This is a genomic window from Epibacterium sp. MM17-32, assembly GCF_022348205.1.
In the GTDB taxonomy this organism is placed as follows: Bacteria; Pseudomonadota; Alphaproteobacteria; order Rhodobacterales; family Rhodobacteraceae; genus Epibacterium.
Map to the genome: position 1 here is coordinate 110,495 of NZ_JAKRFC010000008.1, position 56,542 is coordinate 167,036.

Here is a 56,542-nt window from a genome sequence, read left to right on the forward strand (position 1 = left end):
CATTGCCCACCAGATACTTTCCAATGCCGGTCCAGCACAGGCCGATAGAGTGTCACCGCACCCGTCCAGGGCTGAACCTCGTACGCGGCCACCGCGCGCAGGAAGGCCAGTTCGATCTTGCGGTTGTTGAAACCGGTGCTCTCGCCGGTTTCCGCAGGGCGGTCCTGACGCTTGCGAATTTCCCAGGCAATGCGGTTGCGGAGCCATTCACCGAGGTAGCCGGGCCCTTTGCTGCGGATCTCAGCGAGCTTGATCAGCGCCTTGTCAATGGGTTTGAGGTCAGGGCGCACCGGCAGCGGCGTATCCAGCAGCACCAGCGCATCCACCGCCTCGCCCGAGGCCTTGAGCTGCTGAGCGATCTCATACGCGGTGATGCCGCCGCCAGAGAACCCACCGATGAGATAAGGCCCTTCGGGCTGCACCTGACGCATCTCGGCGATATAGTCGCGGGCGGCGTCCTCGATCCGCTCGTGCGGTTCATCCGTGCCGATCAGGCCACGCGCCTGGAGCCCATAGACCGGACGATCCTCGCCAAGGATCTGTGCCAGATGCCGCAGGTTCAACACGTTGCCAAACATGCCCGCCACGATGAACATCGGTGCGGCTTGGCTGTCCTTGCCGGGGGCAAGGCGCACGAGGTGGCTGAAGCTCTGCGGTGCGGCCTCTTGGTCGTCTGCGGCGTTGCCCTGGGCCTCCAGCGGCCCGGTCTCAGCCTCAATCCGTGTCGCCAGCGCGGCGACGGTCGGGGCATCAAACAGCACGGACATTGGCAACTCGACACCGAAGCTGCGTTTGATCTGCGCAAAGAGCCGCACGGCGATGAGGGAATGACCGCCCAGATCAAAGAAACTGTCCTCGACACCTATTTGCGACAATCCCAGCAGTGTGGCGAAATGACCGGCGAGGGCCTCTTCGGTTGCAGTACGGGGCGCAACATAGTCGGTATCCAGATCGGGGCGGTCAAAGCTCTGCCCTTCACCTTCGGGGGCGGTCTGCCCGCTGGTGTCCGCCTGCTGGCGCAGGGCGTCGAGGTCCAGCGAGGAGACAATCACCTGCGGCAGACCCGCAGCGAGCGCGCGCTCCAGTGCGATGCCGCCCTCGCTGGTGTGGATGCCATTCTCCAGATTGGCAAGCAGGCGCCGCTCGTCCGGCGACAGGGGCTGCGTCTCCGCATCCGAGGTCAGGCCAAGCGCGGCGGCTGTGGTGTCGGTGCGGGTGGGCAGAAGGTTGAAGCCGCCGCTCAGCTGCTGCATGCGGAAATGCGATATTTCCACCAGTACCTTGCCTGCCGGATCGCACAGGGTGATGTCAAACAACACGGCGCCTTGCTCGGCCTGCCCCTCCGCAAGCCGCACATGGCTGTAGATGTCCTTGGTCAACGGGGCGAGCACCCTGATCGTGCCGTAGGAGACCGGCACCCAAAGCGTGCTGGGCTCGTAGCCCGGCGCAAGTTCGATGGCCCAGCCGGTGGCAAGATCCATTAGCCCCGGATGCAACAGCGCGCCATCACTTGCTGCAATATCAGGCAAGGACAGCTGGGCGAGCCCTTCGGCTCGACCAAGAGCCACTGATTGCAGCACATGCCAGCGCGGACCAAACCGCAGGTTGGCTTCTTGCGGGGACCTGATGCGTCCGCCCGCGACATCTGCCTCTTGCGGCGTGCAGCGCGCGGAGATTGCATTCAGATCCAGGGGGGCGGCGGCACTGTGGTCCAGCGTGACCACCTCAGCCTGCGCCGTGCGTGCATATCCCTCTGTCGTTTCCGCGTGGATTTGCACCTCATAGCCTGCGGCACCGGGCGTCAGATGCATCACCGCCTCGCGCGGCCTATGATCCTCGACCACAAAGGGTTGCAGGAAATAGAGGTCCCGGATTTCGTAAGGCGCGGTGCTGCCGAGCGCATCCAACCCTTCGGCAATCAGCTCGATATTGCCGGTGCCGGGGATCAGGGCGGTGCCATCATGGGTGCGGTGATCATCCAGCAGCCAGTCGCTGCGCGCGTCAAAACGGCTGCGGAACACCGGCGCGCCGGAGCGATCAAAGCCTTGTGTCTGCCAAAGCGCGGCCTCTGACGGCAGTGGGTCCGAGGGGGCAGCGCTGCCGCGCCGGGCGGCCATAGCGTCCGCTGCCATGCCGGCATCCGCCCAGATCCCCCAGTCGATGGCCATCACGCGGGTTTGCCCGCCCTGACGGGATTTCGCCCAGGCGTTGAGGTAGTCGTTGGCGGCCACGTAATCCACCTGCCCGGCAGGGCGCGTCACGGTGGAGGAGGAGGAGAACAGCACCATCAGGTCAAGCCTGCCATCCGGGAAGACCTGATCCAGCACACGCAGGCCGTTCACTTTGGGCGCGAGCACCTCTGCGATCTGGCGATCTGTCTTGGCCAGAAGGGGGGCGTCGGCAATATGGCCTGCACCGTGGAACAGGCCGGTGATGGGGCCAAATGCGGCGCGTGCGGCCTCTGCCGCGTTGCGCATGTCCTGGAGGTTGCAGACATCGGCGCTGAGCGTGAGCACTTCGCCGCGTCCGGTCGCCTCCAGTTTTTGAACGGCGCGAATGCGGGTTGCGATCCGGTCAGCCGGGCTGTGGCGGCGCAGGTAGCGGTCCCACTCGGCGCGCGGTGGCAGGGCGTCACGGGACAGAAGCGTGATGCGCGCTTCATACGTCTGCATCAGGTGCTCCGCGATCGTCAGCCCGATGCCGCCGTAGCCGCCGGTGATGAGGTAGTGCCCCCCCGGTTGCAGCGGCAGGTCGCCTGCCATCGGTGCCGTGAGGGGCACGGGGCGATAGTCAAGCTCCAGACGTTTTTCGCCGCGCCAGGCGGCGGCGTGGTTGCCGGGTGCGGCCAGCAGCTCTTCGAGCAGGCGCGAGGTGATTGGGGCAGGTTCGGCGCCGGATAGGAGGGCGGAAAGGCCCGCAGGGACTTGCGGCAGCTCAATGTCACAGGTCGCGACGGTGACACCGGGGATCTCGCGCGGGATCACACCCGCAGGGCCGGAGATCATTGCTTTTTCCGGATAGGGCAGGGGCTCCTCGCGTACCTGCGCAGCACCGGTGGTCAGCACGCTGAGGTGCACCGGATGCGGCAGCTCTGCCTGCGCCAGCGCCTGTCCTAAGGCGGTGAGCGACATCAGCCCCATCTCGATGTTACGATCAAAGAAGGAGGAGCCGGGGCGGAAATCCTCGGTGTCGGTGACCAGCCAGAAATGCGCGATCCGCTGCGGCAGAAGATCCGCCTCGGCCAGATCCGCCAGCAGGGCCTCGGTACCGAACCGGCCTTCTTCCGGGGCCAGTTGATAGAGATCGGGCGCAAGCTGCGCATAGGTGTCCCCAGCCCGCACGCGGGCCACGCGGTGACCGGCGGCAAGAAGAGCCTCGGCGCAGGCGGCAGCCTGTCCGGTGGTGTCTTCAAAAATCAGCCAGGTTTGCGGCTCCAGCGTGAGTTCGTTTTCCACATCCAGCGTGCAATCGGCCAGACGAGGCCGCCAGACCGGGCGGTAGCCCCAATCGGCAATGTCCGCGTGTCGTGCAGGCAAAGCAACCTCGGGCGCTTGCACCGATTTTCCGGGTTCGATGAAGTAGCGGCTGCGCTGGAACGCGTAGGTGGGCAGGCTCAGACGGTTGCGGCGGGCATCGCCCCAGATCTGAGGCCAGTCGGCCTCGACACCGCAGGCCCAGAGACGGCCGATGATACCAAAGAAATAGGCATCATCCGCGATATCCTGCTCCGGGTGGCGCAGAGAGCTGAGCACCTGACCGGACGCAACCTGTGGCGACATTTGTGCCAAGGCGCTGAGGGCCTTGCCGGGGCCGACCTCCAGATAGACGCGGCCCTTGGTGGTTGCGAGCGTTTCGATGCAATCGGCAAAACGCACGGTATTGCGCAGTTGCTCGACCCAGTAGTCGGCGCTGGTGGCCTGTTCCGGCGTCAGCGGCTGGCCGGTGCGGTTGGACATCACCGGCAGGTTCGGCGGTTGCAGATCGAGACGGCGCAGGAAATCGCCATAGGCCGCGAGGATCGGCTCCAGCATGCGGCTGTGGGCGGCGATGTCGATGGGAATACGCTGGAACTCCACATCGCGGGCGCGCAGCGTCTCGGCCAGCGCATCCAGGCGATCATTCGGGCCGGATACAGCGGTGAGTTCCGGCGCGTTTACGCTGGCGATGTCGAGATCCGCGCCCACAAGTGTCTCGACCTCAGAAAGCGGCAGCGAGATCGACAACATGCCGCCCGGCTCAACCGTATCAAACAGCCGACCCCGCAGTTGCACCAGGTCGATGCAATCCTCAAAGCTCATGACACCGGCCAGACAGGCGGCAGTGTTTTCCCCCATGGAATGGCCCACCATGGCGGCAGGCCGGACGCCCCAGCTGATCCAGAGCTGCGCCAGCGCATATTCCACGATCATGATGAGCGGCAATTGTACCGAGGGTTTCAGCAGCGCCGCATCAGCACTTGTCTCCGCGCCGGGGTCCGGCAACCACAGGGCACGGATGTCGAAATCGAGGCTCTTTTCCAGATGGTCCAGCCCCTGATCCATCCAGTCGGCAAACACCGGCTCCGTCTCATAGAGGTCGCGCGCCATGCCCGCAAATTGTGCCCCCCCGCCGGGGAACATAAACACGACCTCGGGATGCGCGCCGAGATGGTCGTGGGTGAAGACCTCGCGCGGGTTGGCGGCTTCCAGCATGTCGGCTGCGTCCGTCGCGGTTTCGGCCACCACCACGCGGCGTTTGGCAAAGCCGCGGCGACCTTCCTTGAGCGTATAGGCCACATCCGCCAGCTCCACATCGGGGTTGGCGCGCAGGTAGGTTGCGAGGTTCTGCGTGTTTGCCTCCAGCGCGGCCTTGGTCTGGCCGGATATACAGAGCACCTGAAACGGGAAATCGCTTTCCTCGGAGGGCGCGCGCACCGGGGCCTCTTCGAGGATCGCATGGGCATTGGTGCCGCCGACGCCAAGGGCATTCACAGCGGCGCGCCGGGGTCCTTTGTGCGAAATCCACGGGCAGAGCGTATCGTTCACGCGGAAGGGCGAGGTTTCAAAATCAATGGTCGGATTGGGTTTTTCATACCCCAGCGACGGCGGCAGCGATTTGCTGTCCAGCGCGAGGGCGGTTTTCACAAACCCCGCCACGCCGGCTGCCGTGTCCAGATGGCCGATGTTGGTTTTGACCGATCCGATCCGGCAATAGCCCTTTGCATCGGTGCCATCGCGGTAGGCATCGGTGAGGGCGGCAACCTCAATGGGGTCGCCGATATAGGTGCCGGTGCCGTGGCATTCGACGTAATCGATGGTTTCAGGGTTCACCCGTGCAGCCGTCAGCGCCTTGCGCACCGCCGCGGATTGTCCATCCACCGAAGGGGCCAGATATCCCGCCTTGGCCGCGCCGTCGTTGTTGATCGCAGAGCCTTTGATGACGGCCCAGATGTGGTCGCCATCGGCCACCGCATCGCCGAGACGCCGGAGCGCCACCGCCCCCGCGCCAGAGCCGAACACCGTGCCCTGCGCGCGGTGGTCAAAGGCGTGGCAATGGCCGTCGGGCGACAGGATCTCGTTTTCCTTGTAGAGGTAGCCGCGCCCCTGCGGCAGCTCGATCGTTACGCCACCGGCCAGCGCCATATCGCATTCGCCCTTGCGCAATGCCTCGGCGGCGTAGTGGATCGCCACCAGCGAGGTGGAGCAGGCGGTCTGCACGTTGACCGATGGTCCCTTGAGATCAAAGACATGGCTGACGCGCGTGGTCAGGAAATCCTTGTCGTTGCCGGTATGGCGCAAGAGGAACATGCCCACGTCATCGACCAGATCCGGGTTCGAGCAGATGTTGAAATAGAAATAGCTGCCCATGCCGCAGCCCGCATAGACACCGACCTGGCCTTTCAGGCTTTCGGGTGTGTGACCGGCATCCTCCATCGCGCCCCATGCGACCTCGAGGAACTTGCGGTGTTGCGGGTCAAGGATCGCGGCCTCTTTGGGCGAAAACCCAAAGAACTCCGCGTCAAACTCGTCAAAGCCCTGCAGCCGGGCCGAGGCGGGCACGTAGTTGGGATCGCGCAAGGTCTCGGCGCGTTCGCCGGCTGCAAGCAGGCTGTCTTCGTCGACGACTTCGATCGACTCGATGCCATCGCGCAGATTGGCCCAGAATGCGCGGATGGAGGATGCGCCGGGCAGGGTGACCGACATGCCGACCACGGCAATATCATCGGCGGAGAAGCCTCCTCCGCTGACTGCATTCGCGCTGTTGTGTTCTCGCCCCAAACTATGGCCCCCAAAATCAAGGCGGCGCCCCCACCGCTACTCTTCTGTTCATACCGTCGCCGCATGGGCGGCATACAGCGTTGTCACCGTCGGGCCCCGTCCTGCCCCTTATGGCCGGTCATGGTCCTGTGCTGCACCAGTCGACACAAGCGAATTTTGCGAAACATCTTGGGCAGGCAAGAGGAGCCATTGTGGCCAAATTGCGATCTCTCGGATGCCCGCGCATGCTTTGCAACTAGTGTATGACGGGTCTCAAACGCTTTCCGTCTGCTGGTGTGTCAATTTCCTGCCGCCCCTGAAACAACGGGCGACGGGGATCAAAAATGCCCGGATGAAGGAGACGTTCCGCATAGCCGAGCAGCGCGCCGGCGCACATCCAGGTGATCGGTACCAGTGTATCATTCAGCAGCATATCCACCATGGTCGCTCCAAGGATCAGTGAAATGCAGGCCACATGCGGTGAGATCTCCCTGTTGCGTCGGCCTCTCAAGGCCCAGTACAACAGCCCCAGCGTTCCGGTCAGAAGCCCCATTTCCGCCAGATAGCCAACCCAGCCGAAGCTGCCGAAGGCAATGATCCAGTGGCCATCGGGGATTGTCAGGATCCGCCCGGTCTCCTCGTCGCGCATCAGATTGCGCCCCCAGCCGCCCCAGCCGAACAGCGGTTTCTCGGCGGCACGCGCCAGCAACGCCTCCTCGTTTTCAAAGCGATACCCGAGCGATTGCGCCCGGTCCTCGCTGATTGCCTCGACCTGCGCCAGAATAGTGTCCAGCGGGATCACATGGGCGTTTCGCAGCATCGGATAAATGCAACCGATCAGCGCAATGCCCAGAGCCAGCTTAACCTGAAGGCGGTAGGACGCGAGCGCAACGATGGGCGTAAAGGCAAGCCCATAAGAGAGCGACGCCATACTTTTGCACAGGACAAGCAGGCCAAACAGATAGATCGCCGCCCAGACAAAGCGCACCCGGTCGCGTCCCTGGGCGACGCGGGCCAGCGAGGTGGCCGCCAGCAGGGCGCTGAACACAAAAAGCGCCAACCACAGGGCGTGCGGCAGGAAGACGATCGGGCGATAACCGCCCTGGCGGATCATCTGCGCAAAGTCATGCTGGAAGAACCCGTAGATCCAGACGTTCATCTGCGGGCTGAGGCGGATTTCGATCAGCGCCGGGATGGAGTAGGCCAGTCCCGCAATGCAGAAGGCGATCAGCAGCTCCCGATGCGCTTCGGGCGTGGACAGATGCCGGCGGGCGATGAAAAAGGGGATCAGCACGATGATCTGCCCCATCATCACCGACCCCAGGTCGCGCAGCCGCAAGCCCGGAAGTTCGGAGTTGTAGAAGATGATCGGAGCGGAGTTGGGCACCGATTCAAAGATGATCCGGTCCGAATTGGTCAGCACCGTCGGAATGGCGCAGAGCACGAATATCGCCACCAGCAGGCGCATGAACAGCGCTTTGGGCAAGAGGGGAACCGGTTCCTTGGCGACAAACAGACACCCCACCAGCGCCATGATCGAACTGATCGAGAATTTGTCGAGATCGGGAACAAGGGGCAGGTCGAAGGCCGCGGTCGGGGGCAATATGAGATAGCCGCCCACCAGGCACAGCAGGATCGCCCGGTGCAGCGGCAACCGCTGGAAAAACACCAGCGTCGCAACCGGCCAGGCCAGCAACATCGCAAAGGCAATTGCGTTAGGCACCTATTTTTCGCCCCACTTCGACCTGAATTCAGTTCTATTGATAACCGAAAGATCTGCCACAGACTTCACGAAATTTCGTAAAGAACAGGATCATCAGCCCAAAAGGTGAACCGAATCGCCATGCACTTTGTGTTCAACAATCAGACAGTTGCGGTCAATGTGGCGGACAGGACTGCGCTCACAAAAACTCTGAAACGCCGGTTCGGGCGTTCGGAGGGCTTTGCGCTGGCAACGGTGAACCTGGACCATCTGGTGAAGCTTTCCGAAAATACCGCCTTCCTGACCGCCTACCGGGCGCAGGATTTCATCGTCGCCGATGGTCGGCCCATCGTGTGGCTGTCGCGACTGGCAGGGCGCCCGGTGGAGCTGATGCCGGGGTCGGATCTGGTGGTCCCCCTGTGCGCGCTGGCGGCAGAGGCTGGTGTCAAAGTCGCGTTTGTCGGCTCGACCGCGTCTGTCCTGTCGCAGGCGCGGGCGGAATTGATGCAGCGTGTGCGCGGGCTGGAGGTGGCCTACACACATGCGCCCAGCCGAAACTTCGACCCCGAGGGGGAAGAGGCGCGGCAGATCCTGGCGGAGCTGGCCGAGCATGACATCGGCTTGTGCTTTATTGCCCTCGGCGCGCCCAAGCAGGAACAATTCGCGCAACTCGGGCGGCAGCTGGCTCCGGCGGTGGGCTTTGCGTCCATCGGGGCGGGGCTGGATTTTGTTGCGGGGGCGCAGACGCGGGCCCCGCGTTGGGTGCGGGGACTGGCGATGGAATGGCTCTGGCGCATGCTGAGCAACCCGATGCGCCTGCTGCCGCGCTATGCGAAATGCTTTGCGATTCTGCCGCGTCAGATCCTGCAGGCCCTGCGGTTGCGGCTGCGGGCGGGGCCCGCCGCGGACTAGCCTATTTGTATTCGATCAGCCCGCGATGCCGCCCGCGTATCCGGTTGAGGTGAAACTCGCACACGCCCAGGGCCTCGGCAAACTTGCCGAGGATCGAAAACCAGGCCCGTTTTGGCCCGTCCCGCAGTGACAGCCGCAGGAATTGCGCCGGATAGGCCAGTGCGACAAGCCCTGCCGCAGGCGGCGCAACCGCAAGCAGGGTGAGCGTCAGCACCGGCAGCAGTGCCCCCCAGACGAGGGCGCGGCGGGTTTCCGCAACCCAGTGCCGTTCGGGAGGCGCGCCATGCAGATACGCGCCTTCGGCAAAGGCATGGCCGGCGCGGCGGCTTCGGTTCCACCATTGCCCGAACCGCGTCATGCGGGCGTCATGCCGGGTCATTTCCGCGTCGATGCGCCAAATCTTCCATCCCGCCCGGCGCAGGCGCAGGCACATTTCCGGCTCCTCACCTGCGATGAGGCTGTCCCGGTAGCCGCCAACCTGACCCACGGCGCTGCGGCGCATCAGGGCGTCGCCGCCACAGGCCGTCGCTTCGCCCACGGGCGTATCCCATTCCAGATCACACAGGTGGTTGTAGATGCTGACATCGGGCGCCTCTTCGCGTCGCCGCCCGCAGACCACCGCCACATCCGGGCGGTCAGCAAAGAACGCAACCGCCGCAGGCAGCCAGTCGGACACCAGGCTGCAATCGCCATCCAGAAACTGGACCAGGGCCCCGGCGTGCCCCGCGTTCAGGCGCTCCAACCCGGCATTGCGGGCGCGCGCGGCGGTAAAGGGCAGGGACATGTCCAGCGACACGATCTCCGCCCCAAGCGCCTCTGCCGCCTCAAGCGATCCATCGGTGGAGCCGCTGTCCACATAGATGATGCGATTGACCTGCCCGGACAGGCTCTGGAGGCACGCGACCAGTCGCGCGCCCTCGTTGCGGCCGATCACCACGGCATCGACATCTGCAAAACGGGCGGCGGTGGCGGAACAGGAAACGTCAGTCATGGGGCTCGCGCATTACGGCTCCTGGCGAGCCCTGGTTCGACCCTACGTGACCTGCCCGGCAATGCAACTGGTTCAAAGGGTCAGTAGTCCCGTTTGAAATAGAGGCCGAGGCCGGTTTCACCGACACTGTCGGCCTTGCCGGTCACGGTCAGGGATTTGGTCAGGTCGAGGTTGATGGTGAGTTCGCTGTCCCCTTCGGCGGTGACGTTCAGATCGGTATAGACATTGTCTGCAAGGTACCCGCCCAGACCGAGCTGCCCGACACCGAGATTGTTGGCGCTGATGTCGACATTGTCCGCGCCGGTGGTGTCCCGCAGTGCCTTTTGCGCCCCGCCGCCACGCCCGCTGAGCGTGATCGCGGACCCGGCCAGCCGTGCCAGCGCCAGCGGCGAGATGTCCTGGATATTGTCGCCGAACAACAGCAGCGCCAGGGCTTCTTCGCTGGGGCGCGGTGGCTCGGAGGTCACCTTGATTTCAGGGCCGTCGATACGGCCGGAGATCGACAGGGTGGCGGTGCCCTGTTCCGTATTGGCGGTCGAGATGAACTCCAGATAGGGTTTCAGGTCTCCGAGCAGCGTGATGCGACCCTCATCCAGATTGAGCCGGCGCCCCAGAATATCGAAGGTGCCGCGAATGAGCCCGATCTGGCCGGAGGGCGCGATATTCGACGTGGTGCCCCGGACGTTGATCGTGCCGCCCAGCTCCGCATTGAGGCCGCGCCCCCGGGCAAAGATGCGGTTTGGGGCATTGACCTGCACATCGAGCGCAATATCCGAGTTTCTGGCCGCGCCCCCGCCGCCGCCGGTATCCACCAGCCCGGCGCGGATGCGTGTGGCGGTCTGGGCGCGCGACTGGCCGCGATGGCGGATGGGCGGAATGGGCGCGGCAGAGACCGCGCCGCCTGCGGTATTGAGGTTGATGTTGGTCTCGCCCACATCGACGCGCCCGCTCAGGCGGCTGTTGCCCGCCAGGGGGCCGGAGAGGCGGAGGTTTGCGCCCAGGGAGCTGCGATAGGACAGGTTGTCCGTCAGGACCACCTCCGACAACCGGATCTGCAGGTTTCCCGAATAGGGGGCGGTCAGGGACACCGGGCCGCTGACGCTGATGTCGCCGCCATCGCGCGGGCGGGCGTCGAGCGACAGGGAGGCGGAGCCGTTGTTCAGGCTGACGCGTGTGCGGATGCCGTCAATGGCCTGCGCTGCTTGTGGCAGAACCAACTGCGCGTCCGCGGTGGTCACGGTTCCGCTGAGCGAACTCAGCTGCGCCGGTCCCCGCAGGGTCAGATCGAATTGCGCCAGACCCTTCAGGAGGTTGGGCTTGATAAAGGCATTGGCGCCTTCCAGTCGCAAGGAGCCGTTGGCAGAGATATCCGCCCGGGCTTGGGCCTCATCCCAGGAACCGGAAATTCTGGAATCGATCCCCAGCGGGCCGCGGGCCGTTGAGTCAATCTGCCAGATGCCATCGCTGCGGGCGGCCTCACCCTGCGCCGTCAACACGCCGTCGAGACCCGGTATGATCTGCTGCAATCGTTCGACGGCCGCATCGAAACTGAGCTGCGCGGCGCCGTCACTTTCGTTGAAGTCGCCGGAGAGGTCGATGCGGGCGCCAGCCGGTCCGGCGAGGCGGCCGCGTCCCGCCCAGGTGCCGGAGCGCCGGGTGCCGCTGATCTCGGCGGAGGCAGTACCGCTGAGCGTCGGAGCAAAGACGCTGACACGGCCGACGTCGGCGGTCAGGCTCAGGTCCACATCTCCGGTGGCCTCTGCAAATGTTGCGTCAAACTCTGCAGTGCTGTCGCCGGGGCCGGTGACAGCGCCGGTGCCGTCCCATCTGCCGTCCCGGCGGGTGGCATTCAGGTTGGTGGTTGCCTGGCCCTGGATCGACGGCACGAACTGCGCGATGCGGGCGACAAGCGCGGACAGCTCCAGATCCATGTCGCCGCGGGCCTCGTCGAACCGGGCGGTCACACGGGCCTGGGTGCCGCCGGTGGCGCTGACGTCGGCTTGGCCGGTCCAGGTGCCATCGCGCCGGTTTGCGTCGCCTGTCAGAGTGAGAGGCGCGCCCGCAAGCTGCGGAGCGAAGGCCTGGGGCTGGTCGATATGGGCGTCAAATCCGAACTGGGCGCTGCCATCCAGGGTAAAGGTGCCGTTCAGATCCAGTCGGGTGTCCTGCGGTCCGCGCAATTTCGCGGTCCCGTCCAGCCGATCACCGGCGCTGTCAAAATTTGCCGTCAGGGTCACCGGACCCGGCAGGTCGGGAACAAATCGCTCCAGCCGGGCCAGCCGTGCATCCAGCTTGATCGCGCCGGCACCGCTGTCGAGCGTGCCTTGACCGGTGGCAGAGACTTCTGCGGTCTGAAGGTCGAAGCTGTCGATCCGCAGGCCTGACGTATCGCGAGCGGCGACCAGCGCGAGCGTGCTTGTGCCGACAAGCAGCGGATCGACATCCGCGATCCCGGTTTGCAGATCACGTCCATTGAGCGTGAGATCAACACCAAATGCGCCGCTCAGGGGCTGAACATGCGCGGTCACATCCGCGTTCGCAGAGCCGGCAAGCTCCAGTTGCGCGAGACTGGAAAAGCGGCCCAGATTTTCGCTTGTGAGCGCCAGGCTGGTGGCGATCCTCAGATCGTTTTCAACACCGTTGAAACGGATTTCGCCGCGTGCGCCGTAGTCCTCACCTTGCAGATCCAGGTCCCGGATCAGGAAATCGGCGCCATCCTCCGTGGTGAGCCTGCTGCTCAGGGTCAATTCACTGCCGGTGGCGGCTGCCAGGGCGGGGTCGGACAGGACAAAACCGCTGAGCCGCGCGTCGAGGGCGCCGTCCAGTGCAAAACCGCTGCTCTGATCGAGCGATCCGGCGGCGCTGATCACCGCGCGGGAGAGCGCCACATCCGGGGTGCGCAGGCTGTCGATCTCGCCATTGATCTGCCAGTTTTCGCCTGCCGGCTTCTGCAAGGCCAGATCCACCCGCGCCACCGTGGTATCCGCGCCAGAGACCGGCAGAATGACCGCGGTCCGCCCGTCCGGCGGGGTGATGCCGGCTTTGAGGTTTGCGGTCTCCAGTGTGCCACCGACGAGCGAGAGCGCTCCGGTCAGGCGCAGGGCCTGGGTGCGCAGCGCCAGGCTTTCCAGATCCAGGCCGCCTTCGGGCAGCGTCTGCCCCTTGACCGTGGCGCGCAGGCCGGGGCCAAAGAAGGGGCGGTAGTCGGGCTTCAGCAACGGGTCGATATTGCCGCCGAGGTCGGCGGAAAAGGCCAACCCGGCGTCGGCGCCCGCTGCAACATCGGCCAGTCCGGTGAGGCTCACGGATCCGTTGATCCGGTCATGGCCGTTTGTGGCCAGCCCGATGTCGGCGGTGAAATCCGACAGCGGCCCCTCGCCCTGGACCGCAAGGCTCAGGTCGGGTCGGCCGGGCAGGTCGAGGGCCGTCGAGACCAGGCCTCCGGCGGCTTCGTCGAGGAGCAAGTCGAGCGCCAGCTGTTCGCTGGAATTGGCAAAGGAGGCGGTCAGGGAGAGCGTGTCTCCGGGCCGATCCAGACGCGCTACCTGCAGCCGGGTATCCAGCGCGCCATCGGCAAGGGTAAGTCCGCCGTCGAGCGACAGGGACGCCTGCTGGCCCACAAGGGCGGCACCCAGCTGGATCTCACCAGCGGCGATTTCACTGATTTCGAGCGACACCGGCAGATCTGGCAGCGAGAACGGCGTTGCCTCCGGTGTTGGCAGCTCCGGATCCGCCGGGAGCGGCTTGGGGCTGCGCTCCACGATGATGCGGTCGGCCTTCAGCCGGTTCACCGAAAACCGGCCCCGCACCAGCGCCAGCCGGTTCCAGTCCAGTTCGGCCCCTTCGACGGTCAGCCAGATGCCGTCCTCATCCGAAACCGTGAGGCGTTCGATGCGGGCCTGGGAGGAGAACGCGCCGTCGAGCCCTTGCACCCGGATGGCGCGCGAGTCGTTGGAAAGCGTATCCTCCAGGAAGGACACCAGCAGCCCCCCGGATTCGGAAGCATCTTGCTGGGCCATGACCGGCGCTGGCGTCAGGGAGACGCCCGCTGCCAGGGTCACGATCATGATGGAACTGCGAGGGGACTGTTTCAAAACGCCTGTCCTATCCCGATGTAAAACTGGAGCCCGTCGTCGGTGTCGCCCGAGACAGGCATCGCGAGGTCGAGTCGGATCGGGCCGATCCCCGTCACGTTATAGCGCAACCCGATCCCGGCACCTGCGTGGTATTCGCTGTCACCACTGACAAAGCTGCTCTCATCCACGAAACCGATGTCGTAGAACCCGACCAGCGAAATCGTATCGGTGAGCCGGCCCCGGATCTCGCCCGACATCGCCAGATAGCCGCGACCGCCCGCGGTGTCCCCGCCCACATCAATGCCGAGAGACTGGAATTCCTGCCCGCGCACCGATCCGGCCCCGCCAGAGAAATACAGCAGTGTCGGGGACACATCCCCCGGCGAGGGGCCGATCAGCGACCCCAGTTGCAGCCGGCCGGCCAGCACGATGCGCCCGGAGGCACCAATGGACCTGTAGCCACGGGCATCGATATTGATCTGCACGCCGGGATCGCCGCCATCGATGCCGACAAAGGGCACGATCTCACCATCGAGATAGTATCCCGCGGTCGCATCGGTCTTGATGTTGCGCTTGTCCTTTTCACCGCGCAGTCGGGCGGCGAGATACGTGAACTCCCGGTCATCCCCATAGGCATCATCGGCATGCACGTAGCGCAGCCCAACCGCGCCTTCGACGTAGGTGGTATCCGATACAGTGCGCCGCACCCCGATCGCACCGGTGGCGCTGGAGGCGGAATAATGTTCTTCTTCCAGCTGTTCCAGCGATGCGACGTAGAACAGGGTTTCATCGGTTCCAAGCGCGGCCGGACGATCAAGGCGGGCGGAAATGCTGCCGTCGATGTCGTCACCGCCCAGACCGCTGACGGCGAGATCAATCTTCAGCCGCTCGGCTGCGCCAAAGAGATTGCGATGCATCCAGCTGGTGCTGAGTTCCACCGCCTCGGAGGACGAAACCTCAACCCCGAAGGTGAACCGTCGTTTGGGCAGGTCCTCGACCTTTGCAATGAAATCGAGCGTTCCGTCCGGGTTCGGGGTCTCTGCCTGTCGCAGGGTGACCGCGGAAAAGGCACCGGTGCGCCGCAGCCGGGTTGCGGATTTCGAAACAAGGTCTGGGTGATACGTGTGGCCGGTGGCAAATCCGGCGATCCGCTGGATCGCCTCGCGTCGCACATCCGACTCGCCCTCGATGCGCAACTGGCCGAGGCGCAACCGCGGTCCCGGCGCGATCCGGAGTTCGGCATCAAGCCGTTTTTGCACGGCATTTGCGGTGATGGATTGCGCGGCAAGCTCCGCCTTGGCATGCCCGGCCCGATCCCATGCGCTGAGCCCGGCGGTGGCGGCCTCCTGGATGACGCCGGTGCTGGCAGGGCGCCCCGGGGCAAAATCTTCGGGCAGATCCGTCGGTTCCGTATCGGGCAACGGTGTAACCTCGGCCTGTCCGAAAGTGAAGGTGGGGCCGGGGTCCACGGTAATCGCAACCTGATCGATTGCGCGCGGCGGGTTGAGCAGGTTGATATTGGCAGCTTCGCGCCCGTCGAGCCGGATGTTGACCACCGGGGCGAAATATCCGGCATCATAGAGCACCTGCACCAGCGTGCGGTAATCGGACAGCGCCGCGGCCAGGACTTCCTGCAGTTCCGCCCCGTCGCCCAGTGCCAATGACGCGCTGGCACCCTGTAGCCGTTCTGTCAGGTCTTCGGGCGCCTTGGGGGCGGAGAGCCGGGTATCCAGCGCATGCGCTGCCGTTCCAGCGCCGATCAGGCCCAGGCTCAGGGAGGACGTGAACAGAACGGGTCGCAAGGCTCGGAGCAGGCGGCGCGCATGCGGGCGCGTGGGGCGAATGCGAGTCATTGGGTCTCCGGCAGCGGGCAATCAACATAAGGTATGCGGGGGAACTAGCCCCCATGCGAGCATTGTCGACGCTACACGCATGACTGTGCTCTTAAAACCTCCGGCACAGCGGCAGCCTGTGCCGTGGGGTCTTTGGTGGGGCAGGGATGGCAAAAAACTGCCGATCAGGTCTCGCGCGCCATGGCGCTGGCAACATCCAGCATGCGGGCCGAAAAGCCCCATTCGTTGTCGTACCAGCCAAAGATCCGCAGCTGCTGGCCGGCAACCATGCGGGTTTCGGGCGCGGCAACGATCAGGGATTCGGGACGTGCGCGCAGGTCCGACGACACCAGCGGCTGGTCGGTCCAGCCGAGGATCGGCGAATGTTCTGCCACCGCTTGCAGCGCAGCGAGCAGGTCCTTTTCGTTCCAGGCGCTGTTGAGCTGGGCGACCAGATCCACCGCGGACACGCTGGCGGTGGGGACGCGCACCGCAGCTCCGGAAATGCGGCCTTTGAGGTGAGGCAGCACCACATCGATCAGATGCATGGCGGAGGTGGTGGTGGGCACCATCGACTGAGCACCACCGCGCGAACGGGCAAAATCGCCACGCGGCGCATCCACCATCGGCTGCGAATTGGTGTAGCAGTGGATCGTGGTCATATGGCCGGTTTCGATTCCAGCCACCTGATCCACCAGTTGCACCAGCCCAGCCACGGCGTTGGTGGTGCAGGACGCGTTGGATACGATCTTGGCGCCCCCAAGGTCGCCATCGTTGACACCATAGACCACCGTGACCTCTGCCGCCGGCGAGGGGCCGGAAATCAGGACCTTGCTGGCGCCGGCGCTCAGGCCGCGCTGGGCCAGGTCGGTGGTGCGGGCGATGCCGGTGCAATCCAGCAGAACATCGGTGTTCGACAGATCAAGCGTCGTGACATTTGCCTGCTGGTGCAACGGGATACGGCGATCCTCGATGCACAGCGCGCCGTCCTCCAGCGAGACGCTGCCCGGGTAGGGGCCAAAGGTGCTGTCGTATTGAAACAGGTAGGCGCACATCTCCGGATCTGCGATGTCGTTGATGCACTGAACCTCGATCCCGGAGCCGCGCGGGCTGGTCAGGATCTGGCGCAAGATTGTACGGCCGATGCGGCCGAATCCGTTGATCGCGATCTTCATGGCGAAAGCTATGGCAGCGGTTCCGGGTCCCGGCAATCCACCCGCACAATAAAGCCAACAGCTTGATACAATCGCGGTGTGGCTGGTTTGTGCGATATCGGCTCACACGATTTGCGACAGGTTAGGTCCTGATTCCGTCTTGCGCCACTCCCGGCGCGCTGATAGCGTCCGCCCAAGCACATGGGAGAACCGGATCCAGCGCGTTGGTGCGCAGGTTCGGTGCCGAAGGAGCAACCGCCCCGGAAACTCTCAGGCCACCAGGACCGTGTGCATGAACGACTCTGGAGAGAGCCCGGCCAGACCGGGACGCCGAAGGGATAACGATCTCAGGCGAAGGGACAGAGGGGGCATCAAAGCGTGCAGGCGGAGCCTGCGCAAAACCTTGGATGCCGGATGCCAAACGACGCGTTGACATGTTGTGATTTGACCGCACCGGCCGCAGACGCGGAAGGCAGGCCGAAATGTCGGATCTGAAGACCACCCCCCTTACTGAATTGCACGAAAGCCTCGGGGCCAAGATGGTACCCTTTGCAGGCTATTCCATGCCCGTGCAATATCCGCTGGGGATCATGAAGGAACACACTCATACGCGCGAAAAGGCCGGGCTTTTTGATGTCAGCCACATGGGGCAGGTGATCCTGCGCGGTGAGAGCTATGAGGCCGTCGCAAACGCCTTTGAAAAACTGGTGCCGATGGATGTGCTGGGGCTTTCCGAGGGCCGTCAGCGCTATGGTCTGTTCACCAACGACGCGGGCGGCATCGAGGATGACCTGATGTTTGCCAACCGTGGCGACCATCTGTTTGTCGTCGTGAACGCCGCCTGCAAAGACGCCGACATCGCCCGTATGAAAGCCGCGCTGGAACCTGCAATCAGCGTCGAGCCAGTCACCGACCGCGCGCTTGTGGCCCTGCAAGGCCCGGCTGCCGAAGCGGCACTGGAGGCGCTGGTGCCGGGTGTAGCGGCGATGAAATTCATGGATGTGGCGACATTTGACTACGCGGGGGCCGAGCTGTGGATTTCGCGGTCCGGCTACACCGGCGAAGACGGGTATGAAATCTCCGTCCCCGAGGCAGTGGCGGCGCAGTTTGCCAGCGCGCTGCTGGAACAGCCCGACGTTGAGGCCATCGGCCTTGGTGCGCGGGACTCGCTGCGCCTTGAGGGTGGTCTTTGCCTCTATGGTCACGACATCGACACCGAAACGCGCCCGTTTGAGGCCGCGCTGGGCTGGGCCATCCAGAAGGTGCGTCGCCCGGGTGGCGACCGCGCGGGCGGCTTTCCCGGTGCGGATGCGGTCTTTGCCGATCTTGGCGGGAAGGCCCCGCGCAAGCGTGTGGGACTGAAGCCCGAAGGTCGCGCGCCGATGCGCGAAGGCGTTGTGCTTTATGCCGCTGCCGAAGGGGGCGCGCCGATCGGCACCATCACCTCCGGTGGCTTTGGCCCAACCGTGGGCGGCCCTGTCGCCATGGGCTATGTCACGGCAGAGCACGCAGCCCTTGAGACCCAGATATTCGGTGAGCTGCGCGGCAAGCGCGTGCCGGTCACCGTCGCAAAACTGCCCTTTGTGGCAGCCAACTTTAAACGCTGAACACCCGTCCCCGAAAAGAACGGCCAACACAGGAAGAGAACCCATGAAATATACCGAAGAACACGAATGGCTGCAGGTCGAAGGCGAGATCGTGACCGTTGGCATCACCGCGCACGCGGCAGAGCAACTGGGCGATGTGGTCTTTGTGGAACTGCCCGAAGTCGGCAGCGAAGTCTCCAAGGACGATGAGATCGTGGTGATCGAATCCGTCAAGGCGGCCTCCGACATTCTTGCGCCTTTGGACGGCGAAGTTGTCGAAGTGAACGAGGCCATCGTGGACGAGCCCTCCAAGGTCAATGACGACCCGGAAGGTGAGGCGTGGTTCTTCAAGCTCAAGGTTTCCGACATGTCGCCGATGGACGACTACATGGATGAGGCCGGCTACAAAGACTTCATCGGCTGATGTTTCTGGGCCCGCCGCCACCCGGCGCGGGCCTGTCTTTTACCTGCGAGGGCATCACCGGGCGCGCCCGACCTGTTGTTGCATGCCTTTGATCCCGAGATCTGACAGACCCTGAAGGAGGCAAGCGATGCCTTTCGAACCGACAGATTACCTTCCCTATGATTTTGCCAACCGGCGCCATATCGGCCCCTCGCCCGAGGAAATGGCCGAGATGCTCAAGGTGGTTGGTGCCGACAGCCTTGATGCGCTGATCGACGAAACCGTACCGAAATCCATCCGCCAGAAAGCGGCGCTGGACTTTGGCCGCCCGATGTCCGAGCGCGAGTTGCTGTTTCACATGCGTGAGGTGGCCGGCAAGAACAAGGTGATGACCTCGCTCATCGGTCAGGGCTACCACGGCACCGTGACCCCGCCCGCGATCCAGCGCAACATTCTGGAAAATCCCGCGTGGTACACGGCCTATACGCCCTACCAGCCCGAGATCTCGCAGGGTCGCCTTGAAGCGCTGTTGAACTTCCAGACGATGATTTCGGATCTCACCGGTCTGGAGATCGCCAACGCATCGCTGCTGGACGAGGCTACCGCCTGCGCGGAAGCGATGACCATGGCGGAGCGTGTCTCCAAGTCGAAGGCAAAGGCCTTCTTTGTGGACCGCGACTGCCACCCGCAGAACATCGCGGTGGTGAAAACCCGAGCTGAACCGCTGGGGATCGAGGTCATCGTCGGCAACCCCGACAAGATGGACCCCGAGGCGGTCTTTGGTGCGCTGTTCCAGTATCCGGGCACCTATGGCCATGTGCGTGACTTCACCGATCACATCGCCAAGCTGCATGAGTACAAGGGCATCGCCGTTGTTTCGGCTGACCCGATGTCGCTGACCCTGTTGAAAGAGCCGGGCGCGATGGGGGCGGATATTGCAGTTGGCTCCACCCAGCGTTTTGGCGTGCCGGTGGGCGCAGGGGGGCCGCATGCGGCCTATATGGCGACCAAGGACGCCTACAAGCGCAACATGCCGGGCCGCATCGTCGGCGTGTCTGTCGACGCGCATGGCAACAAAGCCTATCGCCTGTCGCTTCAGACCCGCGAACAGCACATTCGCCGCGAAAAGGCGACCTCCAACGTCTGCACCGCGCAGGCGCTGCTGGCGGTGATGGCGTCGATGTATGCGGTCTTCCACGGCCCCAAAGGGCTGCAGGCGATCGCGCAGCGTATTCATCGCAAGGCCGTGCGTCTGGCCAAAGGTCTTGAGGAAGCAGGCTTCAAAGTCGACCCGCAGGCGTTCTTTGACACCATCACCGTGGATGTCGGCCCGCTGCAGGCGGCGGTGATGAAATCCGCCGTTGATGAGGGCATCAACCTGCGTCGTGTTGGGGAAACCCGTGTGGGGATCTCTGTCGATGAGACCACACGCCCCGAGACCATCGAGGCGGTCTGGCGTGCCTTTGGTATCGTGCGCGCGGATGATGATTTCAGCCCCCAGTACCGCGTGCCTGAGAACATGCACCGCAAGACGGAATATCTGACGCACCCGATCTTCCACATGAACCGGGCCGAGACCGAGATGATGCGCTACATGCGTCGCCTCGCGGACCGCGATCTGGCGCTGGATCGGGCGATGATCCCGCTTGGGTCCTGCACCATGAAGCTCAATGCCGCTGCGGAAATGATGCCGCTGAGCTGGCCGGAGTTTTCGACCATCCACCCCTTCGCGCCTGCCGATCAGCAGGAAGGCTATGGGGAGTTGGTCACGGATCTGTCCTCCAAGCTCTGCGATATCACCGGCTATGATGCGATCTCCATGCAGCCGAACTCCGGCGCGCAGGGGGAATATGCGGGTCTGCTGACCATCGCCGCCTACCACAAGGCGCGCGGTGAGGGGCATCGCAACATCTGTCTGATCCCGATGAGCGCCCATGGTACCAACCCGGCGTCGGCGCAGATGGTGGGCTGGAAAGTGGTTCCGGTAAAGTCCGATGAGAAGGGCGATATCGACCTTGAGGACTTCCGCGCCAAGGCAGAAAAGCATGCCGAGCACCTTGCGGGCTGCATGATCACCTATCCCTCGACCCATGGTGTGTTCGAGGAAACCGTGCATGAGGTCTGCAAGATCACCCATGACTCCGGCGGTCAGGTCTATATTGATGGTGCCAACATGAACGCCATGGTGGGCCTCAGCCGTCCGGGCGATCTGGGCGGTGACGTGAGCCACCTGAACCTGCACAAGACCTTTGCCATTCCGCACGGGGGCGGCGGCCCCGGCATGGGACCGATCGGGGTGAAATCGCACCTGATCGAGCATCTGCCGGGGCATCCGGAAACCGGCGGCGTTGAGGGGCCGGTGTCGGCGGCACCTCTGGGGTCGGCCTCGATCCTGACCATCTCCTGGGCCTATTGCCTGATGATGGGCGGCGCGGGTCTGACGCAGGCGACCAAGGTGGCGATCCTGTCGGCGAACTACCTCGCGAAGCGGCTCGAAGGGGCCTATGACGTCCTTTACAAGGGGCCGACCGGCCGGGTTGCGCATGAGTGCATTCTGGACACCCGTCCCTTTGCCGACAGTGCGGATGTGACCGTTGACGATGTGGCCAAACGCCTGATGGACAGCGGTTTTCATGCGCCGACCATGAGCTGGCCTGTCGCGGGCACGTTGATGGTGGAGCCGACGGAATCGGAAACCAAAGCCGAGCTGGACCGTTTCATCGAGGCGATGCTGTCGATCCGGGATGAGATCAAGGCCGTCGAAGCGGGCGAGATGCCGCGTGAGAACAACGCGCTGAAGAACGCACCGCACACGATGGAAGATCTGGTGAAAGACTGGGATCGCCCCTATTCGCGCGAACAGGGCTGCTTCCCTCCGGGGGCCTTCCGCGTCGACAAATACTGGCCGCCGGTCAACCGGGTCGACAACGTCTACGGCGACCGCCATCTGGTGTGCACCTGCCCGCCGATGGAGGACTATGCCGAGGCGGCAGAGTAAACTGTAAGCAAAAGGACGCGCCCCGCAGGGGCGCGGCTGGTCCAGCAGAGCCCGTCCCTTGCGGGGCGGGCTCTGCCCGTTTGGTGCCAGCGTGATGGGCCAGGCGTGAAGGCGATATGCCCGGCGGCGGCAGGGCTGGGCGCAGGGCTGGGCCTGGTCGGTACGGCGGCGATGCGCGGATCGTGCCCGTCAGTAGCCTCTGGCGCGGTCGACCTCGTGCAACAGATCGGCGCCTGCGGTCAGGCGGCGCAGGTTTTCGAGCACATCTCCCAGCGCATCGCCGAGGTGCCAGCCGGACACATGGGGGGTGATGGTCACACAAGGGTGTTTCCAGAGCGGATTGTCCTCGGGCAGGGGTTCATGGCGCAGCACGTCGAGGACCGCATGGCCGGGGCGGCGCTGGTAGAGGGCGGAGGCCAGCGCCTGCTCGTCGATGAGGTCGCCGCGCCCGGCGTTGATGAGGGTTGCCCCTTCTTTCATATGAGCCAGACGCTCTGCATCAAGCAGGTTGCGGGTCTCCGCCGTGGAGGGGAGGATCGCGCAGACATAGTCGGAACTAGACAACAGCCCGTTGAGCCCGTGATCGCCGCTGAGGCAGGTCACGCCGGCAATCTCCTTGGGGGTGCGGCTCCAGCCCATGGTCTGAAACCCCATGTCGCGCATCAGACCGGCCGTGAGCCCGCCGATATGGCCGAGCCCCAAGACCCCCACGGTGGTGTCGGCGGGGCGGCGCGGCGCGACCGGGTCCCAGAGCGCGCGGGCCTGGGCCTTTTCGTGATAATCCATGTTCCGGGTGCCGCGCAGGACATAGGCGAGGCAATACTGTGCGATTTCGCGGGCAGGTTCTTCGGGCTTCAACCGGGCCACGCGGACATGCGGCGCCAGGGACGGGTGGTTCACGATGGTCTCCACGCCCGCGCCCAGTTTCTGAACCAGTTGCAGGTTCGGCAGCTGCGTCGGAAGATCGGATTTCAGCGCCGACACCGCCAGCACAGTGACCTCGTCGAGATTGCCGGGGGCCGCCGTGGTGCGAATATCGGCCGCAGGATCCAGGGCGCGGAATTGCGCCGCCAGATCCTCTTCGCTGTACCAGCCGTTATGTCCGATTTCGATCAGCAGTGCCATGTCCTTGGTCCTTCGGTTTGTCGTGCGACCCGCAGGTAAAGCGGCGGGCATGGCGTCACTGTGCTGGACAGGCCGCAGTTTGCCAAGTCATGCTGCAGAGGCAAAGTGGGCAGGCAGTGGCCGGACGGGCGCGCGGGACTGGGCAGGGGCACGCCGTGGGCGGTGCGATCCTGCCGCGGGCGCCGAGCGGGCTGCGCGAATGCGCTTGAGCAGAATGCAACTCGGATACGCAGGACAGGACGTGACAGACACAATGGTTCCCTTTTTTGATCGGCGCGACGATGGCGTCTTTGTCGGCAATGATCCTGCGCGGGGTCCCTGGGCCGTGGACTATTGCCATGCCGGACCGGTTGCCGGGCTGGTGGCCCGCGCCGCAGAGGTCGAGATCGGCCCGGAAAAGCAACTGACGCGCCTGACCATGGATGTGCTGCGCCCGGTGCCGCTGGCCGGCATCCGCGTCGCCGCAGAAACCACCCGGCACACGCGCACTTTGGCAACGACGCGCGTGACCGTGCATGATCTGTCGGATGCGCTGCTGGTGCAGGCCACGACCATGCATCTCGCAGAGCGCGACATCGGGCTGGTGCCGACCCCCGCACTGCCCGCGCCACGGTTCGAAGAGGCTGAACCGGGGCCTTTTGCGATCGGGGAAGGGCGGCATGAGCTCGCGAATTTTGCGCGCCTGCTGGAAGCGCGCTACCCGCCCGGCCATGGATTTGGCCCGGGGCCAAAGACGATGTGGTTGCGCACGCCGGATCTGGTGCAGGGGGAGGAGACCTCGCCGGTGCAGGGGATCTGCGCATTGGCGGACTGCGGTAACGGGATCTCCTGGAACCTGCCGACCAGCGAGATGGGGTTCATGAACACCGATCTGACGTTGCAGATCCACCGCATGCCAGAGCCGGGCTGGCACGCGTCCGAGGCGGTTTCCCATTGGCAGCCCAACGGGATCGGCATGTCGCAGGCGGTGCTGTATGATACCGAGGGGCCGGTGGGGATGGCCTTGCAGACACTGGTCCTGTTCCCGGCGCGGTAGCTCTGTTCGATCCCCCCGGGACGCGGGGCGATGTGCCGATCAGTCAGTCGGGATCGCGTGCAAAGACCGGCTCCGGGTAGCCTACCCGCGCCAGATACAGACCATGCCCGGGGCAGACCGGCCCGCAGGCTGCGCGGTCCCTGGCGTCGAGCGCGTCGCGCACATCGTCCGGTGACCAGCTTCCTGCGCCGACGCGTTCCAGCGTGCCGACAAAGCTGCGCACCTGATTGTGCAGAAAACTGCGGGCGCGGACATGGAAATGAACCTCTGGCCCCGACAGGCCCGTCACCTGCTCGATCCGCAGTTCATCCAGCGTCTTTACCGGGCTTGCGGCCTGGCAGATGGACGAGCGGAAGGTGGTGAAATCATGTTTTCCCAGCAGGTGATTGGCCGCAGTCTGCATCGCCTCCGCGTCGAGGTCATGATTGATCTGCCAGACCTGACCCGCGTCATGCGTGGCCGGTGCGCGTCGCATCAGGATGCGAAAGAGGTATTGGCGCTCGATGGCGCTGAACCGGGCGTGCCAGTTATCGGCGACACGTGCGGCATCGACGATGGCAACCGGGGCGGGCTTCAGGTGGAAATTCAACGCTTCGCTGAGGCGGAAGGGATCCCAGTCCTTGCGCAGATCGCAATGGGCGACCTGGCCCAATCCATGCACGCCGGTGTCGGTGCGCCCGGCGGCGGCGATGGTGTGTGGCCCCGGTTCCAGTTTCGCCAGGGCGGCCTCGATCGCGCCCTGTACCGAGGGCTGATCTTTTTGTCTCTGCCATCCGGCAAAGGGCTTCCCGTGGTATTCGACTTTGAGAGCTATACGCGGCATGGAGCGCGGCGTAGCGTGCCGGGGCGGAGCTGACAAGCCAAAGTTGGTGCACATGGCCGGGCAGGGTGCCGCGGGCGCGGGCTGGCAACCGCAGGCGGTGATGCCTATGTTGCGGGGAGGCCGTGCGGGAGGCACATCCCGGCGGGATCAGGGAAACGGCCCGCCAATCGCGGCAGGGCGCATGAGGAGCGGCAGGTGACGCGAGGAACAGGGGTGACGGGGCTGGCCGCGAATGTGGCCGACGGGGTGCTGCGCGGGGCGGAGACCCTCGGTGGCGTGGTGGCAAGCCCGTTTGCAGACCCCGCATTGCGGCTCGGGGTGACCGGTCTGGCACGTGCGGGCAAGACGGTGTTCATCACCTCGTTGGTGGCCAATCTGCTGAACCGGGGGCGCATGTCCCAGCTGACCGCCGCGCAGCAGGGCAGGATCGAGGCCGCCTATCTGCAACCGCAACCGGATGACACCGTCCCGCGCTTTGACTTTGAAAACCACCTGGCGGCGCTGACGGGGCCGGATCCGCATTGGCCGGAGAGCACCCGGGCCGTGTCCGAGCTGCGCCTCAGCCTGCGATTGCGGCCTACGGGCCTGTTCGGGGCGGTGACCGGGCCGCGCGTCCTGCATCTGGACATCATCGACTACCCGGGCGAATGGCTTCTCGACCTGTCCCTGATGGACAAGGATTTTGCCACCTGGTCGGCGGATGTGCTGCGCCGGATCGAGACCCGGTCAGAGGCCAGCGCATTTCGCGCCGCCGTCAAGGCCGCCGATCCGTCGGCCGCGCATGATGAGGCGCAGGCACAGGGTCTGGCCGCGTCCTTTGCCGCGTATCTGCAGGCCGCGCGGGCGGCGGGCTACTACGATTGCACACCCGGGCGCTTCCTGCTGCCGGGGGATCTGGCCGGCTCTCCGGTGCTGACGTTTGCGCCGCTGCCGGAAGGCGCTGCGCCGCGCGGCAGTCTGGCCCGCGAGATGGCGCGCCGGTTCGAGGCCTACAAGGCGCAGGTGGTGCGGCCGTTCTTTCGCGATCATTTTGCCCGGATTGATCGGCAGGTGGTGCTGGTGGACGCGCTGGGGGCGCTGCATTCCGGCCCGCCCGCGATGGAGGACCTGCGGCGCGCCATGACCGATATCCTGGCCAGTTTCCGGCCCGGTTCAAATGGCTTTCTCAGTCAGTTGCTGCGCGGCAAGCGGGTGGAGAAGATCCTCTTTGCCGCCACCAAGGCAGATCACCTGCACCATCAACAGCACCTGCAGCTGACCGCGATCATCGAGGCCCTGACACAAGATGCCCGGGATCGGGCCCGCTTTGCCGGCGCAGAGACCGCGGCGCTGTCCATGGCGGCCCTGCGGGCCACGACAGAGGAAATGCGCTCGCATGACGGGGCGGAACTGCCCTGTGTGCGCGGGATTCTGGCGGAAAACGGCAAGCCCGCCGCGCTCTATCCCGGGCGCTTGCCCGAGGATCCGCGCCACCTGCTGACACCTGCCCGGCAGGGGGCAGAGCAATGGCTGGACGGCAGCTATGCGTCGATGCGGTTCGCCCCGCAGCCCCTGACCCTGAAACCGGGCGATGGTCCCCCCCATATTCGCCTGGACCGGGCGGCGGAATTTCTGTTCGGGGATCGCCTGTGACCTGTGTTCTGCGCCCGGCTGCGCCGCTGGATGCCAGTTGTATCGGCGATATCCTGCATCGCTTTGAACGCGACACAGCCTGGATGCCGAAGGAGCACTCGGCAGCGGAGGCGATCGCCTTTTGCGACCGGATGATCGCGCGCGGCTGGGTCACGGTGCTTGAACGGGGCGCGCCGGGGGATGTGGTCGGGTTTCTGGCGCAGGATGGCGCTGAGGTGTGCGCGCTCTATCTGCGCCCGGACATGTGCGGGTATGGCATGGGGCGGATGTTGCTGGATCATGCAAAACGGGCCTCTGCCGAGCTCAGGCTGTGGACGTTTCAGGCCAATACCGGCGCACAGCGGTTCTATGTGCGCGAGGGCTTTGTCGAGGTGCACCGCACCGATGGCCACCGCAATCCGGAGCGTTTGCCGGACATCGAATATCATTGGCGCGCAACCAAGAGGGAGGCTGCCGCATGACCCGCAAGCCCGTCGTTTTTGATCTCGAACCGGACGACCAACCGGCACAAAGCGTCAGCGATGCGCCGCCAGTGCCCGAGCTTGACGAGCCGACGGCGCTGCAAGCCACGGTCGAGGCGGTCGGCACCGCGCGCCGCCGGGGCTGGGGCGGGTGGCTCTGGGGGCTGGTTCTGGGGCTGCTGGGCACCATCATATCGGTTGCGGCCTGGGATTACGCCACCAGCCTGATTGATCGTGTGCCGGTGCTGGGGTTGGTGGTGTCGGGGGCGATGATCGGCCTGTTGCTGGCGGCACTGGTGTTCTGTGTGCGCGAGCTTGCCGCCCTGGGCCGCCTGCACAAGGTCGACACGTTGCGGCAGGCATGCCGCGACGCGCGGTCCGGCGATCTGGCGGTGGCGCGGGCACAGGTCGCGCGTCTGTCGCGATTCTATGGGACCCGCGCGGATCTGGAATGGGCGCGGCGCAGGCTGCACGAGCGCGAATCCGAGATCCTTGATGCGGATGGTTTGATGGACCTGGCGGAGGCAGAGCTGTTGTCGCCGCTCGATGTGCAGGCCCTCGCGGAGGTTCAGACCGCGGCACGGCAGGTGGCAGGGGTCACCGCATTGGTGCCGCTGGCCCTGGCGGATGTGATCACCGCCCTGGTGTCGAGTTTGCGCATGATCCGCCGGATTGCCGAGATCTACGGCGGGCGTTCCGGATTGTTCAGCTCCTGGCGTTTGACGCGCGCAGTGCTGTCGCATCTGGTGGCGACCGGCGCCGTGGCGGTCGGGGACGACCTGTTGGAGCCGGTGCTTGGCGGCTCTGTGCTGTCAAAGCTGTCTCGGCGCTTTGGCGAGGGGCTGATCAACGGCGCATTGACCGTGCGCGTCGGGCTGGCGGCGATCGAGGTCTGCCGTCCGATGGACTTTGCCAGCGTGGACAAGCCGCGCCTCAGCGTGGTGCTACAGCGCGCACTCAAGGGCTTCGTAAAGTGATTTCCGAGCGAAAAACTCGTGATCTGATTTCTGATCAATGAAGTCAATTATTTGAAAATAAATGAAAAATATCTTGCGGCCTGCCAATTTAGAATCTATCTAAATTGCAGGGCCAGAAACGATCCCGACTCGGGATCTTCACGCAAGGAGACCTTCATGAGCCAGTCCGCATGCAGCAGCTGTGCGTTTTTCGAAGACCACAAAGCCAACAATGATCAGACCCTGAAAGATGCCGGCCTGTGCCGTTTCAATCCGCCTGTGTTCCAGCCTGAGGCGGCCGAGCGCGGCTATTGGCCGGTCGTAAAGCAGGATGATTGGTGCGGTCATTTTGAACGGGACGCCGCCTGAGTGCAGCGCGCCCCGGGGATGTGAGTGCCCGCCAGCCTCGCCAGCCAGCAGGTGCGACGCCTGCCAGCCAGCCCGCCAGCCAGCGTCCGATCCAGCCAGCCAGCGCGCGACATCACACCGCCAGAGGATCCCTCCGGCGGTGTTGTCATGTCAGGAACGCCACGCGTCCCGTGCGCTTCAGATCAGCCGGGGCGGTTCATCCTTTGGCTGACGCATGGACTCGATTCCGGTGCGAAACCCTTCACCGATGCGATCCGCCAGATGCCCCCATTGCATCGCCTGTTCGGCACTGAGTTCGTGGTGCAGCACCTCGTGAAACAGCCCGAGCCAAATCGGGAAATGCTCCGGCTTCACATCCGGGCGGGCCAGGTGCTCACGCATGGGGAAGCCGTCATAGACCCGTTCGCGCAGGATCGCGTTGCGCCAGAAGTCGGTGATCTTGGTCTCATGCTCCGGCCAATCGGTGACATGAGCGGCGAAGACCGGACCCAGCACCGGGTGACGCCGCACCGCGCTGTAAAAGACACGCACAACGCGCCGGATGTCGTCCGGGGTGATGTCGAAACGGGCCAACGGATGTGCGTCTTGCATGATGTCTCTGCTCCACTTGGTCTGCGACGCCCAACCTAAGCCCGAAGCCGCCCGGCAGAAAGGGGCGCATGGCGTCGCATCCGTCTTGTGTGGTTGATAGACTTTACCCTTGCGCCACAAGCCCCTATAAGCGCTCTCATGACACCGACTGCAACACGACGTGTGGCCATCATTATTCGAATTATGAACCCGGCGCTCTGAGTATACGAGACGCCGGGCAAAGGTGCTTGAGTGATCGCACCGAACCGAATATCCCCAAACCGACCCGTTGATGCAAAAGGACGCCACCGATATGTGCGCCGACAAGACCGAAGTCACGCCCGACTACAAAGACACGCTGAACCTTCCCAAAACCGATTTCCCCATGCGCGCAGGCCTGCCCAAGCGCGAGCCCGCATGGCTGGAGCGCTGGGAAAAGATCGGCGTCTATGACCGCCTGCGCGAGAAGGAAGGCCGCACGCCCTTTGTTCTGCACGATGGCCCCCCTTACGCAAACGGTCACCTGCACATTGGCCACGCGCTCAACAAGACCATCAAGGATATCATCGTCCGCTCGCACCAGATGATGGGCTTTGACAGCCGCTATATCCCGGGCTGGGACTGCCACGGTCTGCCGATCGAATGGAAGATCGAAGAGCAATACCGCAAGAAGGGCAAGAACAAGGACGCGGTGCCGGTCATCGAGTTCCGTCAGGAGTGCCGCAAGTTCGCCGAGGGCTGGATCGACGTCCAGCGGGCCGAGTTCAAGCGTCTGGGCATCACCGGCAATTGGCCGAACCCCTATATCACCATGGATTATCATGCCGAGGCGGTGATCGCCGAGGAGTTCATGAAGTTCCTGATGAACGGCACGCTCTATCAGGGCTCCAAGCCCGTGATGTGGTCGCCGATCGAGAAAACCGCGCTGGCCGAGGCCGAGGTCGAGTATCACGACAAGGAAAGCTTCACCATCTGGGTGAAGTTCAAGGTGGCCGAACCTGCGGATCACAAGCTGGCAGGCGCGCATGTGGTGATCTGGACCACGACGCCCTGGACCATGCCGTCGAACAAGGCAGTCGTATATGGCGCCGACATTGCCTATGGCCTTTATGAGGTGACCGGTACGCCGGACGAATGCTGGGTCAACGTGGGCGACAAATACTTGCTCGCCGACAACCTCGCCGCAGATGTGTTCAAACGCGCCCGCTTGGCTGAGGATCAATATACCCGCGTCGCCGACGTCTCTGCCGACGATCTTGCGGGCATTGGCCTCGCCCACCCGCTGGCAGGCGCCGAAGGTGCCAACGGTGAATGGGACGACATCCGCGACTTCCGCGCCGCCGACTTTGTGACCGACACCGAAGGCACCGGCTTTGTGCATTGCGCGCCGAGCCACGGCATGGAGGAATTCGAACTCTACCGTGACCTCGGTATGTTGGAGCAGGTCATCACCTACAACGTGATGGACGATGGCGGCTTCCGCGCCGATCTGCCGTTCTTTGGCGGCAAATACATCCTCAATCGCAAGGGGGGCGAAGGCGACGCCAACAAGGCGATCATCGACAAGCTGGTCGAGGTGGGCGGCCTGATGGCGCGGGGCAAGATCAAGCACAGCTACCCGCATTCCTGGCGTTCCAAGGCGCCGATCATCTACCGCAACACGCCGCAGTGGTTCGTGGGCGTGGACCGCAAGCTGAACGACGGGCAGGATCAATACGGCGAGACCATCCGCGAACGCGCTCTGCGGTCCATCGACGAGCTGGTGAAATGGACCCCGCAATCGGGCCGCAACCGGCTCCATTCGATGATCGAGAACCGCCCCGACTGGGTGCTCTCGCGCCAGCGCGCCTGGGGGGTGCCGCTCACCTGTTTCACCAAGAAGGGCGCATTGCCGACGGATTCGGACTATCTGCTGCGGGACGAAACCCTGAATGCGCGCATCGTGGCCGCATTCGAGGAGCATGGCGCCGACATCTGGTACAGCGACGGTTTCAAGGCGCAGATGCTCGAGGGCATTGCCGACCCGGACGCCTATGATCAGGTCGTTGACGTGCTGGATGTGTGGTTCGATTCCGGTTCGACGCACGCCTTTGTCCTGCGCGACCGCGACGACGGTGCCGAGGACGGGATCGCGGATGTCTATATGGAAGGCACCGACCAGCACCGGGGATGGTTCCATTCCTCGATGCTGCAGGCCTGTGGCACCAAAGGCCGTGCGCCCTATCGCAACGTTGTGACCCATGGCATGACGCTGGACGAAAAGGGCTTCAAACAGTCGAAATCGCTGGGCAACATCATCCCGCCCGAGGATATCATCAAGCAGTATGGCGCCGATATCCTGCGGCTCTGGGTGGCGCAGACCGATTATACCGCCGACCAGCGGATCGGGCCGGAGATCCTCAAGGGGGTTGCCGACAGCTATCGCCGCCTGCGCAACACCATGCGCTTCATGCTCGGCAGCCTGGGCGATTTCAGCGAGGATCAGCGGGTTGACCCGGCGGATATGCCCGAACTGGAGCAATGGGTGCTGCACCGCCTGGCCGAATTGGATCACCAGGTGCGCGAACGCTATAAGGCGTTTGATTTCAATGGTGTCTGGCAAGCGGTATTTACCTTTGCGACATTGGATCTGTCGGCCTTCTACTTCGACATCCGCAAGGATGCGCTCTACTGCGATGGCGACACGCTGAACGCCCGCGCCGCGCGCACGGTGCTGGACATCCTGTTCCACCGTCTGACCACCTGGCTTGCGCCGATCCTCGTCTTCACCATGGAAGAGGTTTGGCTGGAGCGTTTCCCCGGCGATGACAGCTCGGTGCATCTGGTCGATATCCCCGAGACGCCACGCGACTGGATCAATGAGCCGCTGGCGGCCAAATGGGCCAAGATCCGTCAGGCGCGCCGTGTGGTGACCGCCGCCCTGGAGGTGCAGCGCACCGACAAGGTGATCGGTGCCTCGCTGGAGGCAGCGCCGGTGGTGCACGTGCGCGACGTGGACGTTCTGGACGCCCTGAAGTCGGTGAATTTCGCGGATGTCTGCATCACCTCTGATGTGCAGCTGACCAATGATCCAAGCCCGGCCGAAGGCTATCGCCTGCCGGAGGTCGATGGCGTTTCCGTCGTGTTTGAAAAGGCTGATGGGCAGAAATGCCAGCGGTGCTGGAAAATCCTGCCGGATGTTGGCCTCCAGGCGCACCCCGGAACCTGCGGGCGCTGCAGCGCTGCGCTCGGGTCCTGAGGGCGACGCAGCTTGAACGATTGGAAGAACGCCCGGAGAGACCTCTCCGGGCGTTTTTTCTGGCGTATGGCTGCAGAAAGAGCATCGCGGCGTCAGCGGGCAGCTCTGGCGTCTCACGCGGTCAGCACGGCGACCCGCGCGCCGATTGGTTCATCGCGAATAGGGCGGTCCAGAGGTCCAGAAGCCGCCCTCGGGCGTTGACCTGTCGGCCCTGTTTCGTGAACGGGATCTGCGGCTTGGGAAAGAAATGGTGCCCCCACACGGACTCGAACCGCGGACCTACTGATTACAAATTTCCCGAAATCAACTCAGGATATGCGCTAACCCTTTGATTTTGCTCAATTCGCCTCTCGGACAGAACGGCCGTTTCTAGCCGTTTCTGACGATGGGAAATGATACTAACCCTGAGGTTGAGTAAAAGATGAACAACAACGAGCGCGACAAATACATCTGTCAAGAATACAAAGAGGGAGGCTCCATTGGAGAGCTCGCTCGAACCTACGGCCTCACCGAAGAGCGGATCGGACAGATCCTTCGCGAAAACGGTGTGCCTCGTCGCCCTCGGGGCGTCAAAGAGAAGCGGCCTCTTAGCGCTCTTCACTCGCGCATTGGGCTGCACCTCTACAATTACCGCTTCGACCGGGGTATCGAGCTGTACCCTGCCGCCAAAGATCTGGGCTGGTCGGCGCTGAAGTTGCGCAAAGTCGAGAAGGGGGTGAAGGAGGTTGAACTTCTGGACCTGCTTGATATTGCCGCATACACTGGAACCAAAGTCGGGGAACTCTTGGAAAAGACAAATGGTTGATACTGAATTGCAAGATTACTGGACACTCGTTCGAGCACACCGTCAGGGGAGCTCGAACGCGCTTCCCGCTCTGCGTTTGATGGGTATGAAACACAATCGCCCCGGGCGGCTCGCTGCCCAGTATGTGAGCGTGTTCGACGGGGCTCAACAACAGGTAGGTGTATGACGCAGATCATGGACCACTATGGTATTCACTGGGACGGGCCGGTTGCATGGCTCGTCCAAGGGCGTAAAGGTAGCAACTTTGTCGGGTTGAAGGCGCAATGTCCTTTCGAAGTCAAAGCGGGTATGTGCAACCATATGGTGCCGACAGCGGCGCCGATCCCTGACCGGGTTCACTGGGAAACATGGATGAAGGTTTTTCCCGACCCCCTGGTTCAGGCCATGCTTCCAATTCCGAAACCTCTGGGCCAGAGCTCTTTCTATGTAGAGGATCCTTACGACGATCTGGGCCTTTACCTAGCGACACTCTCCCGTCTCAGTTCGCCGATCCAACGCATCATCAAGCCGGCATGGACCATGAAGGCTAAGCAGTTGGAGAAGGAGCTTAGTTCTTCCAACATGCAACCTCTGGTGCTCGTTCAAGTGGACGTCAAATGCCAGCCAGTGGTGGACATGATTGGAAAGCTGATCAACTACGCCCCACGGCCGGTCATTCTGGTTGGCTCTGCGGATGTTGTGGTGCGACCTCCTATCCAACGCATCACGTCCGAGATCCGGAAGTATGACCTGCAGGATTTCATGACACTGCCCTTGGAAAATCTCGGGGCAACGATGATCCGGCGCTACGCCCGGAACGAAGAACTCGACGCCCCCTGGGAGACCCGTGAAGAACGTCGGGCCCGAACCATCAGGGAGCGCCAGCAACACTAACTTCTACCCATCCGCTAGGATCTTATGGAAAAACAACTTCGAGATTACCAGGTCGCCGACCTGGCATTCTACATGGCCAATCCCCGCTGCGGAAACTTCTCCGATCCGGGGACTGGTAAAACGGCACCAACCTGCGTCTATCTCGGCTGGCTTTGGGACGAAAAGCGCGTTCGCAGCGTCTGGGCCATGCCGAAATCCCTCCGCAAAAAGAACCTGCTCGAGCTGCTCGAGTGGACGAACCTGAACCCCGAAGACGTGGTCATCGTCGGCGGCTCTCCCGCGCGCCGGTCGCGCATCATGAAGATGGACGCCAAGGTGTTCATCATGGGCTTCGACTGTTTCGCCAACAACTGGCCTGAGCTGGTCGAGAACCACCCGGACATCGACTGTCTCGCAGGTGATGAATGGCACATGGGGTTCAAGACCGACAGTTCCCAGCGAACCCAATCGCTCTATGCCTTCATGGAGCGGACCACCTACCTGGTCGCGATGACTGGTACGATCATCGACGGACGTCTCGACACGGCGTTTCCGCTCATCAAGCTCTGCTCGCCGCAGAGCTACGAGAACCACTTCGCTTTCATGCTCGCTCACGCGATTGAGAATGATTACGGACAGGTGGTTGCATGGCGGAACCCGGACCGGATCGGGAAGATTTTCGGCAAGATCGCGATCCGGCACACGTTCGAGGAAGCCTACGGCCCGGAGGCCAAGGTGATCGTCCACGAGTTCTGTGAGATGACGCCCAAGCAGCGCGAGGCGTATGAGGAGTTCGAGGAGACCGCGCTCCTGGAGCTCGAGGACCAGTTCCTCGACGGAACCTTGCCCGGCGTCAACCTGATCCGGTGCCGCCAGATTATGGAACACCCACAGACGCTCGGCGCTCCGCTCGACAAGATCAAGTCTACTGGCAAGGAAGAACGACTTATGGTCCACTTGGAGGACCACAAGCGGACTGGCAAGCCACTTGTCATCTTCTCGGCCATGACTGACCAGCACGACCGCCTGGTCAAGATCTGCAAGGATATGGGGTTCCGGGTCGGAATGATCGACGGCCGGGTCTCCGGCGCGCGCCGGGCCAAGATCGACGAGGATTTCCAAGCCGGCCTTCTCGACATCGTCATCGCCTCGGCGGCAACAGCTGGTGTGGGGTTCAACTGGCCCCATGTTGACCACGTCATCTTCATTTCGCTCGATTACATGGACAGCAACTTCGTCCAAGCGTACCGCCGCGCGATCCGCGGCAAACGGGATACACCGCTGCTGATCACACTCATGGAGTATGAGAACTCCGTCGATCAGAAGATCTTCCAGATCGTCGAGAAGAAGTCCGCCCTGGCCAACGCCGTGGACGAAACCAAGGAGCGGATCCGCCTCCGGGCGCCTAAGAAGCCGAAGTCCGCGGAGAAGCCTGCGGCCGACTTGCCACCGCCGACTTTGTCGATGAGCGATTTGATTTCGCGAAATCAAGTCAACTAAAGTGGTTGTGCAAGTCACCGCAATCAACCATAAATGACGACATCAGCAAGACGCTGATACCTCTCTGGTTGGTTGGTGAGAGAGGGAGCTGCAATCTCCCTCTCTCGTCCCAGTCAAACCGGAAAATTCTGAGAAACAGTCCATGACTAGGAGTTACGAACATGGCATCGATCCAAGACGCAATCAACCAGGCACAGAGCGCAGCAGAAGACATGGCGGCATCCCAGGCCGCAGCCCACGACAATTCCGGCACCGACATCATTGAAGCCCGGGCCAACCCGGCGGGTCAGGTGCAGACCTTCTCCAAACCCTCCATGGCAACCGTTCAGGCCACCACTGGCCTGCTGGGTCGCAACACCGTCTTCCTGAAGCCGACCGAGTTCGGCCTGCAGGTCGGCAAGGAGAAGAAGAACCTCGTCGAGAGCTTCGAGGCCTATCTGGACTTGACCGAAGAGACCGGCTTCCGTCTGAAGCACACCATCCGCTTCGGCAACCCTGCGCAGTATCTGTCCTCGTATGATGGCGTCACCTGCAACAAGGGCGGCTCCTGGCATGACGCTCTGATGAAGGCGAAGATGGCCGCACCCGATGCGGAACCCTACTTTGCTGCCGAAATCAAGCTGGAGCTGGCGGAAGAGCTGGCCCTGAACAAGGAAACCTTCGCTGCTGGCACCACCATCGGCTATGACACTTCCGCCCCCTCGCGCTTCAGCGACTGGTCGGACTTCTGGGAAGCAGCCGTCGCCGCAGGCGTCGTCGGTCAACGTGTCAAGGTCAAGGTGATCGGCAAGGAGATCTCCCACAACGGCAACAACTGGGGCACCGTCGCCTTCGAGCTGGCCGACTAAACCCGGTCCGGTCGCGCCCACCCCGACCCCCTAGGGGCGCGACCATTTTCCCCGCCAGGGTTTTCGTTCCTTTCCCCTGGCGGGGAGTCTAACTCACAGGAAAATCCCATGTCGTACAACTCCATGGGTGTCGGTCATTCCGGCACCGATACCAGTGTGCTGTCCGCTCAAGCGATTTCCGGCCACGCCGCCGACGTTCGCTCAGCGGTGATCGAAACCCTCAAGCTGATGGCGGAACCCCTCACCACCCCCGAGATCACAGATCTTTTGGGCTACCCGGAATGCACCGTGCAACCGCGGGTTTCCGAGCTGAAGCGCGACGGCCTCGTTGTCGACAGTGGTGTCCGCCGAGTTGGCCGCTTCGGCCGTCCTGTAATCGCATGGAGCCTCGCATGATCAAATCCAAGCTCATCGACATGCGGAACTGGTTCGAGCTCAAGGACCAGTTGATCGCTGAAATCGCCTCGAGCGGCCTGATCGGGTTCGACATCGAAACCGAGGATAGCCAGCGTCATGAGGGCCTGAACCAATTCATGAAAGTCGACACCGAGGGCCATAAGTCCAAAGGCAAGCGCCTGGTGTTCGACGTCAACCGTACCGTCATCTGTGGCTTCTCCTGGTACTGCGACGAAAGTGACACCGCGTATTATCTGAACCTGGCTCACGCAGACGTGGAGAACCGGATCCCCTGGAGCGAGGCACGTCAGCTGCTGGACGCTCGGGCACCGGACGCTCACTGGATCTGTCACAACGCCCCGTTCGAGATCACGATGATGATGAAGTCGCTCGGCTACGAGATGACCAACGTGATCTGTACCCTCCAGCTGGCCGTGTCGGCCTTCAACGAGGACCAGTACCCCGAAGACAAGATGTTCAGCTGCGGCTTCGGTGGCATGCGGAACATGCTGCCCGCAATCGCCGAAGCCTTCGCCGAGATGGACCCCTATGGTGATCTGACCGAGAAGCAGTCGGATCTGCTGGGCAAGATCATCGGCAAGACCACCTCGAGCTCGTTCTCCTACAACGCCCTGGTCAGCGACATGACCTATGGCTACGGCCTAAAGAAGCTCACCAAGAGCCTCTTCGGTTACGAACAGGCGACGTTCGACGAGACGTTGAACGGTAAGGCGCACATGGGCCAGATCACCGGCGACGAGTGCTGCGCGTACGGTGCCGACGACGCCTACTGGGCGCTGCGTATCTTCCACCGTCTGCTGCCGATGCTGCCGTACCAGAACGACCAGCTGATGAGCACGTTCTTCGAGCAAGAGAACCCGATGATCTATGTCTTCGCGGACATTTGGATGAACGGGATGCGTATCAACCTCGACGCTGTTCACGAACGGCGCCAGGTCGAGCGTGAGACCTATGCCGAGAAGGTGGTCGAGCTGCAGGCTCTGGTTCGCGACATGCTGCCGTTCCCGGACGAGCCGAACCAATGGTTGATGAACGAGAGCTGGTACGGAAAGACCTCTGGTAAGACCTACCGCAGCCGGATCGAGGCATGGGCCAAGCGTGACCTGCCGGCCGACCCGTTCGACATCGCCTATACCACCGCCGGTGCGGTTTCGAATGCCTGGGCGGAAGAGCAGGGTAAGCCAAAGTCCAAGGGGCCGAACTTCTCGCACTACATGATGATGCGGACCCTGATGTACGACCTGCCGGGGATCAAGCCGATCTACTCGGGCGGCAAAGTGGCCTCGGACAAGGGCGCGCGGGAGAAGCTGCAGAAGCGCAACGAGAAGGTCGCGCCGCTGCTCAAGCTCATCAACGAGATGGCCGGGATCGAGCAGCGCATGAAGCTGTACCTGACCCCGTACCTGCAGCTCTGCGACCCGGAAACGCAGCGCGTCTACCCGGTGGTCAGTTCCCAGCTGAACAGCCGCCGTATGGCCGCGTCGTTCCCGAACCCGATGCAGCTCGCCAAACGGGGTGAAAGCACCTACATCCGCGGCTTCTATCTGCCCGACGAGGAGGATCATGTGATCGTCTCCATCGACTGGTCGCAGATCGAGCTCGTGCTGATCGGAGATTTCTCGGACGACGAGGGCTTCCGTGAGGCCTACGGACAGTTGCCGTTCAAGGATCTGCACACCAAGGCGGTAGGCGACATGTTCGGGACCAGCGATCCGAAGTCGCTGCCGAACTTCAAAGATCTGCGGACCAAGGTCGGCAAGGGTGCGAACTTCAACTACTGGTACTCCGGCGCCCTGTCGACTGTGGGCGATGCTATGGGCTGGTCCTCCGACAAGATGTGGGAGATGACCGAAGCCTATCGCGAGACCTTCGCGCAGGCCGAGGAGTGGCGGGTCGACCTGATCAACGAGGCACGGGACAAGGGCTTCGTCACGCTCCCCGATGGTCATCGTCGTCACAAGTTCGAAGCCAGCTACGCTTGGCAGAAGCTGTGGCGCGACCGCTGGCAGTCGACCACTGAGGTAGGGCTGCATAATTTCGGAGACCTCTTCGTCCGGAAACTGACGAACCGGGCCGCGAACCAGATCGTGAACTCGATGATCCAAGGTTCCTGCGCGACCCTGGCAAAGCGGTCCATCCTGGCGATCCGGCGACTGCACAATCAGTTCCGCTTCCGCTTCATGATCCCGATCCACGACGAACTGGTCTTCTCGGTCCACCGCGATGACGCGGTGGAGTTCATCAAGGCGGCGAAGGCCGCGATGTGTGACCACCCCGAGATCATCAAGACCCTGGCTGTGGACGCCACCGCATCCGTTGGACGGACCTTCGAGCCGTACCACCCGGAGAGGGCCCCTATGGGCCAAATCGAACTCGACGAGGCACCAACCCTCCCAGGTTGGCTCCCCGCCGAGACTAAGGACCAACGACTGGATGAAGAACAAATCCAGCAGGTCATCCACTATCTGTTTGAGGAACAGCAGTATGCAATTGCAGCGTAAAATTCCCCTCCATGGCAAGGGCGGTCCACTGGAGGCCATGTCCCTCTGGGCCGACATGGCCGCGCTGAACCCGAAAGGGTTCCGGGATCTGTCCGTGAAAAAGAACCGGGCTCGTGGCAAGTCCGCGAACCCGAAGAAGATTGGCTTGAACGGCCGCTTCCTGTCTCGCCCCGAACAACTGAACCTCCAGCTGAAAGCCGCCTGATCATGGACCTGAACGAAGACGAAAAAACCGAGAACTACCGCGTCACCGCCGGCGAGCTGCGCCAGTTTGTCGAGCGCTTTGAGCGCCTCGATGAAGAGAAGAAGGCCCTCGCCGAGCAGCAGAAAGAAGTTTTGGCCGAAGCCAAGGGGCGCGGCTACGACGTCAAGGTTCTGCGCAAGATCATCGCTCTGCGCAAGCGCGACGAGAACGACATCGCCGAAGAAGAGGCGGTGCTGGAAATGTACAAAGAAGCGCTGGGGATGGACTGATGCGGCGGAACCTTTTCAACGAAGTGTATCTCGATTTCTCCGACAGTGTGACCGACCACGTCGCGATGGAAGACCTGATGGATGAAGACCTGAGCGCGATCGTCGAGTTCGACATTGATGAGCGTACTTGGGGGGCTGAGATCCTGGATGACTGCGGCACGGTTTTCTTTGTCGAGAACTACCCGACTTCGGCCGAGCTGGTTGGTGCGCTGCAGGAAGCCGGCATCGATCAAGTGGAGGTGATGTGATGATCAAATGGCTGATCAAGCGTTTCCGCCCCCGCCCGTCGGTCGACAGCATCGTCACCAGCTTCAACAAGACGGTCCGCAAGCTCGAGGTCGTCGCTGAGGAGCAGGAGGCCGAAGCCAAGCGTCAGCAGGAAGCGGTGGAAGCCGCGAAGACTGCTGAGCGCAATGCCCAGATCGAAGCGGCCCGCGCGAAGGCGGTGGCCTCGAACCTGAACAACTTGGTGGCCAACTAAGGCCACCCCCCTCATTCAAGAGAAAGAGAAGACATGAAGACCATCCTCGCCTGGATTGCAGGCATCGCCGCGGTATTCGCCGTCATGTTCGGTCTGAACGTGATGGGCATGTTCGGCAAGTCGTTCTTCGGCAAGTGGAACGAACAGATCCGCTACGACATCCACAAGGAAAGCCAGACCTACCGCGACGGTATGCAGCGGACCTTGGACGGGCTGATGAACGAGTTCCGTAAGGCCGACACTGTTGGCAAGATCGGTATCAAGGAAACGATCCGACATCAGTTCAGTCAGACCGACGTGTCGCGCCTTCCCGCCTACCAGCGGGACTTCCTCTCCACCGAAATCGGGATCTACTGACCATGAAGAAAATTTTCGCCGCCCTCCTGGCTCTCGTTATCGCCACCCCCGCCTCCGCCTGGTTCGCTGAACCGACTCCCTCTTCTGATAAGGCCATGGCGCAGAAGGCCGAAGCTCAGCAGCGTCAGGTTGACCAGACGGTCGGCTTCCCCTCGGTGGTCAACGGTTTTGAAAAGCGGATGGTCCGCATGCTGTACGAGAAGCGTGACGACCCGAACTACCGGACCTACTCCTATATCGTCACCATGACCGGCGACTTCGTGAAAATCTGCGACAGCGTCGGGTTCGGCATCAATGCCTCGATCCAGTTCTCGAACTCGGAAAAGGTCGTCTCCGCCGGCCGGTATCGTGAAAACGGGTACATGACCCTGCCTCAGGCCGAACCCAATGGGCTCTACATGCCAGAAGGGTTGGCCGCGACTTACGTCCTCTGCGTCGACGAGGAAAAGGAGGAGCTGGTCCCGGTTTACATCGAGCCTGAAATCGCCGTCTCACCCTTTCCGCTGAAATGACAAACAGGGGCCCTTCGGGGCCCCTCTTTACAAGGACCAGACCATGCTTCGAGAAATTCTCTACCATCTGCGCTCGCAGATCGAGACCCATATGTACAACCACGCGGGCCGGGACGACCTACGGATCCTCATGTCCGAGCGCCAGCTGAGAGAGATGGAGCGGCTGATGTGGGCTACGAGCACCGCTGTTATCGGTCGATCTGATCCGTACAACCACTATGGTCTCACATCGCCTCGCGGCTCGGAACCAGCCTCCTTCCAGGGTGTGGAGATCGTGCCCACCGTAATGGACATGGAAGTCCCCCAAGTGGTCAGACTTGCATCGATTTGATTTCGCGAAGTCGACCTAGCAACACGACATGGAGGCCGGTACAAGGTCTCCATGCAAAACTGGAAAAAAGCAGAAAAAGACTTCGAGGCCTTCTTCGCCCAATACGGCAAGGAAGCCGCTGTGTTCCGCCTGACGGACACGGCCATGGCGAAAGCCAACGGGGGCGGCTTCGTAGCCGCGCAGCCGGCCGACTACATCGTGGTGCTCAAAGGCCAGTGGTTCTTCGCCGAGGTGAAGTCGACCAAAGACCCGAAGGCTTTCCACTTCAACAACATCCGTAAGGGGCAGATCGCTGCCTCACGGCGGACAGTCGCGGCGGGCGGGACGTACCTGTTCTTTGTGAAGTCCGAAGAGCTGAACCAGTGGTTCTGCATCCCCGCGCACGTCGTTCACACGACGCTGCGGCAAAAGAAATCAATGACCTGGAACGAATTGGAGCCCTACCAGTATGACGAAATTTAACCATGTGATGGTCGATATTGAGACCACCGGGACGAATAGCACCTTCAACGCGATGATCCAGCTGGCCGCAGTGCGGTTCGACCTGAATGAACGTGAGATCGACATGAGCATGTTCGATCAGTGCCTCAAGATCCCAGGTAATCGTTTCTGGGCTGAAGACACTCGCGAATGGTGGGCCCGTCAGGACCAGGCGATCATTGACAAGATTTGGTCCCGCATGCGCGATCCGAAGACCGTCTTGCAGGAGTTCTATCGGTGGGTCACGCGCGACATGCGAGGTGAGAACCTGATCCTGTGGGCGAAGCCGAGCCACTTCGAGTACCCGTTTCTGGAGAGCTACTTCCGCGAGTACGACGTCGCTCAGCCCTTCTTCTACCGTGATGTGAACGACTTGAACTCTTGGTGCCGGGCCCGTGGTCTGTCGAACCTGTCGAGTGAGATCGAGGTTCAGGGCGAGGCCCACTACGCGATCAACGACGTGCTGCACCAGATCCAGGTTCTGTTTGAGCTGATGGAGCGTACCGATGTCACGACCGTTTGAAGAAGCGCCGCGCGACGGGCGGCTGATCCTCGTCGATGAAGGAGGGGTTCTGAACTCGGTTCGCTACTACGAGTATGACCCTGAAATTGCAGAAGAAGTTGGTGAGGATGGCTTCTTTAGCTACGCCGATACCCTGCTCGGGGAGCATGAGGTTGAAGTTCCGTTCACCTGGTTCCCAGCTCCGGAGGGCTTTGATGATGCTCCCTGAAAACGTGACTGTCCTGGGTGACCCCCACCTTGGCCGCAAATTCAAAACTGGCGTTCCCCTGCATCGTGTGGGGGAGCGTGAGCGTAGCCAGTGGGGCGATTTCCAGTTGTCTCTGATGAACTGCGAGACCGAGTACCACATCAACATGGGCGACCTGTTCGACAAGTTCGTGGTGCCGCCGGAGATCGTTCTGGAGGCGGTGCGGATCTACAAGCAGGCGGCGAAGGCGAACCCGAACACGATCTATGTCGTGATCGAGGGCAACCACGACCGGTCCAAGGACAATGCTAAGGCCAGCTCCTTCGACCTATTCGCCAACCTGGTGCTGGACGTCGAGAACATCATCGTGGTCCAGGAGAGTGGCATGCTGCTCGGCTCGAACATGGCCGTGCTGCCGTACCATCCCTTCCGCTCTGCGGAGGAGATCCTGGACGAGACCCCTGGCGATCTCGACGTGGTCTTCGGCCACTGGGACATCGCCGACTTCGGCGGCGAGAATGTGATCCCGACCGAGCTGATGGCTCGTCGGGGGATCCGCCTGGCGGTCTCCGGCCACGACCACGTTGCTCGTGAGGAGCGGCGCCACGGGGTGGACATCATCGTGACGGGCTCGATGCAGCCCTACACCCACGCCGAGGACACCTCTGGCGAGTTCTACAAGACCGTCACCCTCGACGAACTGGCCGAGCTCGACCCGACCAACATGAACATCCGCGTCCTCCTGCGGGAGGGCGAGACCCTTCCCACTGACCTGGATTGCCTCTCCCTGACCGCGAAGCGCGTCACCGACGAGGACGACAAGGTCGAAGTCGACACCTCCGAGTTCGACAGCCTCGACCTTGGCCAGATGCTGGCCAAGTCGCTCGAGGGCCTGTCGATCTCGGACACCTTGATGGAGGCGTTCAATGCTGCATCTTGATCACGTCTGCCTCCCGATTGGAGGTTATTGGATCCTGCTCGACCCTGAGGATGTCGATCGGGTGATGGAGCACAACTGGTATCCCTCCTCGAAGGGGGACTACCTACAGTCAACCCAGAACGGCGAAATGGTGTTGTTGCACCGCTTCATCGCCGGGGCCTGCTCTGACGATTACACTGATCACCGGAACGGCAACCGCTGGGACAATCGGAAAAAGAACCTGCGGATCGCCACGGCTACTCAGAACGCTCGAAATGCTCGACCGCACTCTAATGCAGCGTCTCCTTTTAAAGGGGTCAGCGTTGTTCAGCGAAAAAGTGGACCCCGCTTCCGAGCTCTTATCCAGATCGACGGGAAGCAAAAGCACCTCGGGTACTTCAAATCCGAAATTGAGGCCGCTCGCGCTTATGACGCAGCTGCCCGTCAGCACTTTGGAGAATTTGCATGGGTGAACTTCGATGATTAAGCGCCTCTATATCGATCAAATGTTCCGCCACTTCGATCGTACTTTCACGTTCGAAAACGGTTTGACTGGGATTATTGGACCCAACGAGAGCGGTAAGTCCCTCATCGTTGAAGCTATCCGCTACGCTCTGTTCGGCTCGAAGGCCCTGCGCGGTAAGAGCGAGGACTACAAGAAGCTGCACGTCGAGCTGGACTTCTCCGTCGGTGGTGTGGACTACACCGTGGTCCGTAAGGGCGCCAAGGTGACCCTGCAGGGTGGTGATCACCAGGCCTCCGGTACCAAGCCGGTGGACGAGGCCATCCGTGGCATCCTCGGCTACGATATGCACGTCTTCGACGTGGCCAACGCCTGCAACCAGGGCAACATCGAGGCTCTGTCGGACATGACCCCCACCGCCCGCAAGGCGATGGTGGACAAGACCGTTGGCCTGACGGCCCTCGACGACTTGATCAAGCTGGCCAGCCAGGAGGGTAACGCCCTCAAGCGCGAGGCTGAGGCGATGGAACGTGGACTGGTTGAGCCGGTCCAACCAGAGCAGCCAGAGTTCTATCTGCCGTCGGCCAGTGTCGAGCCTCGTCTGAACGAAGCTCGTCGGGATCTCACGGAGTTCAACCAGCTGGCTGGCTTCCTCTCCCGCGCGCCGAGCGAGCCTGTCCCGCCGGTCACGACCACTGTTGAGGAGACCGCCGAGCAGCTGCAGGCTTATCAGGAAGAGCGCACCAACCTCGAACGCTCGATCCACAACCTGCAAATCAAGCTGGCGAACATCGAGCCGGAAGCGCACAGCGCGGCCGACCTCGACGAGTTCGAGGCGTGGATGGATCAGGCCGACCGGTGGACGCAGAAGGAGCGCCTGCTGGCACAGGGCCATATCTGCTGCCCGGAGTGCAGCCACGAGTGGCCGGTGGCCGACCTCGGCGATCTGGCCGACGTGGAGGAGGTACGTCCCCCGAGCATGACCCGTCGGGAGCTGGGCCAGCATCGGGCTCGGTTGGGCAACAACGATCTGATCAAGTCCACCGAGCAGAACATCGCAGCTATCGAGCAGACCCTGGCTGACATGCCGGATCGCTCGACAGATCTGCTGGCTCGTCAGCGTTGGGAGGCTGCTGAGCAGACCTACCAGCACCAGCTGGCTGCATGGAGTGAATACAACTCTGGCCTCGCTGAGAAGAAGGCCCGTTTTGAGGAGCTGAAGGGTATCGATGAGACCGTCGCCACCCTGCAGAGCGAGCTGCAGCAGGCGCAGCAGTTCGAGAAAGATTTCGCGCGCTATGAGAGCGACCTCGAAGTCTACACCGAGAAGGCCGCAGAGGTCTCGTCCCTTCGTGAGAAGTCGGCTGAGTACCTCAAGGCGCGCGAGATCATCCAAGCCCTGAAGGTCAGCGTGAAAACGCACCTTCTCCCGTCGCTGAACAAGGTGGCCTCCGTGCTGCTGAGCCAGATGACGGGTGGTGAACGCTACCTCGTCGAGGTCGATGAAGACTTCGAGATCACCATCGATGGTCAGCGGATCGGTACCCTGTCCGGAAGCGGGAAGGCTGTGGCCAATCTCGCGATCCGGATCGCTTTGGGTCAGATCCTCACCAATCGGGTGTTCTCTGTCTTCATGGCTGATGAGGTGGACGCAGCCATGGATGACGACCGCGCGGCCTACACCGCAGAGGCGCTTCGCCGTCTGACCGACCACGTCGGCCAGGTGATCCTGGTCACCCACAAACGCCCTGAAACCGATCACACTTTCGAGCTGAAGAAATAACAATGAAATTCGAGCAGAAAATCAAACAGCTGATGGAGCGGACCCGTAATCCGTTCGAAATTCAGCGGTACTTCGACGCCACCAGCAAGGTGAAACTCTCCGAGATCCGAGCGGTGATGAAGGCGAACCAATCTGACCTTCCCGGCTGGGGGCGCCCGTGCCTCCAACGGCACATCATCTCCCGGCGTAAGGCCTACGCCCAGTCCTGGCCCGATGCAGACCTGCAGACGATCATCGACCACAAGCGTCTGCATGATCAGGGTCGTGTGATCATGTGCCAGGGGCGCGACGGGGAGTACATCATCCAGTATGCGATCCCGGTTCGTGGCCGGCCGTTGCGCTGCGCAGCCTACTTCTATGGAGGCTGACATGAACCCGAAGCTGTTGATCATTGGCGACGGGCGGCACGGCAAAGACTCGGTGGGCGAACTGCTCACCGAGGGATACGGACTGAAGTCCAAATCCAGCTCGCTGTTTGCTGCTGAGAAGGCCGTTTACCCCCTCATGGCTGAGTTCTACCCCGACTGGGAGGCTTGCTACGAGGACCGGCATAACCATCGCCAACTTTGGTACCTGGCCATCAAGGCCTACAACCTCCGCCCTGGCCCCTCCCTGGCCGCGCAGATGCTCGTCGACCACGACATCTACATCGGCATGCGGGCTCGGGAGGAGTTTGAGAGAGAACAACACCTCTTCGACCTTGTGGTTTGGGTCGACGCAAGTCTCAGGCTCCCGCCTGAACCGGACACGTCGAATGACCTCAAGGCATCTGATGCCGGCTACATCTTGGACAATAACGGCCCGCCAGAGGCGCTCCCAGGAGAAGTCGACAAACTGGCCCGGTTCCTCGGGCTTAAACCCAACCAGCCCTAAGGCTGAAACCTATCTGCAGGAAAACAAGAAATGATGACCCCTGAATTGAAACAAGACCTCGACAATCTCATGACCTTCGTGGCGGAGCAGGCCGGGTACATCCATGACCTCCACGGTGTCGAGATGGGCGCTATCAAAGTCGACATCGCCTACGGCGAGGAGGTCGAGCGGTGCGAGGACTGTGACTGCGAGCTGGCTGAAGAAGCGGCCCCGGTGATCCAGTCCTTGGACGATGTCCAGACCATCGTGACCGAACTGTTCGCCGATTTCACCGAGACGGTGGAAGAGGCCAAGGAAGAGCTGGAGGATGGTCTCAAACTTCTGTCTGAAGAGGCCGATCAGGCTGGCCTGTCCGGTGAAGCCGTCGGTATGTTGGTGCTGATGCACGGTATGACCGCGGGCAAGCGCCTGGAGGAGCTGTTCGCAGTATGACGATCACCGCCAAGGTAATCGAAGACAGTGTGAGCCCGGAGGGTATCCGGCTCACCACCTTCGAGCTCTTCTACCCCCGTATCGTGCATGCGGATTTCATGACCCACCGGGTCTTGAGCCGTAATGCTTCTTCCTCCCGTGCGACCCCGTCGTATATCGCGATCACCGCGGCCTTGCGTAACCCGGCCGAGCCTTTCGAGTGGGGCGCAAACCAGCCGGGGATGCAGGCCGGTAAGGAGCTGACCGGCTTCCGCCGCTGGATGGCTCGCCGCGGTTGGCACCTGGCCAAATGGGGCGCTGCTGCAGGCGCGTACCTGGTCCACAAAGCCGGCGCGCACAAACAGATCGTGAACCGGATCATGGAGCCGTGGAGCCATATCCGCGTGGTGGTCACCGCGACCGACTGGGGGAACTTCTTCGCCCTGCGTCACCACGGAGATGCCGACCCGACCCTGCGTGAGCTGGCTCGCGTCATGCTCGTGGCCCGCGGTGACTCCCAGCCGAAGCTGCTGCAGCCGGGTGAGTGGCACCTGCCATATGTCAGCCAGGCAGAGCGTGAGCTCTACGACATCGAGATCCTCTGCAAGATCTCGGCCGCGCGCTGCGCACGGGTGAGCTACCGCCTGCACGACGGCAAGCCGACCACGGTCGAGAAGGATCTTGCTCTGTTCGACCGCCTGATGGGTGGCGATCCGAAGCACTCCTCGCCGACCGAGCACCAGGCCACGCCCGACAAGAAGTGGTCCCGGGGCCGCTGGGCGAAGCCGGAGCAACACGGCAACCTGCGTGGCTACATCCAGTTCCGGAAGACCATTCCGGGGGAGGCTGTCCATGAGCTGTGACGTAATGAGCCGGGGCATCATCATGCCCTTGGTTTCTCCGGTGAAGGATCGGGAGGAGCTGACCGAAAAGCTCTACGACGAGGGCAGCTGCCTGCAGATCAACTACGAGGGCACCTTGGTCTACTCCGACGAAGGAGGCCAGCGTGAGGATGCCTACGGGCTGCATCTCGGCGTCCCGAACCCGAGCGGTGAAATGATGGCGGAGCTGCGCAAGTATGGTCTGAAAGCCATCACAACCCAGGCCCGGCCCTATCACTGCCTCTGGTACAACGGGGCCGACAGCGACATGAACATGTTGACGAAAGAGGAGTTCCTCCGCAAATGACCAACTACATCGATCAAGCCACCCGCACCGAGAGCATCGACCTGTTCAAGGTCGATAGCCCCCGTCTCCTTCACGCGGCCATCGGGGCCTGCACCGAGGTAGGGGAGCTGCTCCTGGCCAATGAGGGTGATGTGACCAACGTCAAAGAAGAGATGGGCGACATCTGTTGGTACGTGGCCATCGCCTGTTCCGAGCTCGGCATCTGGTTCGAAGATCTGCTTGTCCTGGCCGACGAGGAGCGTGCCGAAGACGACCCCTTCAAGGCCCTGCTGGGCGGCGCCGGGGATGCCCTGGACGTTGTCAAGCGCGCGCTCTTCTACGGCGTCGAGCTGGACGAGGCCAAGTTCGGCCGGCACTTCGGGACCATGCTGTTGGCACTGCAGATTATGGCCCGTGACGAGGGGTGGGACTTGACGGAGCTACAGGAGGCGAACATCGCCAAGCTGTCCCGCCGCTACCCGGAGAAGTTCACCACCGAGGCCGCGGTCAACCGCGACACGGCCGCAGAGCTGGCGGCTGTTGGTGTCTGACATCGAAAAGTTCCTCGCGCGCCTGCGCGAGGCACACCCAAATATGGAGGAGCTGTTCCTGTTCGGACAGTGCTACCAGCTCTTCCTCATGATCAAGGCTGTCTGGAAACAGGCCCAGGCCTACTACTCCCCCAGCGAATGTCATGTGTACACCTTGGTCGACGGAAAGTTCTACGACATCCGAGGCAAACACCTCTGTCCCCCAGAAGATCTTACGCCTCTGGACCACCGGCGTGCGGACCCACCTCATCGATGGGCAACCAGGGATAGTCGAGACATCATTTCGCCAAGTCAAGGATGACTTCGACTTATAGCTCTGCTAATCAGGAGGCCCAGCGACTTGTCGCCGGGCCTCTTTCACTTTGACCGGAGTAGAATATGCTGTTCACCGAACAGGTTTCGCGTAAGCCCAACTTGTACCCGTGGACCCAGCAGTTCATCGACGCGATCTGGGAGTCATTCTGGACCCCCAATGAGTTCAATTTCCGTTCCGACTATTCCCAGTTCCACACCGAGCTCACCGATGAGCAGCGTGAGGTGATTGTGCGAACCCTGTCGGCCATCGGGCAGATTGAGATCGCGGTGAAGACCTTCTGGGCCAATCTCGGCCGCAACCTGCCTCACCCTGGCCTGACTGACCTTGGTTTCGTCATGGCGCAGAACGAGGTGATCCACAATCAGGCCTATGAAAAGCTCCTCGACGTGCTGCATCTGCAAGACGTGTTCGAGAAGAACCTTCAGGAGGACGTCGTCGCCGCGCGCGTCAACTACCTCCGCAAATACATGGACAAGGTCTACGAGGACGACCGCAAGCAATACGTCTATGCGCTCATCCTGTTCACCCTCTTCGTCGAGAACGTGTCGCTGTTCAGCCAGTTCCTGATCGTGATGCACTTCAACCGGTTCCACAATGTGCTGAAGGACACCGCGCAGCAGGTCGAATACACGCGTAACGAAGAGCAGCTGCATGCCCAGGTCGGCGTCAAGATCATCAACACGCTGCGGGAAGAGTACCCTGAGCTGTTCGATGAGGCGCTGGAGGCCCGTGTCCGTGAAGAAGCCATGGAGGCGCTGACGGCCGAAGGCAATGTGATCGACTGGATCATGGGCGACTACCGCGAGCCGAACCTGAACCCCGAAATCCTCAAGGCCTACATCGCGAACCGGATCAATGGCTCGCTGGCCGACATCGGGTTCGACGTGACCGTACCGGTTGATGCCAGCCTGCTGCCCCCCACCCGCTGGATGGACGAGGAAGCCCTTGGCGGCAGCATCACCGACTTCTTCCAGAAACGCCCGGTCGACTACGGCAAGGGCACTCAATCCTTCGATGCAGGAGACCTCTTTTGACGCGCAAACCCTTCGCATGGGCCAACGAGCCCTCACGCCAGTTCCAGGGGCGAGGCTACCTGGAAGGCCAGACCACTGAAGAGCGCTTTTGGGACATCGCGATGAACGCCGAGCTGATCCTCGAGATCCCCGGCTTCGCCAAGAAGTTCTACGACTACGCCGGCCGTGGCTGGTACTCCCTGGCCAGCCCGGTGTTGTCCAACTTCGGCCGCCACGGCCTGCCGATCAGCTGCAACAACAGCTATATTCCCGACGAGATCGCGGGCATGATGACCAAGCTGGCCGAGATCGGCATGATGACCAAGAATGGTGCTGGCACCTCCGGCTTCTTCGGGGACATCCGCCCGCGTGGCTCCAAGATCGCCTCCGGCGGCAAGGCTGACGGCCCGGTTCACTTCATGAACCTGTTCGAGACCCAGATCGACATTGTCAGCCAGGCCAACATCCGCCGCGGCAACTTTGCGGCCTACCTTCCAGTGGAACACCCCGATATTGACGAGTTCCTCGAATGCCGCGAGGAAGGTTCTTCGATCCAGAAGCTCTCCCTCGGTATCACCGTGACTGATAAATGGTTGCAGGAGATGCGCGACGGTGACGCCGAGAAGCGCCGGGTCTGGGCTCGTGTGCAGCGAAAGCGTTTCGAGACGGGCTTCCCCTACATCGTCTTCCACGACACTGTGAACCGCAACGCGCCTGACGTCTATCGTGACAAGGGCATGGTCATCCGCGGCTCGAACCTTTGCAGTGAGATCGCCCTTGCCTCCGCTCTTGGTGAGAGCTTCGTCTGTGACCTCGGCTCCATGAACCTGCTCTACTACGACGAGTGGAAGGACACCGACGCTGTCGAGACCTACGTCTTCTTCTTGGACGCGGTGATGTCCGAGTACATCGAGAAGACCAAGGACATGCCGCACATGGAAGCTGCGCACCGTTTCGCTGTGAACCAACGTGCGATCGGTCTGGGCTCCCTCGGCTACCATTCGGCGCTGCAGGCGAAGATGATCCCGTTCGAGAGCATGGAAGCCAAGATGCTGAACGTGGAGATGCACCGGGCCATCTACGAGCAGGCGTATGCTGCGAGCCAGAAGCTGGCCGAGATCTATGGCGAGCCGCCGCTGTTGAAGGGCTACGGGCGCCGGAATGTCACCGTCTGTGCCATCGCTCCGACCACATCGTCCTCGTTCATCCTGGGTCAGGTGTCGCCGTCCATCGAGCCGCTCTACAGCAACTACTTCACGAAGAACCTGGCCAAGGGCAAGTTCACCTACCGGAACCCGTATCTGGACGAGCTGCTTCGGGAATACGCTGTTGTCTTTCATGTCAACGACCGTAACCGTCAGGGGATTTGGGTTGAGGATCAATGGGCTTCGATCCTGAAGCACGGCGGCTCCGTCCAACACCTGGACTACCTGACCGAACATGAGAAGGCGGTGTTCAAGACCTTCGGCGAGATCTCTCAGCTGGAGATCATCCAACAGGCTGCTGCCCGCCAGAAGTACCTGGACCAGATGCAGTCGATCAACCTGATGATCCATCCGAAGACCCCGATGAAGCAGGTGAACGAACTTGTCCTGACCGCGTGGGAGCTGGGCGTGAAGTCTCTCTACTACCAGCGTTCGACGAACCCGGCCCAGGAAATGGTCCGCAACATCATGACCTGCAGCTCGTGCGAGGCCTGACACAATGAAGCTCTTGAAATTCGAAGCCGAATGGTGTGGCCCGTGCAAGGCCTTGGACAAGGAACTGGACAAGCTCCGCGAAGAAGTGGAGCTGGTCCGGATCAACATCGAGGAGGACCACGGGGTGGCGCGGCTGCACAACATCCGTGCGGTACCCACCATGGTCCTCCTGAAGGATGACGTCGAGATCGGACGCCTGTCTGGACGTCATACCGCAGCGCAGATCGACAGGTTCATTCGTGACGCCGCGTGAGCTCCAGTCCCTCGCCCAGAAACAGAAGGGCGTGTATCTTGTTGTCCCTCGGAAGACACTTCCGAGGGGGAACAAGGTCCGACTGGCCGGCCGGCGGGGGCCGTACGGGCGGCTCTGCACCGTCAAGGAAGTCGAGGGAGGCTTCGAGGTCGTGGCCTGGTTCGACAGTCGAAATATCGTCGATTTCATAAACAAAGAGGGCCTCGTTTGAGGCCCTTTTTCATTGCAGCTGCAGGGTTCCTTCGTGGGTCGCGCTCCACTGTTGCGGTTCAGGTGGGTCGCTGTACCAAATCTTGAACTCCACCCCAGGCAGCTCCCGGTAGGTGCTGATCGCGGTGTTGGTAGCTGGGAAGTCAGGTGCTTCGTCGAGGAAGTGGTGCCACTGGGTCTCTTGGAAACCCAGGTCGTGAGGTGAAGCATGGGTCACTAGCATCTTCACTTCGGTTAGCTGCGCGCTTTCTTCTTCTGCCATCTCTCAGAAATCCATTTGCGAATGTGGCGGGGGGCCGGCATTTCGTACCAGAACCAGGTCCAGGCGATGAACGCCATGACATGCCATGGTTTGATCCCCTCGTGGACCACGACAGTCTCCACCGCCTCGGCCCGGACCCGGTTCTTGTCCGCCGTCTGATAGATCGACTGGGCTTGCGGTCGTACGAGGGTCTGCTCCCGTAGCTCAGTCATGCCCAGCGTTTGGGTGTTGGTCTTGCCCGCCTGCACATTGGCGAGGCCGAGTGCGGAGGGGAAACCTCCACACTCGACCAGGAAGAGACAGAGGAGCAAGGCCCGGAACATTACTGCCCCACGGCGCCCCGCAGGCCGATGCCGATCAGGCCGGCGTTGATCAAGGCGAAGGGAGACATACCCCCGGTCGCCGTCGTGACAGCCTCGACCCAGGTGGTGAGATTGTGGAGGGGTTCAGCTGCCAGGAACACCCCACAGCCCAAAGGCACCAGGGAGGCCAGCCAGGTCAGGCTCTTCGGTTTGAAATACTTCTTCTCGGTCAGGGTCAGGGTCATGGTCAGGCCTCGTTCTTGGAAATCTTGGCCCCGTTCGCGTTCAGCTTCGGCACGGGGCGCTGGTATTTGATCGGGTAGGAGGCGGGCCAGCGTGCAGCCAGCAGGCGGCTCCGGGCGATCCAGGTGTCATTGATCTCGTTGCTCTGGTTGCCGCCACGAACCCGAAGCAGTTTCCCGTCCTCACTCACACCAACCAGGAAGCCGACGTGACCGCCCTTGCCGCGGACGAAGGACACGACAGCACCGTAGACCAGGTTGCAGGGACGGCCGAACTGCGCCCAATTCCGGGCCCAATACGGGTTCGCCTTCAGCTTCGAGGGGAACACCTCCTGCGGCAGTGCCCGGCGGACAGCGGTCTCCACCGCGTCACCACACCAGGGGAGCTTCGATGGGTCACCAAGCAGGCGACCGTCAGATCGCAGCCACTCGGTCAGCACCTTGTTGTCGCGGGTTTCGTGAAGGCCCAACACCTGGTCGATCTCGGTCATCCAGGGAAGGGGGCGGGGGCGGGGTTTGAACCAGTTCCAGAACATCACTTATTCCCCTCGATCCGTTCGAGCCGAGTATCGATGCGCTCAAGGAGGCCCAGGATTGAGCCAAAGCGCTCATCGGCTCGGACCTGCTCTTTCTCAAGCTCAGTCACATCCTTCTCGATGGTGTTGATGTTGCGGCGGATCTCGACGATGTAGTCAGAGTTCGCCTGACTGCGGGCGTCCATCACGAAGAACATGCCCGTCGCGGTGACGAGGCCGAAGGCAATCGTGATGACGTTCCCGAACGAGAACCAGTTGTTATACTTGGGAGTTTGGACGGTCATGTTGAGCCTTGAAGGGAAGTCAATTTCAAGACTCAACTTATCTTCTGCAAGTGGACCACGGTGGTTTACTTGAGGTACCCCTGCACGATTTTTTGAGCCAGGGCGGACCGGGTTACGTCCTGGGGCAGGAACCGAACAGCGCCGGCCTCCGATAGGTCGCCGAAGCGCTCGAAGGCGTCCGTCAAGCCGCGAAAATGCGGCTCATCGACCTGGCTTTCGTCTCCAGCCAGGCAGACCTGAGCGCCTTCACCGATCCGGGTGAGGAACAGCTTCATCTGCGCCTCGGTCGTGTTCTGGCACTCGTCGAACAGCACGAAGCAGTTCTTGAAGGTCCAGCCCCGGAGGAAAGCCAACGGGGCGATCTGGATCTGGCCGCTCTTAATGAAGTACTCCACCGGCCCGGGGCCCAGGTGCTCTTCCAGGATCTCACGAACCGGCGCGAAATATGGTGCATACTTCTCACCCAAGTCGCCGGGCAAGTAGCCAGGGTCTTCCTCAGAGGTCACCATGGGGCGGGTCACGATAATCTTGTCGATGTGCCCGTCCTGGAACAGCTGGCAAGCATGTCGTGCAGCGCAGTAGGTCTTACCGGTACCCGCGGGACCAAGGGCGAAGTTCAACTGGTGATGTTCGAGGTTGGAAAGAAGCCGAGCCTGTCGCTCGTTGCGGGGCTTGAGAGGTGGCGGGGGAGTGTGTCGTTTTCGGGGAGGTGCCATCTCCTCCTGCTGATAATTGGGCTGGCGCTGGCGTTTCTTCTTACCCATTGGTTTCCCTATAAAAAATGGACCTGCAAGCCACGCTTGCAGGTCCATTCTGCTCGACAGATTTTCCGGGTCAGTCCTTGACTTCGACTTCTTCTTTCTCCGGTTCTGCCTTTTCCACCTCGAGCTCTGCGAGCTGCTCTTCGAGGTGTTTGATGTGGCCGGTGGCCTGAGACAGCTGCGCCTTTGCGGCGGCTGCTTCATTGAGAGCGTTGTTTCGCTGCTCGGTCAGGGCATCGATCAGGGCTTGGGGGTTCATTGCTGCTCCATAGGTTTCTTGCCTGTGGAGTCGTTTCTAATCGCGCCGAAGTCGCCGCGCAACGGCGACTTCGCGAAATCAAGGCCAATACTTGTCGTCTTCGAAGTCTTCAGGGATCAACTCCCTGTCCTTCAGCTGCCAGGAGGCGATCCGGACGGCCTCAACGAACCCGGCCCCTTTCTGATACAGCTCAACCATCTGCGTTGCGGTGAGCGTGTGGATGTTGTTGTCAGCATCGCGCCACACGAACTCCAGATCCTCACCAGCAAGCAGGCTGAGCTTCGCGGCAGTGCCTCGAGCTTCCAAGAACTTCTGGGTCGTCTCATCTCCCTGGATACGGATCGACCCGTAGTTCGTGATCTCGAACGAGGCCCCCTCCAAGGTACGCCGGTCGCGTTCGGCGTTGACCTCGGAGGGGTGAACCGGGGAGGGTGTATGAACCCACTGGTTTCCATCCCATTCATGGTCGGGCCCGGGTTTTACAGGAACCTCAATGGTCCCCTCCGGATAGTTCGCCAAGATCCAATCCGGGGGGTCGCCATTGGTTTGCCAGTAGCCTTGATCTGGGTGAAAGAAACCTTTCTCCATTACACGTTGTACTCCATCCAAAAGAAGAAACTGGTGTGGTAGGACCGGTACCAGTAGCCCGGGGGGACGACGGCGACACCGGTCTGTCGCCAGTTGCCGTTGCGGCCCGTAGTGCAGACCCCGGTCCAGTTGCTGTTGTTGGGTGAAATCTGGATCTGATCAGACTCCGTGTTACCCATCACCCCTGCAACCACAATAAGTATGGGGCGGTCGCGGGTGTTTTGGTACGACGTACCCCGGGTTCGTTGAGAGCTGGTTTTGCCAGCGGGGGTGGATTGTGGGCTAAAACTCAACGCTCTAATCGCCTCCCGAACCGTCAGGGGGGTCATGACCTGATCGTTGTTCGTCCCTGCCTGGGCCTGCGCTGCGGAGGCGATCCAGTTACCTTTGATATAGTTGGCGTAGACGCTGCCGTTGCCTTTGATCTGAAAAACCGAGTCGCTGCTGTTGGCGTTATCCCCAATATCTACTGACGAACCGTTGCTGTCCCCCCGGACCTCCAGCAGCACGTCACTCGAATCCCCGTCCCCTGCGATAATCACTACGGGGGTATCCGGCCCGTAATCGACCCTACGAAGAGCTTTCAACGCAGGCTTGTTGGCCGTGTGTTGAATAGTCAATTTGCCGGAGGCGCTATCATCGGCATTCGAGCGAAGATAGCGACCGTCTGCCTGCCCCTTGGTGTAGTAGCGGCCGTCGTGCGTATGGCTGTCGTTATTGACGGAAGCCGACAAGGTAATGTTCGACGACCCATCGAAGTTGACGTTACCAGACAGATCTCCGGTCAGTTTCAAGTTGCGAGGATGGGTCCATTTATCCGCGTTTGGATGGTAGCCATTGTGGAAAACCTTATCCCCGCCGATCCTAATCTCACTACCAGAGATTGTCGTCGTTTGTTCCTTCCAACCCGAGCCAAAGTTCGACACGCTCGGGGTGTGCACGGAGATGCCCTGTTCGGCGTTCAAGTAGACGTATTCCCCCGTCTGCCCTGAGAACTTACCGTGGGCCTCACCGGCACTCAGGACCAGCTCCTGCCCAGTGCGGCACTTTATCTGATCTGCGATGATCACATTGTCGACGGTGTGGTTGCCAGTAACCGTCAGGTTGCCCGACATCGTGTCAGATGTGTTCGAGCGGAGGAACTCGGAGGCGTGCCGGCCGTCGAGCTTGTCGGCGTCGAGCCCAGATCCCGAGCCGTCGTTGCTCTCGTCCCAAACCTTGGAGCCGTAGACATTAAGGTGGGCGCCGGTGTTGTTCACGTCGATCTGCAGCGGGTAGGGC

General features: G+C 62.1%; 56 protein-coding genes and 1 riboswitch (2 of these 57 cut by a window edge). Of the genes, 38 read left to right on the plus strand and 18 right to left on the minus strand.

Annotated features, from left to right (window positions below):
• On the minus strand, positions 1-6,257 hold the 5' portion of the coding sequence (locus MHM88_RS14050; protein ID WP_255734654.1) for a type I polyketide synthase. It extends 208 nt beyond the left edge of the window; the window shows 6,257 of its 6,465 coding nt (coding positions 1-6,257); its start codon is at positions 6,255-6,257; its stop codon lies off the left edge, out of view.
• Between the two features lie 235 nt (positions 6,258-6,492).
• Entirely contained in the window at positions 6,493-7,959 is a 1,467-nt protein-coding gene (locus tag MHM88_RS14055; protein WP_239366284.1) for a hypothetical protein, read from the minus strand.
• A gap of 120 nt (positions 7,960-8,079) precedes the next feature.
• On the opposite strand from MHM88_RS14055, the gene MHM88_RS14060 reads away from it, so the two are divergent.
• Positions 8,080-8,850: a WecB/TagA/CpsF family glycosyltransferase gene (locus tag MHM88_RS14060; protein WP_239366287.1), complete on the plus strand. Its 771-nt coding sequence runs from the start codon at positions 8,080-8,082 to the stop codon at positions 8,848-8,850.
• A gap of 1 nt (position 8,851) precedes the next feature.
• On the opposite strand, the gene MHM88_RS14065 is transcribed toward MHM88_RS14060, so the two are convergent.
• The 4 genes from MHM88_RS14065 to MHM88_RS14080 form a co-directional block, all read right to left on the minus strand.
• The gene (locus tag MHM88_RS14065) at positions 8,852-9,841 is read right to left on the minus strand and encodes a glycosyltransferase family 2 protein (RefSeq protein WP_239366290.1); all 990 of its coding nucleotides are present in this window, start codon (positions 9,839-9,841) and stop codon (positions 8,852-8,854) included.
• A gap of 80 nt (positions 9,842-9,921) precedes the next feature.
• Entirely contained in the window at positions 9,922-13,935 is a 4,014-nt protein-coding gene (locus tag MHM88_RS14070) for a translocation/assembly module TamB domain-containing protein (protein ID WP_239366304.1), read from the minus strand.
• Positions 13,932-15,770 carry an autotransporter assembly complex family protein gene (locus tag MHM88_RS14075; RefSeq protein WP_239366306.1) on the minus strand — a complete coding sequence of 613 codons (1,839 nt, stop codon included), beginning with the start codon at positions 15,768-15,770 and terminating at the stop codon, positions 13,932-13,934. Before MHM88_RS14075 ends, MHM88_RS14070 begins: the two co-directional genes overlap by 4 nt.
• Before the next feature lie 164 nt (positions 15,771-15,934).
• Positions 15,935-16,924 (minus strand): type I glyceraldehyde-3-phosphate dehydrogenase, encoded by a 990-nt coding sequence (locus MHM88_RS14080; protein ID WP_239366308.1) that lies wholly within the window; start codon positions 16,922-16,924, stop codon positions 15,935-15,937.
• A gap of 171 nt (positions 16,925-17,095) precedes the next feature.
• A riboswitch (glycine riboswitch) is annotated at positions 17,096-17,200 on the plus strand.
• A 185-nt stretch (positions 17,201-17,385) separates the two neighbouring features.
• Here MHM88_RS14080 and gcvT point away from each other — a divergent pair.
• The 3 genes from gcvT (at position 17,386) to gcvP (ending at position 21,890) form a co-directional block, all read left to right on the plus strand.
• Positions 17,386-18,510 (plus strand): glycine cleavage system aminomethyltransferase GcvT, encoded by a 1,125-nt coding sequence (gcvT, locus tag MHM88_RS14085; protein ID WP_239366311.1) that lies wholly within the window; start codon positions 17,386-17,388, stop codon positions 18,508-18,510.
• A 43-nt stretch (positions 18,511-18,553) separates the two neighbouring features.
• The gene (gene gcvH, locus MHM88_RS14090) at positions 18,554-18,913 is read left to right on the plus strand and encodes a glycine cleavage system protein GcvH (RefSeq protein WP_110362483.1); all 360 of its coding nucleotides are present in this window, start codon (positions 18,554-18,556) and stop codon (positions 18,911-18,913) included.
• Between the two features lie 127 nt (positions 18,914-19,040).
• Positions 19,041-21,890 (plus strand): aminomethyl-transferring glycine dehydrogenase, encoded by a 2,850-nt coding sequence (gene gcvP, locus MHM88_RS14095; protein ID WP_239366314.1) that lies wholly within the window; start codon positions 19,041-19,043, stop codon positions 21,888-21,890.
• A 189-nt stretch (positions 21,891-22,079) separates the two neighbouring features.
• Here the strand turns inward: gcvP and MHM88_RS14100 are convergent, their stop codons facing one another.
• The gene (locus MHM88_RS14100; RefSeq protein ID WP_239366317.1) at positions 22,080-23,015 is read right to left on the minus strand and encodes a glyoxylate/hydroxypyruvate reductase A; all 936 of its coding nucleotides are present in this window, start codon (positions 23,013-23,015) and stop codon (positions 22,080-22,082) included.
• A gap of 241 nt (positions 23,016-23,256) precedes the next feature.
• Between MHM88_RS14100 and MHM88_RS14105 the strand changes: the two genes are divergently transcribed.
• Positions 23,257-24,051, plus strand: coding sequence for a thioesterase family protein (locus tag MHM88_RS14105; protein ID WP_239366320.1), 795 nt, complete (start codon positions 23,257-23,259; stop codon positions 24,049-24,051).
• Between the two features lie 43 nt (positions 24,052-24,094).
• Here the strand turns inward: MHM88_RS14105 and truA are convergent, their stop codons facing one another.
• Positions 24,095-24,874 carry a tRNA pseudouridine(38-40) synthase TruA gene (gene truA / locus MHM88_RS14110; protein ID WP_239366333.1) on the minus strand — a complete coding sequence of 260 codons (780 nt, stop codon included), beginning with the start codon at positions 24,872-24,874 and terminating at the stop codon, positions 24,095-24,097.
• A gap of 195 nt (positions 24,875-25,069) precedes the next feature.
• Here truA and MHM88_RS14115 point away from each other — a divergent pair, with 195 nt between their 5' ends.
• From MHM88_RS14115 to MHM88_RS14130, 4 genes are all read left to right on the plus strand, one after another.
• The gene (locus MHM88_RS14115) at positions 25,070-26,506 is read left to right on the plus strand and encodes a YcjX family protein (protein ID WP_239366335.1); all 1,437 of its coding nucleotides are present in this window, start codon (positions 25,070-25,072) and stop codon (positions 26,504-26,506) included.
• Positions 26,503-26,967 carry a GNAT family N-acetyltransferase gene (locus MHM88_RS14120; RefSeq protein ID WP_239366337.1) on the plus strand — a complete coding sequence of 155 codons (465 nt, stop codon included), beginning with the start codon at positions 26,503-26,505 and terminating at the stop codon, positions 26,965-26,967. Before MHM88_RS14115 ends, MHM88_RS14120 begins: the two co-directional genes overlap by 4 nt.
• Entirely contained in the window at positions 26,964-27,944 is a 981-nt protein-coding gene (locus MHM88_RS14125; RefSeq protein WP_239366339.1) for a YcjF family protein, read from the plus strand. Before MHM88_RS14120 ends, MHM88_RS14125 begins: the two co-directional genes overlap by 4 nt.
• Before the next feature lie 156 nt (positions 27,945-28,100).
• Positions 28,101-28,292, plus strand: coding sequence for a hypothetical protein (locus MHM88_RS14130; RefSeq protein WP_239366341.1), 192 nt, complete (start codon positions 28,101-28,103; stop codon positions 28,290-28,292).
• Between the two features lie 177 nt (positions 28,293-28,469).
• Here the strand turns inward: MHM88_RS14130 and MHM88_RS14135 are convergent, their stop codons facing one another.
• Complete coding sequence (locus tag MHM88_RS14135; protein ID WP_239366343.1) at positions 28,470-28,883, minus strand: group III truncated hemoglobin; 414 nt, start codon at positions 28,881-28,883, stop codon at positions 28,470-28,472.
• 292 nt (positions 28,884-29,175) lie between these two features.
• Between MHM88_RS14135 and ileS the strand changes: the two genes are divergently transcribed.
• The 29 genes from ileS (at position 29,176) to MHM88_RS14280 (ending at position 51,817) form a co-directional block, all read left to right on the plus strand.
• Entirely contained in the window at positions 29,176-32,100 is a 2,925-nt protein-coding gene (gene ileS, locus MHM88_RS14140) for an isoleucine--tRNA ligase (RefSeq protein WP_239367106.1), read from the plus strand.
• 421 nt (positions 32,101-32,521) lie between these two features.
• Entirely contained in the window at positions 32,522-32,905 is a 384-nt protein-coding gene (locus MHM88_RS14145; protein ID WP_239366345.1) for a hypothetical protein, read from the plus strand.
• A gap of 162 nt (positions 32,906-33,067) precedes the next feature.
• Positions 33,068-33,778, plus strand: a complete 711-nt coding sequence (locus MHM88_RS14150; RefSeq protein WP_239366347.1) for a hypothetical protein — start codon at positions 33,068-33,070, stop codon at positions 33,776-33,778.
• Positions 33,779-33,802: 24 nt separating this feature from the next.
• Positions 33,803-35,257 carry a DEAD/DEAH box helicase gene (locus tag MHM88_RS14155; protein ID WP_239366349.1) on the plus strand — a complete coding sequence of 485 codons (1,455 nt, stop codon included), beginning with the start codon at positions 33,803-33,805 and terminating at the stop codon, positions 35,255-35,257.
• A 161-nt stretch (positions 35,258-35,418) separates the two neighbouring features.
• Positions 35,419-36,105, plus strand: a complete 687-nt coding sequence (locus MHM88_RS14160; protein WP_239366350.1) for a hypothetical protein — start codon at positions 35,419-35,421, stop codon at positions 36,103-36,105.
• Positions 36,106-36,213: 108 nt separating this feature from the next.
• Positions 36,214-36,501, plus strand: a complete 288-nt coding sequence (locus tag MHM88_RS14165) for a hypothetical protein (RefSeq protein ID WP_239366353.1) — start codon at positions 36,214-36,216, stop codon at positions 36,499-36,501.
• The gene (locus MHM88_RS14170; protein ID WP_239366356.1) at positions 36,498-39,023 is read left to right on the plus strand and encodes a DNA polymerase; all 2,526 of its coding nucleotides are present in this window, start codon (positions 36,498-36,500) and stop codon (positions 39,021-39,023) included. The genes MHM88_RS14165 and MHM88_RS14170 overlap by 4 nt, the downstream gene beginning before the upstream one ends.
• Entirely contained in the window at positions 39,007-39,228 is a 222-nt protein-coding gene (locus tag MHM88_RS14175; protein ID WP_239366359.1) for a hypothetical protein, read from the plus strand. Before MHM88_RS14170 ends, MHM88_RS14175 begins: the two co-directional genes overlap by 17 nt.
• 2 nt (positions 39,229-39,230) lie before the next feature.
• Entirely contained in the window at positions 39,231-39,497 is a 267-nt protein-coding gene (locus tag MHM88_RS14180) for a DUF2312 domain-containing protein (RefSeq protein WP_239366361.1), read from the plus strand.
• The gene (locus tag MHM88_RS14185; protein WP_239366363.1) at positions 39,497-39,745 is read left to right on the plus strand and encodes a hypothetical protein; all 249 of its coding nucleotides are present in this window, start codon (positions 39,497-39,499) and stop codon (positions 39,743-39,745) included. The genes MHM88_RS14180 and MHM88_RS14185 overlap by 1 nt, the downstream gene beginning before the upstream one ends.
• The gene (locus tag MHM88_RS14190) at positions 39,745-39,978 is read left to right on the plus strand and encodes a hypothetical protein (RefSeq protein WP_239366365.1); all 234 of its coding nucleotides are present in this window, start codon (positions 39,745-39,747) and stop codon (positions 39,976-39,978) included. Before MHM88_RS14185 ends, MHM88_RS14190 begins: the two co-directional genes overlap by 1 nt.
• A gap of 33 nt (positions 39,979-40,011) precedes the next feature.
• Positions 40,012-40,335 carry a hypothetical protein gene (locus MHM88_RS14195; protein WP_239366378.1) on the plus strand — a complete coding sequence of 108 codons (324 nt, stop codon included), beginning with the start codon at positions 40,012-40,014 and terminating at the stop codon, positions 40,333-40,335.
• A gap of 2 nt (positions 40,336-40,337) precedes the next feature.
• A complete protein-coding gene (locus MHM88_RS14200; RefSeq protein ID WP_239366380.1) occupies positions 40,338-40,847 on the plus strand; it encodes a hypothetical protein in 510 nt (169 codons plus the stop codon).
• Positions 40,848-40,890: 43 nt separating this feature from the next.
• Positions 40,891-41,178 (plus strand): hypothetical protein, encoded by a 288-nt coding sequence (locus tag MHM88_RS14205; RefSeq protein ID WP_239366382.1) that lies wholly within the window; start codon positions 40,891-40,893, stop codon positions 41,176-41,178.
• Between the two features lie 51 nt (positions 41,179-41,229).
• Positions 41,230-41,640: a Holliday junction resolvase RecU gene (locus tag MHM88_RS14210; RefSeq protein WP_239366384.1), complete on the plus strand. Its 411-nt coding sequence runs from the start codon at positions 41,230-41,232 to the stop codon at positions 41,638-41,640.
• Positions 41,627-42,181, plus strand: coding sequence for a 3'-5' exonuclease (locus MHM88_RS14215; RefSeq protein WP_239366386.1), 555 nt, complete (start codon positions 41,627-41,629; stop codon positions 42,179-42,181). Before MHM88_RS14210 ends, MHM88_RS14215 begins: the two co-directional genes overlap by 14 nt.
• Positions 42,165-42,389 carry a hypothetical protein gene (locus MHM88_RS14220; protein ID WP_239366388.1) on the plus strand — a complete coding sequence of 75 codons (225 nt, stop codon included), beginning with the start codon at positions 42,165-42,167 and terminating at the stop codon, positions 42,387-42,389. The genes MHM88_RS14215 and MHM88_RS14220 overlap by 17 nt, the downstream gene beginning before the upstream one ends.
• On the plus strand, positions 42,376-43,308 hold the full coding sequence (locus tag MHM88_RS14225; RefSeq protein WP_239366390.1) for a metallophosphoesterase: 933 nt from the start codon (positions 42,376-42,378) through the stop codon (positions 43,306-43,308). The genes MHM88_RS14220 and MHM88_RS14225 overlap by 14 nt, the downstream gene beginning before the upstream one ends.
• Complete coding sequence (locus MHM88_RS14230; RefSeq protein ID WP_239366400.1) at positions 43,295-43,774, plus strand: HNH endonuclease; 480 nt, start codon at positions 43,295-43,297, stop codon at positions 43,772-43,774. The genes MHM88_RS14225 and MHM88_RS14230 overlap by 14 nt, the downstream gene beginning before the upstream one ends.
• Positions 43,767-45,533, plus strand: coding sequence for an AAA family ATPase (locus tag MHM88_RS14235; protein WP_239366403.1), 1,767 nt, complete (start codon positions 43,767-43,769; stop codon positions 45,531-45,533). The genes MHM88_RS14230 and MHM88_RS14235 overlap by 8 nt, the downstream gene beginning before the upstream one ends.
• Positions 45,534-45,535: 2 nt before the next feature.
• Entirely contained in the window at positions 45,536-45,901 is a 366-nt protein-coding gene (locus MHM88_RS14240; protein WP_239366406.1) for a hypothetical protein, read from the plus strand.
• 1 nt (position 45,902) lies between these two features.
• Positions 45,903-46,406: a hypothetical protein gene (locus MHM88_RS14245; protein ID WP_239366409.1), complete on the plus strand. Its 504-nt coding sequence runs from the start codon at positions 45,903-45,905 to the stop codon at positions 46,404-46,406.
• 30 nt (positions 46,407-46,436) lie between these two features.
• Entirely contained in the window at positions 46,437-46,838 is a 402-nt protein-coding gene (locus tag MHM88_RS14250; RefSeq protein ID WP_239366412.1) for a hypothetical protein, read from the plus strand.
• The gene (locus MHM88_RS14255; protein ID WP_239366414.1) at positions 46,835-47,680 is read left to right on the plus strand and encodes a hypothetical protein; all 846 of its coding nucleotides are present in this window, start codon (positions 46,835-46,837) and stop codon (positions 47,678-47,680) included. The genes MHM88_RS14250 and MHM88_RS14255 overlap by 4 nt, the downstream gene beginning before the upstream one ends.
• The gene (locus MHM88_RS14260) at positions 47,670-48,005 is read left to right on the plus strand and encodes a hypothetical protein (RefSeq protein WP_239366417.1); all 336 of its coding nucleotides are present in this window, start codon (positions 47,670-47,672) and stop codon (positions 48,003-48,005) included. The genes MHM88_RS14255 and MHM88_RS14260 overlap by 11 nt, the downstream gene beginning before the upstream one ends.
• Positions 48,002-48,535, plus strand: coding sequence for a hypothetical protein (locus MHM88_RS14265; protein WP_239366420.1), 534 nt, complete (start codon positions 48,002-48,004; stop codon positions 48,533-48,535). Before MHM88_RS14260 ends, MHM88_RS14265 begins: the two co-directional genes overlap by 4 nt.
• A gap of 378 nt (positions 48,536-48,913) precedes the next feature.
• Entirely contained in the window at positions 48,914-49,885 is a 972-nt protein-coding gene (locus MHM88_RS14270; protein WP_239366423.1) for a ribonucleotide-diphosphate reductase subunit beta, read from the plus strand.
• Positions 49,882-51,564, plus strand: a complete 1,683-nt coding sequence (locus tag MHM88_RS14275) for a ribonucleoside-diphosphate reductase subunit alpha (protein WP_239366426.1) — start codon at positions 49,882-49,884, stop codon at positions 51,562-51,564. The genes MHM88_RS14270 and MHM88_RS14275 overlap by 4 nt, the downstream gene beginning before the upstream one ends.
• A gap of 4 nt (positions 51,565-51,568) precedes the next feature.
• Positions 51,569-51,817 (plus strand): co-chaperone YbbN, encoded by a 249-nt coding sequence (locus tag MHM88_RS14280; protein ID WP_239366429.1) that lies wholly within the window; start codon positions 51,569-51,571, stop codon positions 51,815-51,817.
• A gap of 220 nt (positions 51,818-52,037) precedes the next feature.
• On the opposite strand, the gene MHM88_RS14285 is transcribed toward MHM88_RS14280, so the two are convergent.
• The 9 genes from MHM88_RS14285 to MHM88_RS14325 form a co-directional block, all read right to left on the minus strand.
• Positions 52,038-52,289 (minus strand): hypothetical protein, encoded by a 252-nt coding sequence (locus tag MHM88_RS14285; protein WP_239366431.1) that lies wholly within the window; start codon positions 52,287-52,289, stop codon positions 52,038-52,040.
• Positions 52,262-52,600, minus strand: coding sequence for a hypothetical protein (locus tag MHM88_RS14290; protein ID WP_239366433.1), 339 nt, complete (start codon positions 52,598-52,600; stop codon positions 52,262-52,264). Before MHM88_RS14290 ends, MHM88_RS14285 begins: the two co-directional genes overlap by 28 nt.
• 11 nt (positions 52,601-52,611) lie before the next feature.
• On the minus strand, positions 52,612-52,836 hold the full coding sequence (locus tag MHM88_RS14295) for a hypothetical protein (protein ID WP_239366435.1): 225 nt from the start codon (positions 52,834-52,836) through the stop codon (positions 52,612-52,614).
• Positions 52,837-52,838: 2 nt separating this feature from the next.
• On the minus strand, positions 52,839-53,369 hold the full coding sequence (locus MHM88_RS14300; RefSeq protein WP_239366437.1) for a hypothetical protein: 531 nt from the start codon (positions 53,367-53,369) through the stop codon (positions 52,839-52,841).
• Positions 53,369-53,689, minus strand: coding sequence for a hypothetical protein (locus MHM88_RS14305; RefSeq protein ID WP_239366439.1), 321 nt, complete (start codon positions 53,687-53,689; stop codon positions 53,369-53,371). The genes MHM88_RS14300 and MHM88_RS14305 overlap by 1 nt, the downstream gene beginning before the upstream one ends.
• Positions 53,690-53,718: 29 nt before the next feature.
• Complete coding sequence (locus MHM88_RS14310; RefSeq protein WP_239366441.1) at positions 53,719-54,417, minus strand: PhoH family protein; 699 nt, start codon at positions 54,415-54,417, stop codon at positions 53,719-53,721.
• A 70-nt stretch (positions 54,418-54,487) separates the two neighbouring features.
• Entirely contained in the window at positions 54,488-54,673 is a 186-nt protein-coding gene (locus MHM88_RS14315) for a hypothetical protein (protein ID WP_239366443.1), read from the minus strand.
• A 78-nt stretch (positions 54,674-54,751) separates the two neighbouring features.
• A complete protein-coding gene (locus MHM88_RS14320; protein ID WP_239366445.1) occupies positions 54,752-55,261 on the minus strand; it encodes a DUF4376 domain-containing protein in 510 nt (169 codons plus the stop codon).
• Positions 55,261-56,542, minus strand: the 3' portion of a protein-coding gene (locus tag MHM88_RS14325) for a hypothetical protein (RefSeq protein ID WP_239366455.1). It continues 2,267 nt past the right edge of the window; 1,282 of the gene's 3,549 nt are visible here — the last part of the coding sequence; the start codon falls outside the window, past its right edge — the gene reads right to left on this strand; the stop codon is at positions 55,261-55,263. Before MHM88_RS14325 ends, MHM88_RS14320 begins: the two co-directional genes overlap by 1 nt.

What these genes read in the sequence shown, in the direction of transcription:
- MHM88_RS14060 (WP_239366287.1), top strand. Translation starts at nt 8,080, where the DNA reads ATGCACTTTGTGTTCAACAATCAGACAGTTGCGGTCAATGTGGCGGAC.
- MHM88_RS14065 (WP_239366290.1), bottom strand. Translation starts at nt 9,841, where the DNA reads ATGACTGACGTTTCCTGTTCCGCCACCGCCGCCCGTTTTGCAGATGTC.
- MHM88_RS14075 (WP_239366306.1), bottom strand. Translation starts at nt 15,770, where the DNA reads ATGACTCGCATTCGCCCCACGCGCCCGCATGCGCGCCGCCTGCTCCGA.
- MHM88_RS14080 (WP_239366308.1), bottom strand. Translation starts at nt 16,924, where the DNA reads ATGAAGATCGCGATCAACGGATTCGGCCGCATCGGCCGTACAATCTTG.
- gcvT (WP_239366311.1), top strand. Translation starts at nt 17,386, where the DNA reads ATGTCGGATCTGAAGACCACCCCCCTTACTGAATTGCACGAAAGCCTC.
- gcvH (WP_110362483.1), top strand. Translation starts at nt 18,554, where the DNA reads ATGAAATATACCGAAGAACACGAATGGCTGCAGGTCGAAGGCGAGATC.
- gcvP (WP_239366314.1), top strand. Translation starts at nt 19,041, where the DNA reads ATGCCTTTCGAACCGACAGATTACCTTCCCTATGATTTTGCCAACCGG.
- MHM88_RS14100 (WP_239366317.1), bottom strand. Translation starts at nt 23,015, where the DNA reads ATGGCACTGCTGATCGAAATCGGACATAACGGCTGGTACAGCGAAGAG.
- truA (WP_239366333.1), bottom strand. Translation starts at nt 24,874, where the DNA reads ATGCCGCGTATAGCTCTCAAAGTCGAATACCACGGGAAGCCCTTTGCC.
- MHM88_RS14125 (WP_239366339.1), top strand. Translation starts at nt 26,964, where the DNA reads ATGACCCGCAAGCCCGTCGTTTTTGATCTCGAACCGGACGACCAACCG.
- MHM88_RS14130 (WP_239366341.1), top strand. Translation starts at nt 28,101, where the DNA reads ATGAGCCAGTCCGCATGCAGCAGCTGTGCGTTTTTCGAAGACCACAAA.
- MHM88_RS14135 (WP_239366343.1), bottom strand. Translation starts at nt 28,883, where the DNA reads ATGCAAGACGCACATCCGTTGGCCCGTTTCGACATCACCCCGGACGAC.
- ileS (WP_239367106.1), top strand. Translation starts at nt 29,176, where the DNA reads ATGTGCGCCGACAAGACCGAAGTCACGCCCGACTACAAAGACACGCTG.
- MHM88_RS14145 (WP_239366345.1), top strand. Translation starts at nt 32,522, where the DNA reads ATGAACAACAACGAGCGCGACAAATACATCTGTCAAGAATACAAAGAG.
- MHM88_RS14150 (WP_239366347.1), top strand. Translation starts at nt 33,068, where the DNA reads ATGACGCAGATCATGGACCACTATGGTATTCACTGGGACGGGCCGGTT.
- MHM88_RS14155 (WP_239366349.1), top strand. Translation starts at nt 33,803, where the DNA reads ATGGAAAAACAACTTCGAGATTACCAGGTCGCCGACCTGGCATTCTAC.
- MHM88_RS14160 (WP_239366350.1), top strand. Translation starts at nt 35,419, where the DNA reads ATGGCATCGATCCAAGACGCAATCAACCAGGCACAGAGCGCAGCAGAA.
- MHM88_RS14165 (WP_239366353.1), top strand. Translation starts at nt 36,214, where the DNA reads ATGTCGTACAACTCCATGGGTGTCGGTCATTCCGGCACCGATACCAGT.
- MHM88_RS14170 (WP_239366356.1), top strand. Translation starts at nt 36,498, where the DNA reads ATGATCAAATCCAAGCTCATCGACATGCGGAACTGGTTCGAGCTCAAG.
- MHM88_RS14175 (WP_239366359.1), top strand. Translation starts at nt 39,007, where the DNA reads ATGCAATTGCAGCGTAAAATTCCCCTCCATGGCAAGGGCGGTCCACTG.
- MHM88_RS14180 (WP_239366361.1), top strand. Translation starts at nt 39,231, where the DNA reads ATGGACCTGAACGAAGACGAAAAAACCGAGAACTACCGCGTCACCGCC.
- MHM88_RS14185 (WP_239366363.1), top strand. Translation starts at nt 39,497, where the DNA reads ATGCGGCGGAACCTTTTCAACGAAGTGTATCTCGATTTCTCCGACAGT.
- MHM88_RS14190 (WP_239366365.1), top strand. Translation starts at nt 39,745, where the DNA reads ATGATCAAATGGCTGATCAAGCGTTTCCGCCCCCGCCCGTCGGTCGAC.
- MHM88_RS14195 (WP_239366378.1), top strand. Translation starts at nt 40,012, where the DNA reads ATGAAGACCATCCTCGCCTGGATTGCAGGCATCGCCGCGGTATTCGCC.
- MHM88_RS14200 (WP_239366380.1), top strand. Translation starts at nt 40,338, where the DNA reads ATGAAGAAAATTTTCGCCGCCCTCCTGGCTCTCGTTATCGCCACCCCC.
- MHM88_RS14205 (WP_239366382.1), top strand. Translation starts at nt 40,891, where the DNA reads ATGCTTCGAGAAATTCTCTACCATCTGCGCTCGCAGATCGAGACCCAT.
- MHM88_RS14210 (WP_239366384.1), top strand. Translation starts at nt 41,230, where the DNA reads ATGCAAAACTGGAAAAAAGCAGAAAAAGACTTCGAGGCCTTCTTCGCC.
- MHM88_RS14215 (WP_239366386.1), top strand. Translation starts at nt 41,627, where the DNA reads ATGACGAAATTTAACCATGTGATGGTCGATATTGAGACCACCGGGACG.
- MHM88_RS14220 (WP_239366388.1), top strand. Translation starts at nt 42,165, where the DNA reads ATGTCACGACCGTTTGAAGAAGCGCCGCGCGACGGGCGGCTGATCCTC.
- MHM88_RS14225 (WP_239366390.1), top strand. Translation starts at nt 42,376, where the DNA reads ATGATGCTCCCTGAAAACGTGACTGTCCTGGGTGACCCCCACCTTGGC.
- MHM88_RS14230 (WP_239366400.1), top strand. Translation starts at nt 43,295, where the DNA reads ATGCTGCATCTTGATCACGTCTGCCTCCCGATTGGAGGTTATTGGATC.
- MHM88_RS14235 (WP_239366403.1), top strand. Translation starts at nt 43,767, where the DNA reads ATGATTAAGCGCCTCTATATCGATCAAATGTTCCGCCACTTCGATCGT.
- MHM88_RS14240 (WP_239366406.1), top strand. Translation starts at nt 45,536, where the DNA reads ATGAAATTCGAGCAGAAAATCAAACAGCTGATGGAGCGGACCCGTAAT.
- MHM88_RS14245 (WP_239366409.1), top strand. Translation starts at nt 45,903, where the DNA reads ATGAACCCGAAGCTGTTGATCATTGGCGACGGGCGGCACGGCAAAGAC.
- MHM88_RS14250 (WP_239366412.1), top strand. Translation starts at nt 46,437, where the DNA reads ATGATGACCCCTGAATTGAAACAAGACCTCGACAATCTCATGACCTTC.
- MHM88_RS14255 (WP_239366414.1), top strand. Translation starts at nt 46,835, where the DNA reads ATGACGATCACCGCCAAGGTAATCGAAGACAGTGTGAGCCCGGAGGGT.
- MHM88_RS14260 (WP_239366417.1), top strand. Translation starts at nt 47,670, where the DNA reads ATGAGCTGTGACGTAATGAGCCGGGGCATCATCATGCCCTTGGTTTCT.
- MHM88_RS14265 (WP_239366420.1), top strand. Translation starts at nt 48,002, where the DNA reads ATGACCAACTACATCGATCAAGCCACCCGCACCGAGAGCATCGACCTG.
- MHM88_RS14270 (WP_239366423.1), top strand. Translation starts at nt 48,914, where the DNA reads ATGCTGTTCACCGAACAGGTTTCGCGTAAGCCCAACTTGTACCCGTGG.
- MHM88_RS14280 (WP_239366429.1), top strand. Translation starts at nt 51,569, where the DNA reads ATGAAGCTCTTGAAATTCGAAGCCGAATGGTGTGGCCCGTGCAAGGCC.
- MHM88_RS14285 (WP_239366431.1), bottom strand. Translation starts at nt 52,289, where the DNA reads ATGGCAGAAGAAGAAAGCGCGCAGCTAACCGAAGTGAAGATGCTAGTG.
- MHM88_RS14295 (WP_239366435.1), bottom strand. Translation starts at nt 52,836, where the DNA reads ATGACCCTGACCCTGACCGAGAAGAAGTATTTCAAACCGAAGAGCCTG.
- MHM88_RS14300 (WP_239366437.1), bottom strand. Translation starts at nt 53,369, where the DNA reads ATGTTCTGGAACTGGTTCAAACCCCGCCCCCGCCCCCTTCCCTGGATG.
- MHM88_RS14310 (WP_239366441.1), bottom strand. Translation starts at nt 54,417, where the DNA reads ATGGGTAAGAAGAAACGCCAGCGCCAGCCCAATTATCAGCAGGAGGAG.
- MHM88_RS14315 (WP_239366443.1), bottom strand. Translation starts at nt 54,673, where the DNA reads ATGAACCCCCAAGCCCTGATCGATGCCCTGACCGAGCAGCGAAACAAC.
- MHM88_RS14320 (WP_239366445.1), bottom strand. Translation starts at nt 55,261, where the DNA reads ATGGAGAAAGGTTTCTTTCACCCAGATCAAGGCTACTGGCAAACCAAT.